Here is a 57671-nt window from a genome sequence, read left to right on the forward strand (position 1 = left end):
ACCAAGGTCGCGCGCCAGGAGTAGTCCGCGCGCGCACTCCCGGCCGGTCCCGCGCCCCTCTGCGGGGCCGGCCTCTGCGTGTTCCCCCTCAGACCGGGTTTCCCACCGTGAGATTGCACATGCCGACCATTCCCGTGATGCGGAACAACGGCTCGGGGGAATGGGTTAGAGTCACTGTTGGTCGGTGTGGTAGCAAGTGTCCCCCGGGCCTCAACTATTGCCTTCGCGGAATACCGCGCACGGCGCCCGCCCTCCGGGAGGTGACGATCGTGCGGCCAGGAGCCCCGTTGTGCCCCGCGCCGAGAGGCGACCGCCATGCCGGCCACTGACCTCATGCCCCGCTCCCACCAGGTGGGAGCGGGGCATCGTGGTGTTCCCAGGAGAAAACGACGAAGGACGGTCAGGCGTGGACGAACGGTCCCCCCGGCAACCGGATTCCTCCGGGCCGCCCGCAGAGCCGGGAGCGGCTCCCGGCTCGCGCCCCGAGAATCCCTACCGCATCCCCAGGCCCCCGAAAACCCCGGATCCCGCGCCCCCGGAAGTCCCGCGTGAGCCCGTCTCGCGCGGTCTCCCCGACAGCGGCGCCCCGACCGACGCCTGGAGCATCAGCACCTCGTCCTCCGCGGGCAGCGACTGGCCCGAGGGCACCGAAGCCCTCCCCGTCGTTCCTTCCGGTACCCCCGACAGGGCGGACCCCTTCCCCGCGTCCGACGGCTGGAACCGCGTAGCCGGATCCGCGACCGACCCGCGCGACCCGTGGGCGGCTCCTGCCGACACCGGATCGGCCGATCCGGGCACCGAGGAGATCCCCGCGGTCGGCGGCCTCGCCGCGGACGCGGACGACGTCTCGCCCGCCGCGGAGGAGCCTTCCTTCCCGACGCCGGACACCCATGACCTCTGGACCGCGGGCAGCCACCGCAAGGACGACCGCGACCGGTGGGACACCGGTGGTCCGAGGGCCGAGCACCGGGACGCGGACGAGACCTGGGGAGCCCCTGCGGCCTCCCACCGGTGGGACGAGCCGCACACGGACCAGGAGCCCTGGGCCTCCGGCGACACCCGCAGCAGTGGGGACCCGCTCGACCCCGCACAGACACCCTGGCACACCACCGCGAACACAGGCGGCGCCCACCGGCACCAGGAGAACCCTCCCACCCCGGACACCGACGACATCCGCGGCCACCGGGACGCGGACGCTCCGCAGGCGCCCTGGGGGGACGAGTCTCCCGACACCGGCCACGCGGCCTGGAGCGGCCCTGCCGGCGAAGGCCCCCGCGAGGAGCGGGATCCCTGGCAGAGCCGACGCCCCCACCCCGGCGTTCCCGGTGACGGACCGGCCCACGGCGGTCCGCAGGAGCACGGCGCGGCACCCGACCCGTGGGAGGCCGCCCATGACGGAGGCGAGGCCCCTGCGGGCTGGCACGACGTGCCTCCCCCGTCGGAGGCGGGAGGCTTCCCCGACGGGGGCGGTTCCCGCGGCGACGAGGAGTGGGACGACCGCCCGGGCGGGGAGGCGGGGCCGCACACCGACGGCTTCGCCTACCTCTACGACGGCGGACCCGGCGGTCCGGAGGGACCGGAGAGGCCGCAGAACCCGTCCGGGCGCAAGTCGCGGCGCGGCCTGCTCATCGGTCTCACCGCCGCCGCGGTGGCGCTCCTGCTGATCGGCGGCGGCGTCTCCTGGTACGTGCTCACCATGCCCGAACCCGAAGAGGTCACCGCCGAGTACGAGGCGGCATGGGAGGCGCAGGACTACGAGCGCCTCGCCGCCGTCACCATCGGCGGTGACGCCGCCGGCGTGCTCGGGCAGATCGCTTCCGGGCTCGGTGTGGAGGCGGTCGACGTGGAGATCGGCGCGCCCGTCACCGAGGGCAGCACCGGTACCGCCTCCTACGAGGTCACCGTGTCCCTGACCAACGCCGGCGACTGGGGTTGGGAGGGCGAGCTGCCACTGGTGCGCGAGGACGGCGAGTGGTGGGTGCGGTTCTCCCCCGAGGTCGCCTACCCCGAGCTGGCCGAGGGACAGGTGCTCGCCCGCACCGCGGTGTGGGGCGAGCGCGGCCAGATCCTGGCCGCGGACGGCACCCGGCTGGACACCTCCGGCATCTCGGGCTCCCTGCAGATGATCGTGGGCGAGACGGGCGAGGCCTCCGAGGAGGACGTCGAGCGGCTCGGCCCCGCCTACCAGGTGGGCGACACCGTCGGTGTGAGCGGCCTGCAGCGCACCTACGAGGCGCAGCTGGCCGGCGAGGCGGCCACCACCATCGTCAAGGTGGACGCCGCCCAGGCCGAGGACCCCGCGTCGCTGGAGGCCACCGAGGAGAACACGGTGGCCAGCCTGGACGGATCCGACGGCCAGGACGTGGTCACCAGCATCGACATGGCGGTCCAGAACGCCGCCTCCGCCGCCATCCTGAGGTCGGACGACCCGGCGGGCATGGTCGCGATCCGGCCCTCCACCGGTGAGGTCCTGGCAGCGGTCAACGTCCCCGGCGGATTCAACCGCGCCTTCGAGGGGCAGTACCCCCCCGGTTCGGTGTTCAAGGTCATCAGCTACAGCGCACTGCTGGACAACGGAATGACCATGGACACCCCCATGGAGTGCCCCGAGGAGTACGACCTGGGCGGCTGGCCCTTCACCAACGCCGGAGGCGCCGAGTACGGTGCCCAGTCGGTCACCGAGGCATTCGCGACCTCGTGCAACACCGCCCTGGTCCAGGAGGTCGGCAACCGTCTGAACTCCGATGCCCTGGTGGCCAGTGCCGAGCAGTTCGGGATGAACGCCCCGCTGAGCATCGGCGTGCCGACCTTCGAGCCGTCCTTCCCCGCGATGGACAGCAGCACCATGCTGGGCGCCCAGAGCATCGGCCAGGGCCAGGTGCTCACCTCACCGCTGCACATGGCGACGGTTCCGGCGGCGGTCGCCGACGGTTCCTGGCGCCACCCGGTGCTGGTGACCGAACCGGCGGCGGAGGGACTTCCCGAGCCGCGCCCGATCGCTCACGCCGACGCACTGCGCACGATGATGCGCGCGGTGATCACCGAGGGCACCGCCAAGGACGTGCCCTTCGAGGGCGAGGTCCACGGCAAGACGGGCACCGCCGAGTACGGCACGCCCGAGGGTGAGGACGAGGAGCTGCCCACCCACGCCTGGATGGTCGGTTTCAAGGGCGACGTGGCGTTCGCCGTGGTGGTGGACGGCGGTGGCGGGGGCTCCGCCGTGGCCGGTCCGATCGCCGCCGCGTTCACCAACGCGCTGTGACGTGACACCCTGCGGCGGGCGGTCCCTCTGGGCCCGCCCGCCGCTGTCGTCCCTACCCGGCGGGTTGGGCCTCGGGCAGAACCGCGTCCCCGGGCGTCCCTGTGGCCTCCGACGTCTCCGCGGGTGTGCGCGGCGCAGTCTGCGGCGCGCTCGGGGTGAGGACGAAGAGAAGAACGAGCAGCCCGGCTGTGACCGCGGCGATGAGCCCGCACGCCACCCACGGTTTCCAGCTTCCCAGTCCCAGGTCGGACGGGGCGTCGGAGAGGGACGCCAGCCGTCCGGCGAGCTCTGGCTCCTCCTCACTGAGCTGCCTCTCGATCTCTGCGAGGATCCTGCGTTCGTGCTCTCTCAGGGACATGGCACCCCTCCTTCAGCCGCGGGGGGAAGGACTGTCGTCACCGGGTGCTAACAGTCTCCCCCCTGCACGGCCCGGTTACCCGGCCGTCCCCAGGTTTTCCCTGCCCGTTTTCTCCCCTTCGGTATCATCCGCTCCTCAGGCCGGGTAGCAGTCCGCCTCGGCGGCCTTGACGCTCGCCCACACCGCCTCCCCCGGGGACAGGCCGAGTTCGGCCAGGGCGGCGGGGCTGATGTCGGCGGCCAGCGGGGGCTGCCCGGACAGATGGACCCGCACCTGGTCCCCGAACCGCTCCACGCTGTCCACGCGGAGCCGCCACACGTTGCGGGGGCTGCCCTGCGGCCGCTCCCGGTGCAGGGCGACCGCACGCGGGGGAAAGGCGACCAGGACCGTGCCGCGGTGGGCCTCGTGGACCCGCACCCGTCCTCCGTCCGCCAGGCGGACCTCCGTACCTTCGGCGGTGCCCCGGAAGAGGTTGAGCCCCACCAGCCGGGCCGCGTACGGGGTGCGGGGCCGCCGCGCCACCTTGGCGGGGGTGCCCTGCTGGACGATACGGCCGCCCTCGACCACGGCGATGCGGTCGGCCAGGACCATGGCGTCCAGCGGATCGTGGGTGACCAGCACGGTCGCCCCGTCGAACTCCTCCAGCCGGCGGCGCAGCCCCGCGCGCACGTCGACGCGGGTGCCCGCGTCCAGCGCCGCCATGGGCTCGTCGAGCAGCAGCAGGCGGGGGCGCGCCGCCAGGGCCCTGGCCAGCGCCACGCGCTGGGCCTGGCCCCCGGAGAGCTGCCGCGGGCGGGCGCGGGCGTGTTCGGCCAGGCCCATGCCGTCGAGCAGCTCGGCCGCGCGGGCGCGGGCCTCGGCCTTGGACAGGCCCCGGCAGCGGGGGCCGAAGGCGACGTTGTCCAGGGCACTCATGTGCGGGAACAGCAGGTAGTCCTGGAAGACGACTCCGATGGGGCGCCGCTCCACGGGAGTGGTGGTCTCGTCGCGCCCGTCCACACGCACGTGCCCCCCGCTGAGGGGTTCCAGGCCGGCCAGGGCGCGCAGTGCGGTCGACTTCCCGGCGCCGTTGGGGCCCAGCAGGGCCAGCACCTGGCCGGAACCGACTCTCAGGTCCGCGTCGAGCTCGAAGTCGCCCCGCCGCACACACAGCCGCGCGTCGAGCACCGCTTCCCCCGTCATCGGACGAACGCCCACTTCTCGCGGAGGGCGGCCAGGACCGCCAGGGACACGCCGAGCAGGAGCAGGCTGAGCACGAGCGCGGCCTCCGGGTCGCTCTGCATGGCCGTGTAGACGGCCAGCGGCATGGTCCGGGTGGTGCCCGGAAAGTTTCCGGCGAAGGTGACGGTGGCACCGAACTCGCCCAGGGCCCGCGCCCAGCACAGGACGGCGCCCGCACCGACGCCGGGGAGCACCGCGGGAAGGGTGACGCGGGCGAAGACCGTGGCCCTGCCCGCGCCGAGGGTGGCGGCAGCCTCCTCGTAGCGGCGGTCCGCGGCGCGCAGGGCGCCCTCGACGCCGACCACCAGGAACGGCATGGCCACGAACGTCTGCGCCAGGACCACCGCCGCGGGTGTGAAGGGGATGCCGATGCCGAACCAGGCGTGCAGGTACTGTCCCAGGAGGCCGTTGCGGCCCAGCACGAACAGCAGCGCCACCCCGCCGACCACCGGAGGGACGACCAGGGGCACGGTGACCAGCGCGCGCACGATCCGTCTGCCGGGGAACTCGGTGCGGGCCAGCAGCCACGCCAGCGGCACCCCCAGCAGCAGGGACAGGACCGTGGCGGCGGTGGCGGTCCACAGGGACAGCCACAGGGCCGACAGGACCTCGGGCTCGGTGACGCGCCGGGCCATGTCGGGCCAGGGCGCCCGTACCAGGAGCCCCGCCAGGGGCAGGACCAGGAAGGCCGCTCCGGCGAAGGCGGGCAGGAGCAGGATCCAGGGGGCGCGGCCCGGGCGCACCCGCAGGCCCCTGTCCCGGTGCCGCGCCCCGGCGGCGCGGCCCCTCACGGGACCTCGAATCCGGCGGCGGCGAGGACCTCGGCCCCGCTGCCGGAACGCACCAGGTCCACCCAGGCAGCGGCGAGCGCGGGCTCATCCGCGGTGGACACGACCGCGACGGGGTAGTCGTTGACCGCCTCGGCCGCCTGGGCGAACTCGATGCCGATGGCCCGCTCCCCCGCCGCGACGACGTCGGTGGCGTAGACCAGGCCGGCGTCGACCTCGCCCAGCTCCACCTTGGTCAGGACCGCGCGTACGTCCTCCTCGTAGGTGTCGGGGACGATGTCGAGCCCGGCGGCCCGGGTCGCCGCCGCGGTGGCGGCACCGCAGGGCACCTCCTCGGCGCACAGGGCTACCAGGGTGTCCTCGTCGGCCAGGTCGGCCAGTTCCCCGACCTCGGCCGGGTTGTCGGGGGGCACGGCGATCCGCAGCGTGTTGGCGGCGAAGACGACTCCGTTCTCGCCGTGTTCGGCGGCCCAGTCGGTGTCCAGGCCCTCCCCCGCGACGACCTGCGCCATGGTCGCGGTGTCGGCGGCGGCGAACACGTCGGCGGGTGCGCCCGTGTTGATCTGGGCGGCCAGCTCGCTGCTGCCCGCGAAGTTGAGGACGACCTCGGTGCCCGGGTTCTGTTCCTCGAACTTCCCGGCAAGCTCCGTGAAGACGTCGGTGAGGGAGGCCGCGGCGAACACGGTGAGACGCCGTCCGTCCTCGGCACCGCAAGAGGTGGCCGACAGGAGGAGGGCGGCCGCGGCGACCAGGGCGTGGGCCCGCACGGCGCTCCGCTCACGCATGGCGCCCTCCCCCGGTCTCCACGACCACGTTGGTGGACTTGACGACGGCCGTGGCGACGCTGCCCACCTCCAGGCCGAGTTCGTCGGCGGCCTCGCGGCTCATGAGGGAGAGCACCCGGTGCGGTCCGGCCTGGATCTCGACACGGGCCATGACCCGGTCGCGGACGACCTCGGTGACCAGGCCGCGGAAGCGGTTGCGCGCCGAGGAGGTCCTCCGTGCGGGATCCTCCCCGGCCCCGGCCCGCATGAAGGCGGCCAGATCCGCCCCGTCGATGCTCCTGCGCCCGGCGGCGTCGCGGTCGGCCGCCAGGCGCCCGGAGTCGACCCAGCGCCGGACGGTGTCGGCGCTGACGCCCAGCAGGTCCGCGGCCTCGCTGATGTGGAAGATCGCCATACCGGAACCTTAGCTCGCAGACGCGCGCCTTCCAGGGTCGATCGACCCGCATCCGCGAGGTTTCTTTGAATTCTTCTCCGCATAAGCGAGAGCAGGAAGCAGTGGTGACAGGTGCAGGGGCCGGCACCCCGCGGGGGCGACCTTTGAGGGTGGTGGTGGGTGACGGGCACAGAGGCCGGCACCCCGCGGGGGCGACCTTTGAGGGTGGTGGTGGGTGACGGGCACAGAGGTCGGCGCCCCCGCGGGGGCGACCTTTGAGGGTGGTGGTGGGTGACGGGCGGGCTAGGCGTGAATATCGGCCACCTCGCCCACCGGCCCCTCGACGCGGTAGTCGTCCAGAGCGGTGACCGCGTACCCTGCGGTGTCCTCCCCCACCGCGGTGTCGGTCAGGGACGTCTGTCCCGTGACGCCCACCAGGTTCTCCTGGGTGAGCGCGGCGCACCGGGCCGAGGCATCGCCGCCGGCCGCCTCCAGGGTCTGGGCGGGCAGCCGGTAGACGGCGTAGAAGCGGGCGCCCTCGGTCTCCTCCCAGGAGACCTCCACCCGGTCGTCGCGTGCCTGGGCGGTCACGCCCGCAACGGCGGCGGTGCCGGGCTCCCGGTCCTCCCCGCCGGTGCTCCGCGGCAGGGCCGGGGTGTCGTAGTGGGTCCGGCGCAGGTGGTCGACCACGTCCTGCTCCTGGCGCAGGTTCTTGACGGAGAAGTAGATGTCGCCGTCGACCTCCTCCAGCTCACCGGAGTAGTCGAGCTGGGTGCTCAGCGCGTCCTCGCCGGTCCATCCGTCCTCGCCCAGCCGATAGGCGCCCTGGCCGATGTACAGTTCCACGTCCGTGCCCTCGACCTCGCCGGCCCACCAGTCGGCCAGCTTCTCGTAGTCGGCGGTGGCGAAGCCGCGCTCCCAGTACAGCTGGGGGGCGACGTAGTCGATGCTCCCCTCCTGGATCCAGGTGCGGGTGTCGGCGTACTGGGCGTCGTAGGACTGGAGGCCCGAGGTGGGCGAGCCGGTGGGGTCGGTGGCGTCGTTGCGCCAAATGCCGAACGGGGAGACGCCGAAGCTCACCCAGGGCTTGGTCTCCTGTATCTGCCCGTGCACGTCGCGCATCAGCTGGTTGACGTTCTCGCGCCGCCAGTCGTCGCGGTCGTCGAAGCCGTCGCCGTGGGCCTTCCAGGAGGCGTCGTCGTCGAACTCCTCCCCGTCCTTGGGGTAGGGGTAGAAGAAGTCGTCGAAGTGCACGCCGTCGATGTCGTAGCGCTCGACCACGTCCGTGATCACCCGGGTGACCCATGCCCGGACCTCGGGGTTTCCCGGGTCGACGTAGGCCTCGTCGCCGTAGTCGACCAGCCAGTCGGGGTTCTCGCGCACGGGGTGGTCCTCCGCGAGGTTCTCCACATCGGGGTCCTGGAAGCCGACCCGGTAGGGGTTGAACCAGGCGTGCAGCTCCAGGCCGCGCTCGTGGGCCCGGGCCACCGCGTACTCCAGCGGGTCGTAGCCGGGGTCGCCGCCCTGCTCGCCGGTGAGGTAGCGGGCCCACGGCTCCAGGTCGGAGTCGTACACCGCGTCGGCGGTGGGACGCACGTGCAGGAACACCGCGTTGAGCCTCGCCGCGACCGCGTCGTCGAGGTAGGCGTCGAGCTCGTCCTTCTGCTCCTGGGCGCTCAGCCCGGGTGTGGAGGGCCAGTCGATGTTGCGGACGGTGGTGAGCCACGCTCCGCGCATCTGCTGCCCGCCGTCGTCGGCGCAGCGGACCGCACTCGCCTCTCCGCCCTCCGGGGTCCCCGCCGCGGAGCAGCCCGCGAGCAGGGCGGCGGAAGCCGCCGCCGCGACCGCCCGGCGCACCGTCCCCGTCGCGGTACGTGCCACTGGACCCATGGGCGTCTCCTCCTGCGGTGATCGCGCGTGCCCTCCCCCAGGACACACCGCGAACCACATTAGACGACGATGTCAATTTTCGGACACGATTGCGCCAACCTGTGGACAAGGTCGCGTTCGCCCCGTCCGCCACGTCTCCGCGACTCGGCAAGGTGCTGCTCCCCACCGTCCCGATCCGCCAGGAAACGGACATGGCAGCGTCAAGCCAGGCCTACACTCGTGTGACGTGAACGCCGTCCTGCCTCCTCCCCAGCTCTTCGTCCGGACCGTCGCGCTGCGCACGCACTCCGGAAGCCTGGTACGCCGCCTGCCCGCAGGCGCCCCGCTGGCCTGGCTGACCGGGGACGACGGGATCGTGGGCTGGGGGCAGGCCGCGCGCCTGGACCTGTCCGGAGAACCTCCGGGTACCGAGCCCACCGACACCACTCGCTTCACCGCGGCGGCCCGCTGGGTCGACGGTCTCGTGGAGAAGGCCGACGTGGCCGACGAGGTGGGCCTGCCCGGCACCGGGCTGGTCGCCTTCGGGACCTTCACCTTCGCACCCGACTCCAGCGGCTCGTCCGTGGTGGTACCGCGTGTGCTGCTCGGCCGCCGCGGAGACCGCACCTGGCTGACCACCGTCTCCGACGCATCCGGTGTCCACCCCGAGGAACTGCTCCACCCCGTGCCGCCTCTGCGCCCGGTCGGCCCGCTGTCGTGGCTGCCGGGCTCCCTGAGCGGCCCGGAATGGAAGGACGTCGTCGCCGGCACCGTGGCGCACATCCGCGCGGGGCATCTGGAGAAGGCGGTGCTGGCCCGCGACACCGTCGCCGACGCCGGTTCCCCCATCGACGTGCGCACGCTGCTGGAGAGGCTGCGCATGCGCTTCCCCAGCTGCTTCACCTTCTCGGTCGCCGGCATGGTCGGCGCCACCCCGGAGCTGCTGCTGCGCCGCGAGGGTGACGAGTTCACCTCGCTGGTGCTGGCGGGGACCCGTCCCCGGGGCGCCACTCCTGAGGAGGACCGCCGCCTGGGCGAGGAGCTCATGTCCTCGGCCAAGGACGTGGAGGAGCACGGCCTGGCGGTCGACTCGCTGCGTGCCTCGATGGAGCCCTTCGCCGACGAGCTCTCCGTCCCTGCCTGGCCGCACCTGCTCCGCCTGGCCAACGTCCAGCACCTGGCCACCCGCGCGCATGCCCGCCTCGCCCCCGGGGTGTCCACCCTGGAGGTGCTCGCGGCCCTGCACCCCACGGCCGCGGTGGGGGGCACGCCCACTCCCGAGGCCATGCGCCTGATCGCCGAGGTGGAGGGGATGGACCGCGGGGGCTACGCGGGTCCCGTCGGCTGGATGGACGGTGCGGGCAACGCCGAGTGGGGCATCGCCCTGCGCAGCGCCTTCGTCGACGGCGCCCGCGCCCGGCTGTTCGCGGGGTGCGGCATCGTCGCCGGTTCGGACCCCGAGTCCGAGCTCGCCGAGACCGAGTCCAAGTTCCGCGCGATGCGCGGGGCCCTCACCGACGACGGCGCCTGACCCGGGTCAGGGTTTGCGGGCCACACCGCAGTACTGGTCGACCTCCTCGATCTTCTCGTCCGCGCCCTCCTCGGGTCGCCACCGCGTGGCCGAGACCACACCGGGCTCCAGCAGTTCCAGGCCGTCGAAGAACCCGGCGATCTCCTCGGGCGTGCGCAGGTGGTAGGGCAGCGCCGCGGTCTCGTTCCAGCGGCGCGCCGCCTCGATCATCGGCTCGCTGGTGCTCGTGCCGTCGCACATGGCCAGGTGGCTGCCCGGGGGAAGTGCCTCGACGTAGGCGCGGACGATGGCGTAGGCCTCCTGGGTGTCGGCGGTGTGGCCCATGGTGCCCAGGACGGTCAGACCGATCGGCTGGTCGAAGTCCAGGTACTCGCGTGCCTGTGCCAGAACCTTCTCGGGCTCGCGCAGATCGGCGTCGACGTAGTGGACATCTCCCGCGCCGCCTCCGGTCAGCAGGGCGCGCGCGTGCGCCAGCACCATGGGGTCGTTGTCGACGTAGACCACGCGGGCGTCGGGGGCCACCGCCTGGGCGACCTCGTGGGTGTTGTTGTGGCTGGGAAGTCCGGTGCCGATGTCGAGGAACTGGCGGATGCCGGCCTCGCGGGCCAGGTGGGTGACCGCCCGTATCAGGAACTCCCGGTCGGCACGCGCGGCGGCGACCATCTCGGGGTAGGCGGCCAGGACGTAGTCGCCGACCTCGCGGTCCGCGGGATAGTTGTCCTTGCCTCCCTGCCAGTAGTTCCACACCCGCGCCGAGTGCGCGACGGTGGTGTCGATCAGGGGGTGGTCCGACATTCATACCTCTTGATGGCTGGGGTGAGAAACATCCGCATTCTCCCCCCTCTGCACAGAAGGCCGCAAACATCGCAGGTCCCCCGGCGGATACCCCGCGGCACTCCTGCTCCGCCCCTCCGCCGGGGAGAGGCCGGCGCGTGGCACGGTGCGGCCACCGTCCTGGCCCACACGTCGGCCCCGTCCGCGCTCCCGGCCCCGTCGGCCTGCGCGACCCGCGGGCGCGCCGGGGCAGCCGAGCACCGCGGCCGCCCCGGCCCCGGGGTGTGCCTGCTCCGCCGGCGGCGCCGGCGGAGCAGGCACACGGGCGCGGTCGGAGGTGGCTCCTCCCGGAGACCGGTGACCTCCGATCCGACGCCGTGCGCTTCCGCACCGGGTGCGGATACGGGGCCGGGGTCGGCCGTTCGCCGCGCTACCGGCCGATGTCAGCGCCGCCCTTGTGCCAGATGCACACCACGGACGGGCGCGGGAGGTCTCCGTCGGGCCAGCGGCTGGTGGGCGATTCGAAGGTGCCGTCCTCACCGGGGTGCTGCGGCGCGAGGAACACCGTCTTGTTGTCCTGGCTGATGAGCGGACCGCACGCCTCGGCTTCCACCGGGACCGTGGCGAAGGTCCTGAGTTCACCGCGGAAGCGGCCCTCGACCGGCATCACGTGCAGGCCGTCGTTGCTCCCGAGCGTTCCGGGCTGGCCGTCGGTGGAGATCCACAGGTTGCCGTCCCTGTCGAAGGTCAGGTTGTCGGGTGAGGAGATCGGCATGACCTTGGACTTGTCGAAGCCCGCGTAGTAGGTGCTGTCGTCCTCGGGGTCGCCGCACACCAGAGGGACGCTCCACGTGAAGGCGGTGGCTGCGGCGTCCCCGCCGTTCTCGGAGATCTCGAGGACGTGGCCGTACTTGTTGGGTCCGCGGGGGTTGGGCTCGTCGGCCTGGCCGGGCTCGCGGGCGCTGTTGTTGGTCAGGGCCACGTAGACCTTGCCCGTGACGGGGCTGGGCTCCACGTCCTCAGGTCGGTCCATCTTGGTGGCCCCGGCCCTGTCGGCGGCCAGGCGGGTGTGGACGAGCACCTCGGCGACGCCGAAGCCCTCCACGAAGCTCTCGGTGTCACTGGTGAGCGGGATCCACTCACCCGTCCCGTCGAACTCGCCGTCGGCGGGCAGGGCCCCGCCCCCGTCGATCTCCCCGGCGGGGCTGTTGCCGATCAGGCGGGCCACGTAGAGGGTCCCGGTGTCGAGCAGGGTGAGGTTGTGGCGGCGCGAGCCCTCCCGGTACCTGTCCCGGCTGACGAACTTGTAGAGGTAGTCGAAGCGCTCGTCGTCGCCCATGTAGGCGACGACGCGGCCGTCCTCGGCGAGGCGGACGTTGGCGCCCTCGTGCTTGAAGCGGCCCAGCATCGTGCGCTTGGCCGGCACCGACCCGGGGTCCAGGGGGTCGATCTCGACGATGTAGCCGAAGCGGTGGGCCTCGTTGGGGTGCTTGGAGAGGTCGAAGCGCTCGTCGACGCGCTCCCACTGTCGGCCCGACGCTCCTCCGGCCAGGCCGTACCGGGCGTTCTCGGCGGTGCCGGGCGCGTGGCCGAAGTACTGGTTGAAGTTCTCCTCCCCCGTGAGGAAGGTGCCCCACGGGGTGGTGCCGCCCGAGCAGTTGTTGAGCATGCCGCGGACCTCGGTGCCCGCGGGGTCCTCCGCCGTCCTGAGCAGCGCGTCCCCGGCGGCCGGACCGGTCAGGCGCATGCGGGTGTCGGTCGTGATGCGGCGGTTGTGGCTGCGCGGCCCCTCGGTGACCAGGCGCCATCGGCCGCTGCGGCCCACCCGCTCGATCTCCACCAGCGAGCCGCCGTGGGCGGCCATCGCGATCCTGATCTGTTCCTCGGTCGCCGCGGCCCCGCCGCCGTATCCCGCGAACATGAGGTTCTCATTGGTGTACTCGTGGTTGACCCACAGCAGTCCGCGGTTGTCGTCGAGCTGGTACAGGCCCACGTAGTCGCAGTTGTAGCCGAACTGGCGGGACTGGGCCCAGGCGGTCTGGTGGTGGACGTCGAATTCGGGGGCGTCGGGCAGGACCGGATCCCCCCAGCGCACGATGACGTGTTGCTCGTAGTTCTCCGGGACGGTGACCCGGTCGTCGCTGTTGGGCAGGACACTGCGGAAGGTGGGCCGGGGGGAGGGCTTGGGCCGTCCCGGGCCGCGGTCCGCCCGCCCCGCGGCGGCAGGGGCGGCCAGGCCCAGGATCCCGGCGCCGACCGCGCCGGCCAGGAGGGCGCTCCGGCGGGAGAGGGAGCGGCTGAGGACGTCTCCGAAGTAGGGGTTGTCGCTGGTGTTGGGCGCCGGGTGGAAACACGCGTCTCCACAGCGCAGCTCGCACGTCCTTCGGGACCGGCCGCCTCCGACCTGGCCGAGCAGCGGCAGCGGACGGCGGCGGGGCGCGGGTTCGGGCACACCTTCTCCTCACGGATCGGAAAAGCGCTCCCGCACGCCCCGCCCGGGGTTCAGACGTGGCAGGGGCCGTGCGGGGCGTCCGGCGGGCGGAGTCGCCACCGGCCGGACTCGACCTTGGCCGAGGTTCCACACGCCCGGGTGAAACCCCGGTGAACGCCCCCGCAAGATGCCGGTACATCCTCGATCGACACCCACGGCGACATCATGGACGCACAGCGTAGTCTATCGGCATCATGGCGCCCCGGACAGCCCGAATCCGGGTTCCGGCCCCGGGGAACCGCCCGGGGTCCGCACGTCACAGGGCGCGGAGGGCGGTGTCGACCGACTCCTGGAGACGGCGGCGCAGCACGGCGCTGTCGGCGCGCCGGGTGCGCACCTCGATCAGGCGCAGACCCTCTCCGAGCAGGGCCTTGGGCAGGTCGTCGGCCCACTCCAGCTGGACGCAGGGCACATCGGCCATGGCCGCCACCCGGTCCATGGTGACGCCGTGCGGGGTGCCGAAGACGCGCTCGAAGTCGGGGTGTCCGGCCTGTTCCAGTCCGGAGAAGATACCGCCGCCGTCGTTGTTGACCACCACGACCGCCAGATCGGGGCGCGGCTCTCCCGGCCCGATGACCAGGCCGTTCTGGTCGTGGAGCACGGCCAGGTCGCCCAGCAGCGCGTAGGCGGGGGCGGTCCCGTCCTCCCGCTGGTGCGCCAGGGCGGCCCCGATCGCGGTGGAGACGGTGCCGTCGATCCCGCTCACGCCGCGGTTGCCGACCAACCGCAGACCGCATCTGGAACGCATGGTGGCGTCCAGGTCGCGGATGGGCATGCTCGATCCGGCGAAGAGCAGCGACCCCGAGGGCAGGTGGGCGGCCAGGTCGCGGGCCAGGCGCGGCTCGCTGAGCACACCGTCCTCGTCCAGCACGGAGTCCAGGGCGATCCGGGCGGCCTCCTCCGCGATCGTCCAGCGCGCGCTCCAGGCGGTGCGCTCGGGAGCGTCGAAGGACAGCCCCTCGGGGGGTGCCACGGCGGCCACCACGTCGGTGGCGGTACGGGCGGGGTCGGGGAAACCGTTGCCCAGCGCGGCGGACGGGTCGCCGACGGAGGAGGCGCCCACCACCACGTGTCTCCGGGCCCTCCGGAGGAACGCCGTGACCTGCCGCGACAGGTTGGGGCGGCCGACACTGACCACCAGTTCGGGGTCCGGGCCCTGCGTGAAGGCGGGCGAGGCGAGCAGCTGCCGGTAGGTGGACAGCGCGCCGCCGCGGCGGGCGTTGGAGGTGGGCTCGGCCAGCAGCGGCCAGCCGGTGAGCTCGGACAGGGTCAGGAAGGGCACCGGGTCGTAGTCCCCGTCGCCGCACACGATCACGCCGCGCTCGACCTGCGGAAGCGTGTAGGGGGCCGGTTCTCCCTGCGCCCCGGGGCGGGAGATCCAGGGGCTGCCCTCCGCGCGTCCCTCCAGTCCCTCGGGCCACACAGTGCCGGGGCCGTCGGGCGTGAGCGGGTCTCGGAAGGCCACGTTGAGGTGGACCGGTCCGGGTCGGCCCCCCACCGCGCTGCCGAAGGCCCGGCAGGCCAGCGAGCGCCAGTAGGCGTTCATGCCCGGCACCGGGTCGGGTGTGCCGACCTCGGCGAACATGCGTACGGCGCCGCCGTAGATCCCCATCTGGTCCACGCTCTGGTTGGCGCCGGTGCCGCGCAGCTCCGGGGGGCGGTCGGCGGTGAGCAGCAGCAGCGGCACCCCGCTCTCGTCGGCCTCCAGCACGGCCGGGTGGAAGTTGGCGGCAGCGGTCCCGGAGGTGCACACCACGGCCACGGGGCGGCGCGACCCCCGGGCCAGCCCGAGCGCCAGGAAGGAGGCGGAGCGCTCGTCGACGCGTACGTGCACCCGGATCGCGGGATGTGCGACCAGGGCGAGTGCCAGCGGCGTCGATCGCGACCCCGGCGCGACGACGGCCTCGGTCAGGCCGCAGCGGGCCAGTTCATCGACGAGGACCCGCGCCAGGGCGGTAGACGGATTCATCCACAACGCTTTCGTTCGTCAAGGTATGTACCAAGTATCACCGCAGGACTCGACTGGCGCACACGCCCCCCGGTGATACCGAAGGGGCAGATGTGGCCGTGCGAACCGCATCCTTCCAGTGAACCCCGTTCGGGTGGAAACGGCGAACAGAGGGCGCTGTGATCCGTGTCCCGGCCCGCTCCGGCGGCGGGCCGCTCTCAGCCCGCCCCGGGGGTCGGCAGAGCCGTCACGGCCGCGCGGGCGGCCTCGGCGCGTGCGCGCCAGGCGGACGGATCGGTCTCCACCGCGCGCAGGCTCTCCTCGTCCACCTCCGCCGCGCGCACCGGCAGGTACCCGTCCTGGGGCAGCAGCGGGTCGGCGGTGACGTCGGCGGTGAGCATCTGCATGGTGGCCAGGCCGCAGGCGTGGGGCAGTTCCGGCAGGGCCGCGGCCAGGGCCACCCCGGCGGCCAGGCCCACGGAGGTCTCCACCGCGCTGGAGACCACGACGGGCAGGCCGCAGGCCTCGGCCACGCGCAGTGCGGCGCGTACGCCGCCCAGCGGCTGCACCTTGAGCACGACGATGTCGGCGGCCCCGGCGGCCCGCACCCTCAGCGGGTCCTCGGCCCGGCGCACGGACTCGTCGGCCGCCACGGGGACGTCGGTCCGCCGCCGTACCTCGGCGAGCTCGTCGAGGGTGGCGCAGGGCTGCTCGACGTACTCCAGGCCGAAGCGGTCCAGGGCGCGGACCATGCGCACGGCGGTGTCCACGTCCCAGGCTCCGTTGGCGTCCACGCGTATCTTGCCCGAGGGGCCCAGGGCGTCGCGCACCGCCTCGACGCGCGCCAGGTCCTCGGCGGGGTCCTGGCCGCGTTCGGCGACCTTGACCTTGGCGGTGGCGCAGCCGCCCGCCGCAGTGATGGCGTGGGCCCGCTCGGGGCCGACGGCCGGGACGGTGACGTTGACCGGCACCCGGTCGCGCAGCGGCGCCGGCCAGCCCTCGAAGGCGGCCTCCACACAGCAGGCCCACCAGCGCGAGGACTCGCGCGGCCCGTACTCGGCGAAGGGGGAGAACTCGCCCCAGCCTGCGGGGCCGCGCACGAGCATGCCCTCGCGCACGGTGATGCCGCGGAAGCGGTTGCGCAGGCCGATGGCGAAGGACCGGCCCCCGGCGGGCGCGCCCGCCGGGGAGGGGGTGGCGGCTGTCGTCACGGGCGGCGGGGGAACTTGTCGAACTCGGGGCGGCGCTTCTCCTTGAAGGCGTCGCGGCCCTCCTGGGCCTCCTCGCTCATGTAGAAGAGCATGGTGGCGTCACCGGCGAACTGCTGCATCCCGGCGGCGCCGTCGCTGACGGCGTTGAGGGCGCCCTTGAGCATGCGCAGCGCCAGCGGGGACTTGTCCAGCATCTCGCGCGCCCAGGCGACGGTCTCCTTCTCCAGATCGGCCAGCGGCACGACCGTGTTGACCATGCCCATCTCCAGCGCCTCCTGCGCGCTGTACTGGCGGCACAGGTACCAGATCTCCCGGGCCTTCTTCAGGCCGACGGTCTGGGCGAGCAGCCAGGAGCCGTAGCCGCCGTCGAAGGAGCCGACCTTGGGACCGCTCTGGCCGAACTTGGCGTTGTCGGCGGCGATGGTCAGGTCGCAGCAGACCTGGAGGACGTTGCCGCCGCCCACGGACCAGCCGGCGACCATGGCGATGACGGGCTTGGGCAGGCGGCGGATCTGCACCTGCAGGTCGAGCACGTTGAGGCGGCCGATGCCCTGCTGGGCCACGGCGTCGTCGCCCATGTAGCCGTCCTCGCCGCGGATCTTCTGGTCGCCGCCCGAGCAGAAGGCCTGGTCCCCGGCTCCGGTCAGGATGATCACGCCGACCTGCGAGTCGTCGCGTGCGACGTTGAAGGCGTCCTGGAGCTCGAACAGGGTCTGGGGCCGGAAGGCGTTGTGGCGCTCGGGCCGGTTGATCGTGATCTTGGCGATGCCCTCCGCGGTCTCGTAGATGATGTCGGAATACTCGCCCGACCGCTGCCAGTCGATCACGCTGCTCACGGCTACTGTTTCTCCTCACGGGGACATCTGGGAACCGCGAGGCCGCGCCCCGCAACCAGGCCGCGTCCTCGCGTCGACCCTACGCATTGTGCCAGGCGGGCGACGGCGGCAGAGCGCACCCCCGCCGCTGCGGCCCCGTCGGGTGCACCCCGCTCGGGGCAGGCGTACCCTTGTCGGCCGTGGTACCCGCTCACCTTTCCTGTGTCCCCGTCCCGACCGGCGGCCCCTCCGAGGGCCGTCCCCTGCGCGCCGCCGTGGGACTGCCGCCGGAGCACCTCTCCGACCTCCTGGCCCGTGCCCTGGAGGGCGAGGGGCCCGCCCTGCTGCCCGTCCCGGCGGGCACGCCGGGGGCCCGCGTGCGCGAGCTGCTGGCGGCCATGCGCCCGGCGAGCGTGCTCACCCCCGAGGGCGAACAGCCCCTGGAGGACGCCGTCCCGGCCGACGGGGAGACCGCTCTGGTGGTCGCCACCTCCGGCTCCACCGGGACTCCCAAGGGCGTGGAGCTGTCGGCGCGGGCCCTGCTGGCCTCGGCCCGGGCGTCGGTGGCGCGCATCGGCGCGCGCCGGGGCGACACCTGGCTGTGCGTACTGCCCGCAGGGCACATCTCCGGCATCCAGGTGCTGATGCGCGCCCTGGTCACGGGTAGCGAGGCCGTGCACGCCCCCTTCTCGGTGGAGGGTGTCGCCGAGGCGGCCCGCGGCCTGCGTCCGCACGTGTCCCTGGTCCCCACCCAGCTGCGCCGGCTGCTGGCGGCCGGAACGGACCTGTCCGTGCTGGGGACCGTGCTGCTGGGCGGCGCCGCCGCCGAACCCGAGCTGCTGGAGCGGGCCCGCGCGGCGGGCGGCCGGGTCGTGACCACCTACGGCATGAGCGAGACCTGCGGGGGTTGCGTCTACGACGGCGTCCCTCTGGACGGTGTCGGGGTGCACATCGACGCCGAGGTCCCGGGGGGACCAGGTCGGATCGCGCTCTCGGGCCCGGTGCTGCTGACACGCTACCGGTTCGCCCCCGGCAGCCGGGTGCGGGAGGATCCGCTGGAGACCGGCCCCGACGGTGTTCTCCGGCTGCGCACCAACGACCTGGGGCGGCTGGACGACGAGGGCCGCCTGAGCGTGCTGGGCCGGATGGACGAGGTCGTCAACACCGGTGGCCACAAGGTGGTGCCGGGCCAGGTGAACGCCCTGCTCCTGGAGCATCCGTCGGTGGCCGAGTCGGTGGTGGTCGGGCGCCCCGACCCCGAGTGGGGCGAGCGGGTCTGCGCGGTCGTGGTGCCCGCCGATCCGGCCGCGCCGCCCTCCCTGGAGCAGCTGCGCGACTGGGTGCGCGAGCGGCTGCCCGCCTACGCCGCTCCGCGCGAGCTGGACCTGCGCGCGTCCCTGCCCCTCCTGGCCTCGGGAAAGCCCGACCTGGTGGCGCTGCGTTCCGGCCGATGAGCATGTCCGGATTGCGGGGAACTTACCGAACCCTCCCGGCGTCTATCTGAATATCCGGGTCACCTGGGCATCCGGGCCCCACGGCTCCTCTTCGAAGGAGGTCCGCAGTTGGCGGCATCCCTCGGTCCGCGCTCCCCTGCGCCCTCCCCCGCATCCGACCGGAAGGAGCCCCGTCGGCGCACGGGCTCCTTTACCCGCTTCCACGGTGTGTTCGCCACTGACAGGGCGGTGATCCATCCCACTTCTGACGATATCCAATCGAGACAGGGAACATTTGACTCCCCGACACGTTGGACATATTGGCGCGTCCAGACGGCAGGAATCCTCCGCCGCGTGCCACACGTCATGGAAGGGAGGGAGGTGCCCAGATGAAGAGCACTGCCCCGGCCGCCTCGGCACCCGCCAAGGTCCCCACCGGAGCCGCTCTCCCCAGCGAGGCCGCCCGGGCGGCCCTGACCGACCTGATCAGCCGCGGACGCTCGCGGGGACAGCTGTCCCTCTCCGAACTGCGTACCGCCTTCATCGCGGCCGGAGTCTCCGCCGGCGACGGCCGTTCCATCCTGCGTGAACTCACCGACCACGGGGTCCGGCTCGCCAACAGGGACGAGGACTCCGCACCGGTGGCCGAAACCGACGCCGAGGACGACGTGCTGGAAGACACTCTCATCGCTACCGCGCCCGACACCGACGAGGCCCCCAAGACCGCCAAGGTCTCGGCCCGCAAGGGTCCCGCCCCGCGGCGGAAGGCCCGCACGACGCGACGCGCGAAGAAGACCGAGCCGACCGTGGAGTCGCTCGACCAGGAGACCGGTGAGGCCGATCTCGACGACCACTCCCCGGCGATGGGCGACTCGGTCCACACCTACCTCAAGGCCATCGGCCGCCGCCAGCTGCTCACCGCCGAGCAAGAGGTCGACCTGGCCAAGCGGGTGGAGGCGGGCCTCTACGCCGAGTACCGCCTGGGCCTGCACGGCGAGGTCGACGGAACGGTCGAGATGGCCCCCGCCGAGCGCGAGGAGCTGGAGGAGATCGCCGAGGACGGCCGCAAGGCCAAGTCCCACATGCTGGAGGCCAACCTGCGCCTGGTGGTGTCGGTGGCCAAGAAGTACAGCGACCGCGGCATGTCCCTGCTGGACGTGGTGCAGGAGGGCAACCTCGGCCTCATCCGCGCCGTGGAGAAGTTCGACTACTCCAAGGGCTTCAAGTTCTCCACCTACGCCATGTGGTGGATCCGCCAGGCCATCCAGCGCGGGTTCGCCGACTCGGCGCGCACCATCCGCCTGCCCGTGCACGTGTTGGAGCTGCTGAGCAAGGTCAGCCGCCTCGAGCGCGACATGCACCAGGCGCTGGGCCGCGAGCCCACGCCCGAGGAGCTGGCGCTGGAACTGGACAAGACCCCGGCCCAGATCGAGGAGCTGCTGCGGGTCACCCGCCAGCCCATCAGCCTCGACTCCACCATCGGCGAGGACGGCGAGACCCGCATCGGCGACCTCATCGAGGACGTCGACGCCTCGGAGGCCTCCGAGGTGGTGGACCGCCAGCTCATGGCCGACCAACTGCGCAACGCCCTGTCCGACCTGGAGCCCCGCGAGGCCACCATCATGTCCCTGCGCTTCGGGCTGATGGACGGCCGTCCGCGCACCCTGGACGAGATCGGCAAGCACCTGGGACTGACCCGCGAGCGCATCCGCCAGCTGGAGAAGCAGTCCCTGTCCAAGCTGCGCCACCCCAGCCGGGCACAGCAGCTGCTCGACTTCGCCAGCTGAGCGGAGGGTCCGGCGCACAGCGGGGCCGCCCCGACGGGGCGGCCCCTCACTCGTGCCCGGGGGCCCTCAGGCCTTCAGGGCGGCGAGCAGGATCCTCACCGCCTCGTCGTGCTCCAGCCCCACCCGGTTGATCACCTCGGCGTAGGCCCGGGCCGCCGCCAGCGCCTCGGCGCGCTGGTCGTCGCCCGCGGCGGCGATGAAGGTGCCCGAGCGGCCGCGTGTCTCGACCACCCCGGCCTGTTCCAGCTCTCGGTAGGCGCGGGCCACCGTGTTCACCGCCACGGACAGCTGCCCGGCCAGCGCGCGCACCGTCGGAAGCCGGTAGCCGACCGGCAGCTCCCCGTTGGCGGCGGCGATCGCCACGACCGTCCGGATCTGCTCGTAGGGCGGTACCTTCGACGTCGGGTCGATGCGGATGAAATCCGCCACTGCCACTGCGCTCCCCACAGTCGTCTGCCTCGTCCTCCACCCGATACCCGGGCGGGTACCCAAACTATCGCGCCCGCGGGCGCGGGGTGCGGAGGACCGGGGCCGGAGTCAGCCCACCCGGCGCGGCACGCGCTGGATGCCGTGCAGTCGGTGGGTCTCCCGTGCGGTGAGCAGGCGCTCGGCCACCTCCGTGGCGCGGCGGACCTGGGGTCGGGCCAGGCGCTTGCGCCGGTGGATGCGGTCCTGGTAGCCCTTGGGGCCGATCAGGACGCGCTCTTCGGCGTAGGCGGCCCGCATGGCCTCGGTCAGCGCCGTGTCCAGGGCGATGCCCTTCTCGTGCAGCTCCTCGGCCGAGGCGCCCCGCTCCCGGGCGGCCTCCAACGCCTCCTCGGCCGCGGCGACCTCCTTGAGCAGTCGGGGCAGCTCCCGGGCCTGCTCCCGGTCGGCGGCCAGGCTCTCGTGCGCCTGCGTCCTGCTGTGGTCTGCACGTCCCATGTCGAACTCCACTCACCCGCGAACGTCGGTCGAGGGCACTCTAATAGTGGCGGAGGCCATGTGCGACCGTTCTCCGGTGCCGATCCGGAGGACCTTGGTCGGACGTGCCGCCCCGGACCCCGCACCGCCGGCGCGTCAGTGGTGGCGTCCGCGTGCGACATCCGGCACCTTGGCGCTGGACAACCCCCGAAAGGACCACCGTGAGCAGGAACTACGCAGGACTCAGCCGGGAGCGCATCATCGTCGAGGCGCTCCACATCATCGCCGGCCGCGGGCTGGGCGGTCTGTCCATGCGCCGCCTGGGTGACGCCCTGGAGGTGGAGGCCATGGCCATCTACCACCACTTCCCCCTCGGCAAGGAGCAGCTGTTCAACGCCATCGCCGCCTACGTCACCTCCCCCGCGGCGGCAGGCTCCTCGGACACGGAGCCGTCGGAGGAGGAGCAGGAGGAGCGGAGCGGAGCGGAGGAGACCGACACACGCCCCTGGGACGAGCGCCTCACCGACTGGGCCGAGACCTACCGCAACCGGCTGCTCGAGTTCTCCGGGGCCCTCTCGCTCCTGGTCCACCGCGCCCCGCACACCCCGGCCGACGACGCCGCCCGCGCCCTGCTCCACCGCGCCTTCACCGAGGCGGGGCTCTCGGAGGAGGGTGTCGGGATCGCCGCCGACGCCCTGTACTCCTACTGCCTGGGCTCGGCGATCCACCAGGTACGCCACGAGGGCGACGAGGACGCGCCCGGCCCGCAGGAGGCGCGCGAGCGCTTCCACGCCGGCCTCCGGGCCCTGCTGCGGGGCCTCGCGGCAAACTGACCCCCGCCCGAACCGGGCGGAACCGAACCGGCCCCCACCACGTCCTTTCAGACAAGGGTGCCCTCTCCACATCCCTCTCCGAACCCGTCCGCACGGCCCGGCACCCGCCATCGCGGTGGGAAGGAACGTCCATGGTTCTCAAGCGACTGCTCGCAGGTATCGGTTTCGGCGGCGCCTCGGTGGAAACCCACCTGGAGTCTCCGCTGACCCGGCCCGGCGGTACCGTGCGCGGCACCGTCCTGATCGAGGGCGGCGACGTCGAGCAGGAGATCGAGCAGCTCACCGTGGGCCTGCAGGCCCGGGTCGAGGTCGAGAGCGGCGACAACGAGTACAACAGGAACATGGAGTTCCACCGGGTGCGGCTGGGCGACCGAGCCCACCTGGCGCCGGGGCAGCGCTTCCAGGTGCCCTTCGAGATCCAGGTCCCGTGGGAGAGCCCCGTCACCTCCTACAAGGGCAGCCACCTGCACCGCATGAACGTGGGGGTCAACACCCAGCTGCACGTGGCCAGGGCGGTGGACCCGGGCGACCTGGACCCGGTGGCCATCGAGCCCCTGCCGGGCCAGGCGGCGTTCCTGGACGCGCTGGTGTCGCTGGGGTTCCGGTTCAAGCAGGCCGACCTGGAGCAGGGACGCATCCGCAACACGCGCCAGCGGCTGCCCTTCTACCAGGAGATCGAGTACTACGCCCCCAGCCACTACCGGGGCCTCAACGAGCTGGAACTGTCGTTCGTCACCGACGAGCGGGGCATGGACGTCGTGCTGGAGCTCGACAAGAAGCCCGGCCTGCTCTTCTCCGAGGGCCGCGACACCTTCCACCGCTTCACCGTCGACCACCACAGCGCCGCCTCCCGCGACTGGCGGGGCGAGCTGCACCACTGGATCGACTCCCTGGCGGGCCGCCGCGAGTTCTTCTGACCGGACGCGGCCGGGACCCGGGTCCCGGCCGCGCCTCAGGCGCTCCCCGCCCGCATCCGCAGCCGCTCGGCCCGATGCTCCCGCGCCCGGTCCGGGTCGAGGACAGGGGCAGCCGCCAGCAACTGACGCGTGTACTCACTCTGCGGATTCTCGTACACGCTGTCGCTGTCCCCCGACTCCACCACCTCACCCTTGCGCATCACCAACACCCGATCACTGACCTGACGCACCACCGCCAGATCATGCGCCACAAAGATGTAGGTCAACCCGAAATCATCCTGCAACTCCGACAACAACCGCAGCACCTGATCCTGCGTCGACACATCCAACGCCGACACCGGCTCATCACAGATGATCAACTTCGGCTTCAAGATCAACGCCCGCGCGATCGCGATCCGCTGACGCTGACCCCCCGAGAACGCATGCGGAAACCGGTTGTAATGCCCCGGCTCCAACCCCACCCGCTCCAACAACTCCTGCACCCGCACACGAATCTTCCGGGTGTCCCTCTCCCCCTGCACCCGCAACGCCGTACCGATCGCATCACCCACCGTCAACCGCGGATTCAACGACGAATACGGACTCTGGAACACCATCTGCACATCCCGCCGCAGCGGACGCAGCTCCCGCTCCTTCATGTGCGTGATATCGCGCCCATCGAACACCACCCGGCCCCGGGTCGGCTCCAACAGACGCATCACCGTCCGCGACAACGTACTCTTGCCCGACCCCGACTCACCCACCACACCCAGCGTCTCACCGCGGTACAGGTCGAAGGACACCCCCTTGACCGCCCAGAAATCCGTCGACCGACCCCACGCACCACCACGCACCTTGAACCGCTGCGCCACATCCCGCACACTCAACAGCGGCTCACTCTGCCCCTCACCCCGAGAGCCCACCGCAGAAGCCGCGACGTCGGAAGCCCGGCCCTCGGTTCCGGAACCCGTACTCCCGGCCTTGGCCGCCCGGTCGGCGCGGTCCTGGGCGCGGCGCTGGGCGCGCGAGACCTCCACCCGCGGCACCGCGGCCAGCAGCGCCTGGGTGTAGGGGTGCTCGGGCGCGGACAGCACGGTGCGCACGTCACCGCGCTCGACGGCCTCGCCGTGGCGCATGACCACGACCTCGTCCACCGACCCGGCCACCACCGCCAGGTCGTGGGAGACCAGGATCAGGGCCATACCCAGATCCCGGCGCAGCTCGTCCAGCAGGTCCAGCACCTGGGCCTGCACGGTGACGTCCAGCGCGGTGGTGGGCTCATCGGCCAGCAGCACCTTCGGGCCGCACATCAGCCCCATCGCAATGACCACACGCTGGCGCATGCCACCGGAGAACTCGTGCGGATAGGAGTTGACCCGCTTCTCCGGTTGGGGGATGCCCACCCGGTCCAGGGCGCCGACCGCCCGTCGGCGGGCCTCGGACCGCGAGGTCCCGGGCCTGTGCACGCGCAGGGCCTCGACGAGCTGGTTGCCGATGGTGTACTGAGGGTGCAGCGACTGCATGGGGTCCTGGAACACCATGGCGATGTCGTTGCCGCGCATGCGCCGCAGCTCCTTGCCGGAGGCATGCCTGATGTCGGTCCCGGCGACCTCTACCAGTCCGGTGATTCTCGCCCGGCTGCCCCGGTGCAGGCCCATCAGCGCCAGCGAGGTCACGCTCTTGCCCGACCCCGACTCGCCGACGATGCCCAGGGCACCGCCGGCGGGCACCTCGAAGGACAGCCCCTTCACCGCCTGGACGTCCCCGTCCGCGGTCGGGAAGGTCACCCGCAGGTCGTTCACCCGGACGACGGGCTCGGAGGACGCGGTCGCACCCAAGAAACGCCTCAACTCTCTGTGTCGAAGGGCCGCGAGACCGAAGAGGTCAGCGGATACGCACTCGCGGGTCGACGAGCGGGTAGAGCAGGTCGACGAGCAGGTTGCACACGACGATGAAGACTGCACCGAACAGGGTTACGCCCAGGATGACCGGAAGGTCACTCTGTGTGATGGCACTCACCGCGTAGCGGCCGATCCCGTTGAGGGAGAAGACCTGCTCGGTGAGGACGGCGCCCCCCAGGACCAGCCCCAGGTCGAGGCCGAAGATGGTGACGATGGGGGTGAGGGTGGGGCGCAGCGCGTGCTTGAGCACCACGCTCCGTTCGTTCAGTCCCTTGGCGCGGGCGGTGCGGATGTAGTCCTCGCCCAGGACCTCGAGCATGCCGGCGCGGGTCTGGCGCGCGTACATGGCGGCGTGCAGGAACGCCAGGGTGATCCAGGGCAGGAACATCCCTTCCGCCCATCCCCACGGGTCCTCGGTGAAGGGTACGTAGCGCGGGGTGTCGAACCAGCCCCAGGAGTGCACGGGGAAGGCCAGGATCAGCAGGCCGGTGAAGAAGACGGGCAGCGACACCCCCGTCAGGGCGATCGCCATCGCCGCCCGGTCGAACAGGCTGCCCTTCCACACCGCGGAGACCACGCCCACCGCGATGCCGCCCACCAGCCAGAGGATCCCCGCGCCGACGGCCAGCGACACCGTCACCGGCAGCCGTGCCACGATCTCGGGAAAGACCTCCTGGTAGGTCTGGAAGGAGTAGCCCAGACACGGTGCCGAGCACTCGATGGTCTCCCTGCCGAAGCGGTACTCGGCGCCGAGGAAGATGCCGCGGACGAACTCGCCGAACTGGACGACGACCGGCCGGTCCAGCCCCAGGCGTTCGACGGTGGCCGCGATCGCCTCCGCGGTGGGGGCCCGGCCCACGTACATGGTGGCCAGCTGCTCGACGCTGCGTCCCGCCCAGCGGGGCACCACGTAGAAGATGGCGAAGGTGACCATGGTGACCACCGCCAGGAGCAGCAGGCCGGCGCCCAGTCGGCGCAGGATGTAGCTCAGCAAGCGACGCGCTCCCCGTTCTCGCACGCACGGGCTGTGCGGCGTCCGAGCCCACAAGGTAACGCAGAGTGAAATCGATATCACGCCTGAGGCAGGTGTGTTCGGCGGGCGCCCCTCAGGGCGCCCGCCGAACACACCTCAGGCCTGGAGCGCGTCCCGGCCGACCGCGAGCGTCGACAGGGCGTCGGGGTGTTCGCCCAGTTCCTCTTCCAGGACGTCCAGCACCCTCAGCACGCCGTCGGCGGTCTCGTCCCGCGCGCGCAGCGCCTCCCGCGTACGGGCGAGATAGCGGCCGAAGACCTGGCGGTCCCCGACGTAGAGGGCCGCCAGGAGGAAGTCGACGGTGTTGCCCAGGTACTCCACCGCGTGGTCCAGTTCCGCGTCCTGGAGGTCCGGGCTTCCGGGCGAGCCCTGGCCCCAGGCGCGCTCCAGCGCGGTGTGCACCAGGCCCTCCCTCTGCTGCAGCACCTCGGCGTAGGCGGTGCTGGCCGGCAGCGCCTCCTCCTCGCGGCCGATGACGTAGGGAGGCCCCGCGTCGAGCAGGTCGGCGGCCTGGAGCGCGTCGGGGGCCCACAGGTCGGCGCCCAGCCTCCGGGCCAGGAAGTCGTCGGGGCCGAACCCGGCGCCCCCGGCGATCACCGGGACCTGGATCCGGTGGGCCGCCCCGATCATCGCGTGGGCGGCGACCAGGCGCGCGGACATGGAGCAGCTGAGGGCCAGGATGTCGGGGCCGGTCTCCTGCAGGTGCAGTGCCAGGCTCCCGACGGGAACACTGACGCCGAGGAAGGCCACCCGCCATCCGCGCAGGCTCAGCACACCGCTCAGGACCCGGGCCGAGAGGCTGCGCCAGTCGCCGTCGGTGCAGGCGACCGTCACCTTGCCCCGCTCGGCCGGACTCGGGCCGTGGGCCGCCACGTGCTCCACGACCGCGCCGACGGCGCGCTCACCGATGTAGGCCGCCGCGTGCTCGTGCGAGACCGTCCACTCGCCGCTCCGGCGCAGGACGTCGGCCCGCTCCTGGACGGGGGCCACCACCTCCATGAGGAGGCTCTCGGGGAACGCTCCTGCGATCAGCGCGTCCCGCACCGTGCCCAGGGCGGCCTCCTCGTCGAGTCGGGCCACCTGTGCGAAGAACTCCTCGGCCACGCGTGCGAACGCCCCGGGCCGGATCGGGGAGGGAACGGTCACCCGAGCATGCCCTGGGCAGAGGGGGCCTGCACGGCCAGGACGGTGATGTCGTCGTGCTCACCGCCGCCGAGCCAGTCGCCGACGTACTGGGCGATGCGGCCGGCGACCGCCGGGGCCGGCAGTCCCGCGCAGCCCTCCAGCAGTCGGCGCAGGCGCTCCTCGCCGAGCATCTCACCGCTCCGCAGCGGGTTGCGGGCCTCGGTGACGCCGTCGCTGAAGACCACCATCGTCTCACCGGGGGCCAGGATCGTCTCGGCGCTGTGGAAGACCGCTTCCTCGATCGCGCCGACGAACATTCCGCCCACCAGGCCGGACATCTCCTCGACCTTGCCGCCGGAGCGCACCAGCAGCGGCGCGGGGTGGCCGCCGCCGGCAGCCAGGATGCGCAGTCCGCCGTCGGGCAGGGGCGTGGCCGTGCCCAGCACCACGGTGCTGAACTTCTCTGGGTCGGTGCGGGTCAACAGGATGTTGAGGTGCTCCAGCAGGGACACGGGGTCGCGCTCGACCAGCCGCAGCGCCTGCAGGGACTGGCGGATCATCCCGCTCAGCAGGGCGGCGTCATTGCCCTTGCCGCACACGTCGCCGAAGGAGAAGTCGAACCCCTCTCCTCCCGCCTCGGCCTCACGGACCTCGTAGAAGTCGCCTCCGATGCGCTCGGCCGCGATGGCCGAGCGGAACGAGGCGCCCAGCAGCGCGTGCTCGATCTCCGGCAGCGGCTCCGGCTGCAGGGCGGTCTTGAGCGTGGAGGCGGTGTCGGCCTGGTACTGGTAGAGCTGGGCGGAACCCAGCGCCCCGCCGACCTGTTCGGCGTACTCGGTGAGCAGGTCGGTGTCGGACTCCTCGAAGTATCCGTCGTGGCGGTAGACCAGGAGCGCCCCGGCGGCTCCGGTCAGCCCCGGCACGGGCACGGCCCGTACCGATCCGACCGGTCCCTCGCGACGCGCCAGGGTGCGCACCAGACCCTCGACGGGGTCCCCGGGCGCCGGTTCGGCGATGGCACTGCCCACGTCCAGGATCTCGGTCAGCCAGACGGCCTTGGCCGCCGTGCGCTGGGACCAGCGTCCCCGGGAGATCTCGGGCTTACCCGTTCCGTCGGCGACGGCGGCGGTCCACTTGGGCCTGCCGGAGGGGTCGGAGGTGAACAGTATGCACAGGTCGGCAACCTCGCCGAGGGGAAGCCGAACCGCCTGCTCGATGAGGCGCTCGGGGTGGAGCAGGCTGCTGAGCCCCCGCCCGGCCTCGCGCAGCAGCGCGGTCCACTCCTCGTGGGAGTGCGGAGCAGAGCTGTGCGCTCCGGCGACCTCCCCGCCATGGTGCGGGTCGTCCGGCCCGTTCGCCTGCTGACCGGGCGGCACCTTCCATCCATGGGCGTCTCTTGACATGACGTCGTCGGCACCGGAAGCGGACAAGCTTCCCTCCCCCGCTCAAGTTCTCTCCTCGGCGGGAGACCCGCCCGCGGGCCACACGGCCGCGTTCGAACGAGCATACCCACAATTGGCGACCGGAGAACCACGCAGGACGAACCCCACAAAGCCGAGAACGGACCGGTGAACGGCCGGAAATCGGCGGAAACGGGCGGGCCACCTGGCGGTTTTCCCACCCACCCCCGGGGACTCACTCCCGTGTGGTACCCAACGCCATGTAATCGTACATGGAGTACCCCGGGTGGTAGTAGACGTTGGTCAGGTTCGGCGGCCGGTACAGCACGGTCCGCTCGAACACGATCGGCAGGATCGCGGCCTGCTCCATCGCCCTGCGGTCGATCTGCGCGTAGACCTCGGCCCGTTCGTCGGGGTCGTCGAGGGTGACGACCTCGTCGAACCAGCCGTTGACCTGGTCGTCGTCGAGCTCGGAGACGTTGGTGTTGCCGGCGTCGCGGATGGCGTCGCCGTCGAGGATCTCGCGCATGAAGCCGTAGCCGCTGGCCCAGTCGGGGGCCCATCCGTAGACGGTCAGCCCGAGATCGTTGCTGTGGACGAAGTCCGGGGAGCCGGCCTGCGTGTTGGTGTAGCTGTCGGACGGGTACTGCTTGATGTCCGCCTGGATGCCCACCCTGTTCAGGGCCTGCTGGAGCGCCTCGGCGGTGCTCACCTCCGAGGGCCTGTCGGCGCGCACCCCGATGCTGGTGGAGAATCCGTCGGGCCGACCGCACTCCTCCAGCTGCGCACGTGCCTCGTCCAGGTCGCCCTTGCCCTCGGGCGAGGGGTAGAGGTCCTGGTCCGGGTCGGCCCCGGGCAGGGACGAGGGCAGGATCTGGGTGGCGACGTCGCCGCCGGCGTCGCCGCCCCAGGCGCGGTGCAGGGCGTCCTTGTCGGCCGCGTACATGACCGCACGGCGGCAGGCCAGGTCGTCCAGCGGCTCGACGACGGTGTTGATGTTGACATAGCGCAGGGTGTTGCCCTGCGGGTTGTCGACGTTGACCCGCCGGTCGTCGTCGGTGACGAGGGAACCGCGCATCGCGGGACCCACCCCGGTTCCGGCGAGGTCGACGTCGAGCTCGCCGTTGACCAGGCGCTGGTCGATCTCGTTCTGGTCCACCCCCATCTGCACCTCGATCCGGTCGGGCAGGGCATCTCGGGTGGGGTCGCTCTCGGGGTCCCACTGGTCGTTGCGGACCAGGTCGAGCGAGACCCCCGGACGGTAGTCGCCGTCGAACTTGTAGGGGCCCGACGAGACGACGCGGGTTTGGTACTGCTCGCCGCGGTCGGCGTCGGGCGGGACCGGTGCGGTCTGCGGCTGGACGAGCAGGTAGGGGAACTCGGCGAAGCTCTGCCGGAGGCGGAACACGAGGGTGTGGTCGTCGGGGATCTCGATGCCGCCCAGGCCCTCCAGCGGGTCCTCGCTGTCGCCGTAGGGGCCCTCGTAGTCCTCGCTGTCGGCCAGGAACTGCTGGAAGTACTTGGGGCCGTTGGGCAGCGCCTGTTCCCCGAAGTTGCTGCGCGCGATGGCATAGGCGATGTCGCGCGCGGTGATCTCGGAGCCGTCCTCGTACCTGAGCCCCTCCTTGATCCGCACGGTCCACTCGGTGGAGTCCTCGTTGGCCTCGGGCATCCCGGCGGCCAGGTCGGGCTGGAGCTCGGTGGCCTCCTCCCCTGGCGCGCCGGTGTAGGTGAGCAGGGTCCGGGCGTAGTAGCGGGAGAAGTTCCAGCTGAACGCGTAGTAGGTGTTGCCGGGATCGGGGGAGTCGAAGTCCGAGGAGATGGCGTAGCGCAGAGTCCCGCCCCTCCGGTCGGAGGGGTTGACGACCTCGGTCTCCCCCTGGTTGAACTCGGCGCCGGAGGCGTCGCCCCCTCCCCCGCCGCCGTCTGCGCATCCGGCCAGCAGCAGGGCCAGGACCGCCCCTGCCGCCGCGGGGGCCACTGCGCGGTTCCTCGTCCTCCTGGACGGGGGTGTGCGGTGGTGGCTGCTCACCTTGCCTCCTGGTCGTCTCATGGGCTCGTCGGGACACGGGGCGGGGCCCGTCAGTCGGAGGAGCGGGGGTCGAAGGCGTCGCGCAGTCCGTCGCCGAAGAGGTTGAAGGCCAGGACGGTGACGAAGACCGCCAGGCCGGGGACGATCACGAAGTGGGGGGCGATGGTGTAGAAGCGCAGGGCGTTCTCGAGCATGCCGCCCCATGTGGGGGTGGGCGGGTTGATGCCCACGCCCAGGAAGCTCAGGGCCGCCTCGAAGAGGATGTTGGTGGGGATGAGCAGTGTGGAGTAGACCAGGATCGGGGTGACGAGGTTGGGCAGGATCTCCCGGAAGACGATGTGGGCGCTGCCGGCGCCCAGGCTGCGGGCCGCCTCGACGAACTCCCGCTCCTTGAGGGTCAGGGTCTGGCCCCGCACGATGCGCCCGATGTAGGGCCAGTTGAAGAACCCGATGATGAAGACCAGGACACCGATGCGCAGCCCGTTGCCGGTCAGTCCGAAGGCGCCGTCGGGGATGACCCCGACCAGGGCGATGGCGAACAGCAGCAGCGGGAAGGCCAGGAAGATGTCCATGGCCCGGCTGATAACGGTGTCGACCCAGCCCCCGAAGTAGCCGGCGGTCATGCCCAGGACCGTGCCGATGGCGACGCACACCACGGTGGCGACGGTGGCGACCAGGAGCGAGGTGCGGGCGCCGTGGACGACGCGGCTGAACAGGTCGCGCCCGTTGACGGGTTCGACGCCCAGCGGGTGCTGTGCGCCGATGCCGCCCCAGGGGTCTAGGTCCACCCCGGGGCCGGGGTTGTCGGGATCGCGCAGGACCCCGCCGGTGAGCGGGTCGATCAGGTGCTGGTTGAACTGGGTGGGCGGATGGCCGAACCAGGCGGTGAGCAGCGGGGCGAGGAGGGCGGCCAGGACGAGCAGGACGACGACGATCCCGCCGGCCATGCCGACCTTGTCCCTGCGGAAGCGCTGCCAGGCGATCTGGCGCAGCGACCGGTTCTCGGCGCCGCGCGCCCCGGCCGCCACCGCCTCGGGGTCCGCGTACTGGGAGGACTCCGGCGCGTCCATGGGAGTGGTCACGCACCCCCCAATCACCCTGCGCATCAGTTCGGATACGTAGAGCTTGCACCAGGGGGGCGGGTGTTGCCAGCATCCGCGCCCCGGCCGGGCGCGTCGCCGGCGGCGGGCCCCGGGACTCAGCCCTCCGCGACGACGGCGACCGCCTCCACCTCCACGAGCTGGTGGTCGTAGCCGAGCACGGACACACCGAGCAGGGTGCTGGGGGCGTCGTGGTCCCCCATGTGCTCGCGCACCACGTCCCAGACGGCCACGAGGTCCTCCTGCCGGGAGGAGGCCACGTACACCGTGGTCTTCACGACGTCGGACAGCTCGGCCCCGGCGTCCCGCAGGGCGGTGCGCAGGTTGCGCATCACCTGGTGGGCCTGGCCCGCGTGGTCGCCGACCGCGACGGTGGCACCGCTCTCGTCGAGCGGGCAGGCCCCCGCCGTCCACACGACCCGGGCCGGGTTCGGGACGGAGGCGGCGTAGGCGTATTCCACGTGCTCGGCCAGGGTCCGGCTGCGTACCAACCTCACCGTGTTCATCGTTCTCCTGTCGTCGTGTGTACGGAGGCCCGCACCGCCCGGCCGCCGTCCATGCGCAGCTCGGCGCCGGTCCAGCGCCGGCGCAGCCAGCGGTCGTGGGTGGCCACCACCACCGCGCCCGGGCTCGACCCCAGAGCCTCCTCCAGTTCCTCGGCCAGGGCCAGGGACAGGTGGTTGGTGGGCTCGTCGAGCAGCAGCACGTCCGGGGACCGGCCCACCAGCATCGCCAGGGCCAGCCGGCGGCGCTGCCCCACGCTGAGCTCGCCCACCGGCCGGTCCAGGTCGCGCGGGGCGACCAGGCCGAGTTCGGCCAGGGCCGGCGCTCCGGACGGACCGGTCTCCAGGGTGCCGTAGAGCGAGCGCGGTGTGCGCCCGGGGTCGGGGAAGACGACGTCCTGTTCCAGCAGCGCCACCGAGGCTCCCCGGCGCCACAGCACCTGCCCGCGCGCGGGCCGCAGGCGGCGGGCCAGGACGTGCAGCAGCGTGGACTTGCCCGCGCCGTTGGGCCCGGTGACGAGCAGGCGTCCGTCGGAGGGCAGGTCCAGGTGCTCCAGGCTCAGGCGCCCGGGGACCACCAGGCCCCGCGCGCTCAGCGCGCTGCCCTCCCCCGCCGGCGCCCCGGTGAGGGGGCGGGTGAACGACAGCGGCCGGGGAGGGCGGCGGACCTGGTCGTTCTCCAGCTCCTCCAGGCGGGCGCGGGCGTCGCGCACCCGCCGCGACACCTGCTTCTCCACGCGTCCGCCGGTGCGGTGGAAGTTCATCTTGTCGTTGTCGCGGGCCGGACGGCCGTACCCGACCTTCCGGGCGGTGGTGCGCACCGCCTCGCGCAGGTGCTTGATCTGCTCCTGCTCCTGCTGGTGGCGCTGCTCCCAGCGCTCGCGCTCCAGGCGCTTCTCCCGGAGGTAGAAGCTGTAGGCGCCTCCGTAGCGGACTGGTCCGTCCACGGCCGGGTCCAGGTCGACCAGGCAGGTGCACACCGCGTCGAGGAACACCCGGTCGTGGCTCGCCACCACCACCGCGCCGGGCAGGCCGCGCAGGTGTCCCTCCAGGAATTCCAGCGCGCTGTCGTCGAGGTGGTTGGTGGGTTCGTCCAGCAGCAGGGCGCGCGGGCGGCGCACGAGCAGCGCCGCCAGTGCCAGGCGGGCGCGCTGACCGCCCGACATCCGCCCCACCGGCCGTCCCGGATCGACGCCGCCCAGCCCCAGGCCGGCGACGACGAGCTCCGCGCGGCGGTCGGCGTCCCAGACCTCCAGTCGCTCGGCGTCGGCCAGGGCCGCGGCGTAGCCCTCCAGCGCCGCCGCGCCCTCGGGGTCGGCGTCCAGGGCGGCGGCCGCGGCGGCCAGGCGCCGCTCCACCTCTCGGGCCGGGGCCAGAGCCCCGTCGATCACCTCGGCCGTTGTGGTCTCCGGCGGGTGGGGCAGCTCCTGGTGGAGGAACCCCGTGTCGGCGGGCCGCAGGACCCGCCCGGCGTCGGGCTCCTCGATCCCGGCGAGCAGGCGCAGGAGCGTGGACTTGCCCGCGCCGTTCTCCCCGACCAGGCCCAGGCGCTGCCCGGGGGCGACGTCGAGGTCGAGGCCGTCGAGGACGACGCGCTCGCCGTAGGCGCGGGACAGGTCGCGGGCCCGCAGCAGCGGACCGCCGGCAGAGGCAGTGGAATACGTCAAGGTGGGACCGCCCTTCGTGGAAGGGGTGGGTCCCGACGTGCGCGGCCGTCCGCGCGAAGGGTTCCGCAGGCGGGCCGGACGGCGACATCGAGACCGCACCGCGGAGAGAAGCACTCGCGTGCACCGGACGGGCCCGGCTCCAGCCCCGTGGGCGAGCCTCCGCGTCCGGTGGTTCCGGTCTCGATGTCAGATGCGCATTGCCCCGCCAGGGTAGGCACGGGGGCAACCGTCGCGCAAGCGCTTTTCCCGCGCGCCGGTCGGCGGGCCGTCCGGGTCCGGACGGCCCGCCGACCGGTCCGTCACCTTCCGCGCAGCGCGCGGTAGCTGCTCACCAGGGACGCCGTGGAGGCGTCCAGGCCGGGCACGTCGGCGCCCTCGGTGAGGGCGGGCTCGACCCGTTCGGCCAGGACCTTGCCGAGCTGGACGCCCCACTGGTCGAAGGAGTTGATGTTCCACACGGCGCCCTGGACGAACACCTTGTGCTCGTACAGGGCCACGAGCTGTCCCAGCACCGACGGGCTGAGCCGGTCGGCCAGGATCGTGGTGGTGGGCCGGTTGCCGGGGAAGGTGCGGTGCGGGACAAGCTCGGCCGCCACCCCCTCGGCGGCGACCTCCTCCGCCGTCCTCCCGAACGCCAGCGCCTGGCCCTGGGCGAACATGTTGGCCATGAGCAGGTCGTGCTGGGGCACGAGCGCCTCGGGCAGGTCCGGGGCGGGGTTGGCGAAGCCGATGAGGTCGGCCGGGACGAACCTCGTCCCCTGGTGCAGCAGCTGGAAGTAGGCGTGCTGGCCGTTGGTGCCCGGGGTGCCCCACACCACCGGCCCCGTCTGCCAGGAGACCGGGCGCCCGTCACGCTGCACCGACTTGCCGTTGGACTCCATGTCGAGCTGCTGGAGGTAGTCGGGGAAGCGGGCCAGGTGCTGGCTGTAGGGCAGCACGGCGTGGCTCTCGGCACCCATGAAGTTGCCGTACCACACGCCGAGGAGCCCGAGCAGGAACGGCAGGTTGCGCTCGATCGGCGCGGTGGCGAAGTGGGTGTCCATCAGGTGGAAGCCGGCGAGCATCTCCCGGAACCGCTCGGGGCCGATGGCGACCATGAGTGTCAGGCCGATGGCCGAGTCGTAGGAGTAGCGGCCGCCGACCCAGTCCCAGAAGCCGAACATGTTGTCGGTGTCGATGCCGAAGCGCGCCACCTCCTCGGCGTTGGTGGAGACCGCCGCGAAGTGCCGGGCGATGGCCTTCTCCGAACCCAGGGCGTCCACCAGCCAGGAGCGGGCGACGGTGGCGTTGGTGATGGTCTCGATCGTGGTGAAGGTCTTGGAGGAGATGACGAAGAGCGTGGTGGCGGGGTCGGCGTCCGCCAGCGCCTCGTGCAGGTCGCTGCCGTCGACGTTGGAGACGAAGCGCACCTCCAGGCCGCGGTCGCTGTAGGGCCGCAGTGCCTCGTAGGCCATGGCCGGACCGAGGTCGGAACCGCCGATGCCGATGTTGACGATCCTCGTCACCGGCTGCCCCGTGTGGCCGAGCCACTGCCGGGCGCGCACCTTCTCGGCGAAGGCGCTCATGCGGTCCAGGACCTCCTGCACCTCGGGGACGACGTTCTTCCCGTCGGTCTCCACGACCGCGCCGCGGGGCGCGCGCAGGGCCGTGTGCAGCACCGCGCGGTCCTCGGTGAGGTTGATGCGCCCGCCGCCGAGCATGGCGTCGCGCAGTTCGGCGACGCCGGTGGCGCGGGCCAGGTCGGTCAGCAGCCGCAGGGTCTCCTCGGTGACGAGGTTCTTGGAGAGGTCGACGTGCAGGTCGCCGACGTGGAGGGTGTGGCGCCGCACCCGCTCGGGGTCGGCGTCGAAGAGCTCGCGCAGGCTGGTGCCGGCGAACCGCTCCCGGTGCCCGGCCAGGGCCGTCCACTCGTCCCTGCGGTCCAGCGCGACTGCGCCGTGCTGTGCTCCGGCGTCCCCCGGACGGGGGAGGGGTGTGGTGGGCATCCGGTCGCTCCTCGTCATCCGTGTGCTCCGGGGCGGGCGGTGTCGGGCGCTCCCCGCCCCGCTGTGCGGCTTCGACACCTACCCTGCCACGGTCGCCGCCAACCGGGGGCACGGCTCGGCGGACGGACTCAGCCGACTCCCTGGCGCTCGGCCCGCAGTTCCCGTACCTCGGCGCGCAGGGCACGCAGTTCGGCCAGGAGCTGCCCCTGGCCTCCGGGGCCGTCGCCGCCGGGTCCGGGTCCGGCCTCCGCCGTCCGGCCGCCGCTGTCCTCGGGCAGGTCGCTGTCCTGCTCCAGGGCCTCCACCGCCACGGCGATGAACAGGTTGAGGGCCACCAGTGTGGAGACCAGCACGAAGGCGACGAAGAAGGTCCAGGCCATGGGCTGGTGCTCCATGACGTCCTTGGCGATGCTGCCCCAGCCGTCGGCGGTGGCGATCTGGAAGAGCGTGAACAGGGACGTGGGCAGGTCGCCGAAGTAGTGCGGCGAGCTTCCCGAGAAGAGCGTGGTGGCCATCACCGAGGACACGTAGAGCAGCAGCGCGACCAGGAAGAGGATGGACATCATGCCGGGAAGTGCCCGGAACAGGCCCGCCACCACGTGGCGCAGGCTGGGCACCACCGACAGCAGGCGCAGCACCCTCAGCACCCGCAGAACCCGCAGGACCGCGAAGGGTCCCGAGGCCGGCAGCAGGGCGATACCGACGATGACCGTGTCGAACCAGTTCCACGGGTCGCGGAAGAACTCCGAGCGGTGGGCGTAGACGCGCAGCAGGAGCTCGAGCACGAACAGCCCGAGGATGCCCAGGTCGAGGGTGCGCAGCAGCCTGCCGCGGGTCTCCATGATCCCGGGTGAGGTCTCCAGCCCCGGACGACGGCGTTGACCAGGATGAGGCCGACGACCGCGGTCTGGAACCAGCGGGCCTCCACCATCGTGCGGACCCTCTGTCGCGCTGACACTGCCGGTGGAACTCCGTTCGTGCAAGGGGGTGCGGTGGCGCAAAAGCCTAGCGCCTACGGCCTTCCGGAGCGCTTGTTTCGCCGTGGCGACCCGCCGTGACCGGGCCGCAATGACGGAGATCACAGTTCGGCGGCGGGGCCGGGGAACGGCCCCGGTCCGTCAGGGCGTACCCGGTGCCCGTCCTCCGTGCGGAGCACGGCGAGGCGCTCCCCCCGCTCCGACGCGGTGCGGCGCCGTCCGCGACGGGCGGCACCGGACACGCTCCAGGGCCTGTTGTGTGGATGCTCTCGCCGTATCGGCGGAGCCGATCCCCCGGCGAACGGTCGGCCAGGTGTTCCCTGGCAAGGCGGGGAGCGCAGCTCGGCCCGGTGGGCCCGGCAAGCTCTCCGACGCGGCAAGGGGGCGCCTGGCGGCCGTGCAGCCCGAGATGATCCAAAAAAAACAGGGCCTAGGATGGGCGGCCGGATCCTACGACATCTGACCAGGGGAGGCCCGGCGTGGGCAGCAGGAACCGCCGCGGACCGCGGCGTGCCGCCGGAGCCGCCGAGTGGGCCGGCCCGCTGCCGGGCCAGGCGGCCGGCGAGGTGGTCGCCGGTGCCGTCGACGCACTGGTGCTCGGCCAGGAGGGCGGCGGCGTGGACCTGGCCGCGGCCCGGCTCGCCGACACCGAGGACGACGCGTGGGCGCGGTCGGCGGAGCGGGCTCTGGCCGACGCCCTGCGCGAGGGCGCGGCCGCCGTGTGGACGCGCGGCTGGCAGCCGGCCGAGGCCGTCCGCCGTATGGAGCGCCTGCTGGGCCCCACCGCCGCCGCGGCGACGGCCGGCGCGGCCGCCGCCGATCTGGAGCGGCACCCCTCCCCGTCGGTGGACCCCCGCTGGAGCGCGCAGGTGCGCGGCCTGGGCGTCGCGCCCGTCGACCGGGGCTCCTTCCTGGGCCGCCTGTGCCGGGACCGCGGCCTGATGCGCTTCGAGGCGGTCGAGGCGGTGCTGCGCACGCTGGCGGCGCTGCGCGCGCTGCCCCCGCTCCAGCATCTGATGCCCCTGCCGGGCCGCCACCGGCCCGGTCACGGTCGGCCCCTCCGGCGCGGTCCGGTGGACGAGGGCAAGCTGGCGAGGGTCCGCGCCCTGCTGGCCAAGGCCGAGTCCACGGAGTTTCCCGGTGAGGCCGAGGCGCTGAGCGCCCGCGCCCAGGAGATGATGGCCCGCCACAGCATCGACCGGGCCCTGCTGGAGGAGGAGCCGAGCCGGTCGGAGGCGGGCCACGCCCGGCGGTTGCCGGTGGAGGCTCCCTACGAGGAGCACAAGGCGGTGCTGCTCCACGAGGTCGCCGAGGCCAACCACTGCCGGGCCGTGTGGCACAGCGACCTGGGCATGTGCACGGTGATGGGCTTCCCCGACGACGTCGACGCGGTCGATCTCATGTTCACCTCGCTGCTGGTGCAGGCCGAGGCCGCGATGCGCGCGAGCAACTCCGCGCGCGACCGCGCCGGCCGGCGGGCGGGCCGCGACTTCCGGGCCTCGTTCATGTCGGCGTTCGCCGTGCGGGTGGGCGAGCGCCTGGTGGAGGCCGCCCGTACCGCCGAGCGGGCTGCGGAGGCCGAGACCGGACGGGACCTGGTGCCGCTGTTCGCGGCACGCGAGCGCGAGGTGGAGGCCGCCGTCACCGCGGCCTTCGGCGAGCTCACCTCCTCCCGTGTCCGGGGTCCCTACAGCGAGGACGGCTGGCAGGCCGGACGCGCCGCCGCCGACGCCGCCTCCCTGGCCTCCCGGCGCCCGGTGGACGGGCGCTGACGGAAAATTCGGTGGCCCCGCCGGAGCGAGGACCGGTAGAACCGGGCACATGCACAAATACCCGCGTACGCGGCACATCCGCGGGTCCCGTCTGCAGCGGGGCGACCACGACCTGTCCGCGGTGCCCTTCGGAGAACTGGCCGGACGCCACCTCGTGGTGGAGGAGAAACTGGACGGCGCCAACGCGGGGATCAGCTTCGGGCCCGGCGGGCGGCTGCTCCTGCAGAGCCGGGGCCACTACCTCCAGGGCGGCCCCCGGGAGCGCCACTTCTCGCCCTTCAAGGCGTGGGCGGCGTCGATGGCGCCGCTGCTGCGGCCGCGCCTGGGCGAGCGCTACGTGCTCTACGGCGAGTGGCTCTACGCCAAGCACACCGTGTTCTACGACGCGCTCCCCCACCACTTCCTGGAGTTCGACGTGCTCGACACCCGTGACGGCACGTTCCTGTCCACCCCGCGCCGCCGGGAGCTGCTGGAGGGGATCCCGGTCGTCCCCGTGCCCGTGCTGCACTCGGGCCCTCTGGAGCGGTTGGAGGACCTCACCTCCCTGGTGGGCCCTTCCGCCTACCGCACACCTGCCTGGCGGGAGGCGCTGGCGGAATCCGCGGAGGCCGTCGGCGCCGATCCGCGGCGGGCCCTGGCCGAGACCGACGACAGCGACCTCATGGAGGGCCTGTACGTCAAGGTCGAGGAGGGCGGCCGCACCGTCGACCGCCTCAAGTGGGTGCGCCCCGGTTTCACCAACGCCCTCCTCGACTCGGGGACGCACTGGCTCGACCGGCCGCTGATCGCCAACAGGACGGCCGCCCCGGAGGTGTCCCGTGCGGGTGTTCGCTGAACTGTGCCCGGCTCCCCCGGTGTGGGATCTGGACTGGTCTCGCGTGCGGGAGGCCTTCGCCTGGGTGCGTGCCCTGGCGGGGGTGGAGCAGGATCCCGTGCACCATGCCGAGGGAGACGTGGAGATCCACACCCGGATGGCCTGCGAGGCGCTGGCCTCCCTGCCGGAGTGGCGGGCCCGGCCCGAGCACGAGCGGGTGCGGCTCTTCGCCGCCGTGCTGATGCACGACATCGCCAAGCCGGAGTGCACCCGCCGCGAGGAGGACGGGCGCGTCACCGCACACGGGCACTCCCGGCGCGGCGAGCTGACGGTGCGCCGCCTCCTGTGGGAGGCGGGCGCACCGGTGGCCTGGCGCGAGCACGTGGCGGCGCTGGTGCGCCACCACCAGGTCCCGTTCTGGGCCCTGGAGCGGCCCGACCTCCAGCGGATCGCCTTCCGGGTGAGCCTGGTGGCCCGCAACGACGACCTGGCGGTCCTGGCCACCGCCGACATCCTGGGACGCGAGTGCGGCGACACCGCCGAGGTCCTGGAGAACATCGGGCTGTACCGCGAGTACTGCGCCGAGCAGCGCTGCCTGGCGGCCCCGCGCGCCTTCCCCTCCGACCACGCCCGCTTCTGGTACTTCCGCAAGGAGGGGCGCGACCCCGACCACGACGCCTACGACGACACCCGCACGACTGTCACCGTCATGTCGGGCCTGCCCGGCGCGGGCAAGGACACCTGGATCGCCCGGGAGCGGCCGGGGCTCGCCGTGGTGAGCCTGGACGCGTTGCGCGCCGAGATGGGTGTGGGCCCGACCGGGGACCAGCGTCCCGTCGCGGCCGCCGCCCACGAGCTGGCCCGCGAGCACCTGCGCGCGGGCCGCCCGTTCGTGTGGAACGCCACCAACGTCTCCCGCTCGCTGCGCGGCCGGTGCGTCGACCTGGCCGCCGACTACGGGGCACGGGTGGAGATCGTCGCCCTGGAGGCCCCGCCGCAGGAGCTGCGCGCCCGCCTGGACCGGCGTGACCGTCCGGTTCCGGCCGCCGCGGTGGAGCGCCTGGTGCGCCGCTGGGAGTACCCCGACCCGACGGAGGCCCACCGCATCGTGCATCCGGACATGTGAGACGCCACCGGCCGGGCAAGGCGTTCTTTCCGTGATTTCGTGTCGCACGTGCGCCCGCCGTCGGTACTCTGACGGCATTCCGCCCCGCTCCTCCGGCGGCCGCCACCGCCCGGGCACCTCCCGTGCGCGCCGATCCGGCGCCGGGCCGGGACCCGCGCCGCGGGAGGCTTCCGGCACGTGCGCGGAAGGCACGACGACGACCACACCTTTTCCGAGGCGATGTCCGAGACCAGCACATGGCCAGGGTGACCGCCGGCGACGGCGGGACGGACACCCGACCCGAGCACCCCCGCGCCGCAGGCGGCCGGTGGCGCCGTTTCACGCTGCTGTGGAGCTCGGGCGCGTTCAGCAGCCTGGGCACCATGACGTTCACGCTGGCCGTCCCGCTGCTGGCCCTGGCGGAGACCGGTTCCGCCGCCGTCACGGCGTGGATCACCGCGGCGGGCATGCTGCCCCGCGTCCTGCTGCACGTGCCTGCCGGGGTTCTGCTGGACCGGGTCGACCCGCGCCGCGTCCTGCTCCTGGCACAGGCGGGCCGTCTGACCGTGACCGCCGTGTTCGTGGCGCCGGTCCTGCTGTGGGACGCCCCGGTGATGCTGCTCGCGGCGGCCACCGCCCTGCACGGTGCCTGTTCGGCCCTGTTCCTGTCCGCCGTGTCCACGGCCGTGCCCTGCCTCGTACCTCAGGAGGAGCTGGCGACCGCGGCCGGCCGCAACGAGGCCCGCTCCCACGGAACACAGCTGGCCGGGCGTCCGCTGGGCGGTTTCCTGTACGGGGTCGCCGGCTGGCTTCCCGCGCTCTTCGACGCCGCGATGTCGCTGTGCGCACTGGTGAGCACCCTCCTGCTGCCCCGGCCGATACGCCCCCGCACCGGGAAGCGGGACCGCTCACCGCTCCCGTCGGTCCGGGAGGTCTCCGAGGGGTTCCGACGCGTGTGCCGCGACCGGCTGCTCGCCACGGTCCTGGTGGTGTGCACCGTCACCAACGCCCTGTTCCAGACCGTCTGGCTGATCATCATGCTGGTGGCCACGGAGAGTGGGCTCTCCCCCCTCCTGCTCGGGTGCGTCCTGGCTGCCACCGGTGTGGGCGGGCTGCTCGGTTCACTCCTGGCTCCGCCGCTGGTGTCGCGCACCCCTTCCGCGGTCATGGTCGCCCTGTGCCTGTGGCTGTGGATGATCCCCCTGGGGGCCCTGGCCCTGGCCCACCACTCCGGCTCCCACTGGATGCTGCTCGTCCTCCCCCTCACCTGGGGCGGCATCGGATTCGTGGGCGCCCACATGAACGTCACCGCGGCGACCCACCAGGCCGCTCGTGTTCCCCGTGAGGTCCTGGGGCGGGTGCTGAGCGCCAACCGGTTCTTCGCCCACGGTGCGCTCCCGGTGGGTCTGGTGTGCGGCGGCCACGTCCTGGAGGCAGCGGGTCCCGCAGCGACCAGCGCCTTCGTCCTGACCGCGGTCGGCCTGCTCGCCGTGGTCGTCACCGTCCTTCTTCCGAGACTGCGGGAGAGACCTGCTTCCCGGTCGACAGCGCGTCCGTCAGACGGCGCAGCCTTGCGTCCAACCCCTTCTTGAGCTCTGCGGGACCGCCCTCGCCCCTGCCGGAGGTCACGAGGTCGAAGACGCGGTCGATCTCGTCGCGCAGCTCCTCCGCCGCCGCGCGTTCCTGCTCCGGCAGTGTGCTGCGCAGCCGTTCGACGGCCGCGACCGCCCGCAGGGCGTCCTCGGGCAACTGCAGGTCCGCGAGCCCCTCGCGCCCCGGTCGGGAGGGTCCCGCGAGCTGGATGTGCCTGGCCCACCGGGCCGTCATCCCGAAGCGCAGCACCGACTCGGTGACGGCGGTGACCAGGTCGTCGGCCTCCTCCCTCTCCTTCCGGGTGTCCTCCCTCTCCCAGCGGGCCCGCTCCGTGTCGAGGGCGTGTCCGGCACGCGCGTCCTCGGCCTTCAGGGAACGGCGCGAGGTCAGCGCGGAAGCGGTGATGGTGCTGATCGCCGTGGTGGCCCCCGTGACGAGGGCGACCAGGACCGTGGGGTCGGACAGGTTCGCCAGCACCGGCGTCACTCCCCCTCCCGCAGCCGTGCGGCCGTGGACAGCTGGTGGTGCGGCAGCGGCGGGTGGTGTGCGCGTGCGGCGCGCTCGGCCAGCCGTGCGGCCAGATCGCGGTCGCCGCCCATCCGCCGCACCCGGGCGGCGCGGAGCAGGACGGGGCCGTTGTCGGAGGCCTCCTCCAACGCCTCGTCCAGGTCCTCCGGCCACGCCTCCGCACCCCACAGGGTGGCTCGGGCCAGGGCCCTGGCCGCACGCGAAGAAGGGGTCTGCGGCGCTCCCGGCCGCTCCAGGTCGTGGAGGGCCGGGGCGGCCTCACCCTGGTCGGCGAGGATCTCGCCACGCGTGCGCCGGGCCTCGGTGTCGGTGCTGTCGCGGGCCAGAACCCGGTTGAGGACGTCCAGGGCCGACTCCGCCTGGCCCGCATGCCACAGTGCCTGTCCGAGTCCGGTCTGCACGCCCGGATCGCTGCCCGCCCGGCTGGTGACCGACGCCAGTACCTCCAGGGCCGACGACCGGTCCCCCTCCAGGAACAGGCAGCGGGCCTGCGCCAGGAGGGTGCGGTTCACCGCGGTCCCCTCTCCCAGCGAGGCGTACCGTCCGGCGGCGTCGGCGTAGAGGCGTGCGGCCGAGACGTGGTCACCCTCCTCGAAGGCCAGGTCGCCCAGCAGCGAGACGAGCCGTACCCGCAGTCGGGGACCGGGCGCCGGCTGGGCGGACAGGGCCCTTTGGGCGTGCTCCCCGGCGACGGTGTTCTCGCCTCGTGTGCGCGCCCTGCAGGCGGCGTCGAAGTGCCGGGCGGCCGTGTAGGCGGCCTCGCGGAGCGGCCCGAGGAAGGCCAGGGGCCGGTGCAGGCGGGGATGCCGGAGCAGGTAGGAGGCGGCGTCCCGGTCGACCACGTACCGGTCCTGGAGGACGGTGGCGACGTCCGCACCGCCGCAGAAGGGCGGGGCTCCGGCCCCGCCCGCGGCCGCGAGCGTGTCGAGCCAGGAGCGGACGAGCCGCACCGGGACCAGGCACTCGGTCGCCGCCTCGGAGACGGCCTGCCGCACGTACCCCGCCAGGGCGGGGTCGACGCCCCCGGCCTCGGGCTCCCGGTCGGACCGGGATCTCCACAGTGCCCGGCCGGCCACCTGGAGCAGGACGGGGTCGACCGTGCCGGAGGCCGTTCCCAGTTCCTCGGCGAGGTGTCTGCCGCTTCCCGGCCCCGGGCGGTGGCCGAACCGGGCCAGGGCGCGCTCCACCGTGTCGGCGGCGGCCTCGGGTGTGAAGGGCCGCAGCAGAACCTCGGCGTGGGACACGGCGCGCTTGTCGACGAGGCGGCGCAGCTCGTCCATGTGGTCGCTGCGCACGACGAGGAGGAGACGCAGGCCTTCCACGGTGTCCGGCAGGCCCAGGAGTTCGTCCAGCAGGTCGCGGCGGTCCTGTTCACCCGAGGTTCCCGGGCGCAGGAGGAGCTCGGTCCCGTCCAGGGACGCGTACAGCGGGGCGGGGCGCCCGTAGCGGTCCAGGCGTGTCCGGGAGCGCAGGAGGTCTCCGACCGAGCGGCCGGGGAAGCCCCCGGGCGGGACGTCGGGGTCCCAGGAGTCGACCAGGGCGCGCGTGTACGGGTTCTGGTCGGGCATCGCGGCGACGGGGAAGGAGGCGTCCAGGAGGAGTTCACCGGGAGGCAGGACGCTCTCCCCGCGGTCCGTCAGTGCGGGTACGGCTCCGGCGCGCAGGAGAGAGGTCTTGCCCGCGCCGGTGCCGCCGTACAGCACGGTGAGCCGATGGCGGCTCCAGGCCTCCACCAGTGACCTCGTCTCCTGTTCCCGACCGAGGAAAAGAGACCGTTCCCGTGTATGAAAAGGCCTCGGCCCGATGAACGGGCCGGTGTTCTCGTCCCACGCGATATCGGCTCGTCTCATGAATGGCTCCCGACCGGCGGCAGCGGAAGAACACCGAGGTCGCTCTCCGTTCACGGTCGAGCGGGGTGACAACGGCACCCGTGCGCTCCCGAACATCTCGGCAGCCTACACGGGCTCCGGTCCGTCGGCCAGGGCGCCCGGAGATTCGGCGAACACCTCTGTCAGTCGTCACCCTCGTTGATAAAGGCGGCCACGGCCTCGTCGTCCGCGATTTCGGGGTCGAGGACGGAGCGCAGGGCCGACGCGACGACGGACTCCCCGAGTCCGCCCAGTTCCCGCAGGGACAAACCGTCGAGGGACACGAAAGCGAGGCCCTCGGAAAACTCCTGGGTTCTCATCGTTCACTCCTTTTTCACCAGGAAAAGAAGGGACAGGGCGCCACCTGCCCCTTTCCCGTCTTCCCCCACGAAGTTCCTACCACAGTGCTGTCATTCTCTAACCTGATCGCCTACGCTGAAAGCCACCCGGGCCCCGTGAACCAGAAACCGGAGAGCCATAAAACCAGCCGGGTCACGTCAAGAAACGGGGAAAATGATTCCGGCGGGACACGTGTGAAACCGGAGGAAAACGAGTGTCCGACACTCAAGTAACCGGTCCCAACAAAGGACTCGGCCGCCTTCCCGAGGTCTGGGGCGGGGTGCCGTCGCGGAACAAGAACTTCACCGGCCGAAGGCACCAGCTCCGCTCCCTCCGCGCGGGGTTGACGAACCACGTCACCGCCCTGGTGCCGCACGCCCTCCACGGCTACGGGGGTGTGGGGAAGACCCTCATGGCGGTGGAGTACGCCCACCTGTACCGCCACGAGTACGACGTCGTGTGGTGGGTCAACGCCGATCAGCCGGGCCTGGTGCGCTCGTCCCTCGCGCACCTGGCTCCGCACCTGGGCCTTCCGGGCGCCAACACCACCGGTATCGAGGAGGCGTCCGAGAGCGTGCTGAACGCCCTGCGCCGAGGCACCCCCTTCCACCGCTGGCTCCTGGTCTACGACAACGCCGACGAACCCGAGGACCTGCGCGAGGTCGTCCCCGAGGGGCACGAGACCGGGCACGTGCTGATCACGTCCCGCAACCCCCGGTGGGAATCCGTCGCCGAGACCGTGTCCGTGGACGTCTTCCCCCCGGCCGAGAGCGTCGAGTTCCTCAGGAAGCGCATACCCCGCGGCATCTCGGACCCGGAGGCGGCCCGGCTCGCCGAGGCCCTGGGGCACCTCCCCCTGGCACTGGAGCAGGCGGGGGCGCTGCGGTCCGAGACCGGCATGTCCAACGAGGAGTACCTGCGGCTGCTCTCCGACCAGCCGGCCTCCCTGCTGCGCGAGGGCAAGCCCAGCGAGTACCCCGCGCCGATGACCGCGGCCTGGCAGCTGTCGGTGAGCAAGCTCCAGGAGAACCTGCCCGAGGCGATGGAGCTGCTGCGGTGCTGCGCCTTCTTCGGACCCGACCCCATCCCCCGGGACGTCTTCTTCCCGGTGGAGCGGGGTGATGTGCGGCCGGCGATGAGCCGGTTGCTGGACAACCCCATCCGGCTGAGCCGGGCGATCGGCCAGCTCGCCCGCTACGCCCTCATCCGGCTGGACAACAGCAGCCGCACCCTCCAGGTCCACCGGCTCATCCAGGCCCTGGTGCGCAGCGAGCTCTCCCCCGATGAGCAGCAGGAGGTGCGCCGGGAGGTGTGGGCCCTGCTGGGCAGTGCCGCGCCCAAGTCGGTCGGCGACCCCGCCTCCAACGCCCGTTACCTGGCCCTGCTGCCGCACCTGGGCCCCTCGGGTATCGCCGAGAGCGACCGCCCCGAGGCCCGCCGCTTCGCCCTGCGCGTCCTGTCCTTCCTGTACGTGTCGGGCAACCACGAGATGGGGGAGAAGTACGCGAGCAGGTTCGTCGAGCAGTGGAGCACCGACTCCGGGCCGGACGACCGCCACGTCCTGGAGGCCCAGGTCAGCTACGCCAACAGGCTGCGCGAGATGGGCCGCTACCAGGAGGTGCGCGAGCTGGACGAGAGCCTGCTGCCCCGCATGCGCAGAGTTCTGGGCCCGCACCACGAGCAGACCCTGGCCGTGCTGTCGGGCCTGGGCGCGGACCTGCGCAACAGCGGGGACTTCTGGCAGGCGCGCAGCCATGACGAGGAGGCGCTGCGCCTGCACGAGGAGGCTCTGGGCCCGAACGACCCCGCCACCCTGCGCGCGATCTACAACCTGGCCATCGACTACACGCTGACCAGTGATTTCGTCAGCGCCCGCAGTCTGCACGAGCGGGTATACATGCTGCACAAGCGGCACGGGCAGACGCAGGGGTCACCGGTTCTGCTGACCTACGTGCAGGGCCTGGCACTGGCGGTGCGCCTGAACGGCGACTACACCGAGGCGTGCGACCTCGGCGAGGACGCGCTGTCCTACGGCCGCGAACAGCTGGGCGCGGACCACCCCCGCACCCTGCGCACACAGATGGACCTGGCCACCTCTCTGCGCATGGCGGGCGAGCTGGACGACGCCCTGGAGATGGCCAAGGACACGCACTCCCGCCACCTGCGCCTGTACGGTCTCGATCACGCCGAGACCCTCGCCGCGGCCATGTGCCTGTCCAACACCTGGCGGATGACGGGCGCACTGGCCGAGGCACTGGAACTGGCCGAGGACACCGACCGTCGCTACGACCAGGTCTACGGCGTCGACCACCCCTACAACCACGGGTGCACCACCAACGTCGCCCTGCTGTACCGGCTGCTGGGGGATCCGGCCCGCGCCCGCGAGCTCAACGAGGACGCACTGGCGGGTATGGAGGAGAAGCTGGGACGCGACCACCACCTCTCCCTGGGGATCACCGTCAATCTGGCCGGTGACCTGGCCGCGGTCGGCGAGACGAAGAACGCCGTCCGCCTGGGCCGTGGCAGCCTGCGCCGGATCCGGGCACTGCTGGGGGACGAGCACCCGATGGCGCTGACGTGCGCCTCCAACCTCGTCCAGGACCTGAGAGCGGAGGGCGAGGACGAGGAGGCCGAGCAGGTGGCCGGCCAGGTCGGCCCCCTGTTCACCCGTGTCCTGGGGCGCGAACACCAGTTCACGAAGGCGTTCCTCACCGGGCGGAGACTGGCGTTCGACTTCGACCCCCGCCAGTTGTGAACACCGTGCCGCCGTCGGCCTCCTCGCCGCTCCCGGTGGCGCCCGCGGAGGACCGGGGAGCACGGGCCCCGGGAGGGTGCTCCCGGCCGGGGCCGCGCCCCGAGCGGGCGGTTCCCTGATCCGGAACTCCTACGGACGCCCCTCCGGTGCCGGGGCGGTGTACGCCTCCCGCGTGGGCACCGCGCTCGCGGTGCCCCCGGGGAGGAGCACCGGCGTCCGGCCCGCGTTGTGCTCCCTCCACTGCGAGAGGTGGCGGTCGGCCGCCCGCCGAGCCGCCTCGGCGGCGGCCTCGGGAACCGGCTCTTCCTGCCAGCGGAGCAGGGTCCGCTCGATCGCGGCGAGGAAGCGCTCCCCCTGCGGCGTGAGCCGGCCCGAGGCGGCCAGTACGTGTGCGGCGTCCAGGGCCGAGCGGCGCCAGTGGGCGAAGCCGGCGCAGGCGCGCAGCGCCTCCGTACCGGTCACGGCCTCGCGGTGGCGGCGCCAGAACCCCGCCACGCCCACATGGGCGTAGACACCCTGGAGCAGGCCTGCCGCTGGCCGGGGATCCCGGCGCCAAGGGGCGTAGTAGCGGCTGCCGTCGTCGGGCAGCACCAGCGGCACCAGGTCCAGCAGCGCGGTGAGCTTGATGTGCTGTACCTCGTGGGCGAAGGTCAGCGCGAGCATGAGCGGGTCCGGCGGCCGGGACAGGCCCAGGTTGCCGTAGGCGTGGCGCGGGGTCGCGCTGGTATGGGCCCTTCCGCTGGGCGGGATGGGGGTGAGGGCGAGGACGGTCTCGGCCACCTCCTCCGCGACGGTCCAGTGGTGCTCGACCAGGGTCTCCCAGGCACCCTGGAGGGTCTCTCCCCACCAGGCGAGTTCTTCTCCCCCCAGGCGCCGGGCCACCGCTTCGGTCCCGGGCATGCGGTCGGGATCCTGGTCGTCCAGGAGCAGTTCCAGCCTCCGTCCGCCGTGCTCGGCCGACAGGCGGCGCAGCGCCTGCCAGCCGGGGGCGTCCTCGTGCGGATCGGCGGGGACCTCCACAGCCCTCTCGCCGGTGACCAGCGCGCGGCCGCCGGCCACCTCCACGACGGCGTCCCCGCCCCCGACGACCGCCCTGCCGAGGGAGGGCAGCGCGACCGTGGGACCGTCCAGGGGCACCTCGGTCCTCAAGGCGGTACCGGCGCGCAGCGCGGCGGCCGCGGCCAGGGACGACAGGACCGCCACCCTGGGCTCTTCCCGTCGCCTGCCCTCCAGGGCCAGCACCGTGCGCCGGGCCCACACTCCCACGGTGGGATGACCCAGGACGGAGGCGACCGCGGCGGGGTGGGCGTCCTGTACCTCCGCCAGCACATCCCAGGAGCGCGCCGCGCGGTCCGCGTCGGGGTGCAGCGCGCCGCGGGACGCGTCCAGGACCCTGCGCACGAGCAGCAGGTGCTTGCCGTAGTGGGCGGCGCGCAGGTGTGCGGTGGCCGCCGCGCCGCCTCCGCCCCTCGCCAGCGCGTCGAACACGTCGTCGGGAACCGCCGACCCGGAGTCGGCGGACATCAGATCCCTTCCCGGAGCCGGGCCACGTCCGCGGCCACGGTGCGGTGGATGTGGGTGATGAGCCGGTACAGGTCCGCGCAGTAGACGGACGGGTTGAGGAATCCGCTGCCCGAGCGGTAGCGGTGCGGGTAGAGCCCGCCACCGCACACCCGGGCCAGGGGGCAGGCGGCGCAGACGGGACCGAGTGCGCGCGCCCCGATCTGGCGGGCCACCACCCCGGGCAGGAGCAGGGCGTCGGCGAAGGAGTGGGTGAGGACGTGCAGGGACGTGGCGGCGGCGCCCTCGTAGGCCGACTTGAGGATGTCGACCTGTTCGATGCTGCCGTCGGTCTCGACCACCAGCATCGCCGCCGGGGACAGTCCCACGGTCTCGGTGCGCGAGGAAGCGCCCAGGACCAGGCGGATGATCTCGTTGAACATCCGGATGTTGGTCTCCCTGACGGGAGCGTGGTACCAGCGGTCGAACACGGCCGCCGTCCAGTCTCCGTAGGGGGTCCCCTCCCCGGTCATCCCGGGTGGCGGGGCGTCCCAGGTGCCGTGAGGCAGGAGGAAGTCGACGGCGGGCGGATCGAATTCGAGCAGGGCCTCGTAGGTGGTGACGGGATCGGACTCCAGATCCACCGTGGCCAGCAGCCCGGACAGCAGGTGGGGACGGGCGGCGAGCTTCTCCAGCCCGGTCCGCACCTCGGCGTGGGTGCCGCGGCCGCCGGCGCGGACCCGGTGCCGGTCGTGGTCGGCCTCGGCCCCGTCGATGCTGACGCCGACCCGGATCCCCAGTTCCTCGAACAGGTCGAGGAAGGCCTCGTCGACGAGGACGCCGTTGGTCTGCATGCGCAGCGCCACGCGGACGTCGGGCTCGCAGGTCTTGCGCAGGACCTGCGCCGTGTACCGGATGTGGTCGGCGCCGGCCAGGAGCGGCTCGCCTCCGTGCAGGATCACGTCCACGCGGTCACGTCCGAAGGCGCGGGCGTGCTCGGCGATGCGTTCGGCGGTGCGGTCGACGACGGACCTGGCCATGCGGCGCGGCCGGCTGCGCCACCCCTGGTCGGCCATTTCGTACATGTAGCAGTAGTCGCAGGCGAGGTTGCAGCGGCTGTGGATCTTGAGGACGAACTGGCGGAAGGGAGTGGGGCGCCACCCCTGCGCCAGGAGACCGTCCACGTCCAGCCCGGCGGGCCATTCCTCCCGGTCGGGCCGCACACCCGTGACAAGGTCGTCGGCCACGTCGGTGTCCTCCTGGGGTGGGCGCACGAAGAGGAGGGCGTCCTGCCTCCCTTTCCGTGCACTTCTCTCTGGCGGGTCCGCACACTTCTCTCGGACAGTTCCGAAGCCGGAGGACATGTTTTCCGGAACACGGAAATGGCAGCCTCCGGACACCGGCCGCCTTTTCTTCCGCCGAAGAGGAACTCCCCTGGCTCTCCCCGGCGAGGCGAGCCCCGGCCCTCACCGAAGGAGCCGGCCCCGGCATGCGCCGCCCTGCCCCCTGCCGGACCTCTGCGGTGTGTTCGGGTCCCCGCACAGCACAAGGGCGACAGGGACCGGGCCGGATGATCGGCGGACCTGTTTCGACAACCGGCACGAGACGCTTTCCTCCTCCCTTGCCGAGGCCCTGCCGGGTCCACTCCCCGGGGCAGAGCACCGTGAACACGACCGGGGGCGGACCGCCACGGGTTCCTTGCCACCGCCCCGGGTTGTCCACAGGCCTCCGCGGGCCGGCCTTCCCGCGTGCCACCATGACGGGGAACCGTCCTTCCGGGGGGCCGCCGTGACCCAGTCCGTGATCCGCCTCTTCGACGACGACGCCGTGCTGCCCCGGGGCGGCTGCCCCGCGCACCGCCGGATACGCGCCCGCGCCGGCGGATTCCCCTCCCGCGCGCCGGCCCTGGACACCCTCGACACCGTGCTCGACCTGGTCGAGCACCGGGGGTGGGAGCTCGACCGGGCGTGTGAGCACCTGCCCGAGCCGCACTGGGTGCACCGCGCCGCGGCGGCCTACCTGAGGTCGGTGGAGCCCGGCAGCAGAGCCGTTCCCTGTTTCTGGGTCCGCCAGTACATACCCGACCGCGGTTCGCGTGCCCGCCCCTACGAGCTGTGCGCCCGGGGGCGCCGCTACGTCCGCCCGGGTGTCCGCGAGTTGCGCGTCCCCGTCCCCGCTCCGGTGCTGCGCACGCCGCCGGACGCGAGGACCGCGGTCGCCGCCTACGTCCTGGCCACGGGGCGCGAGGTGGACCGCGCCGCCTGCGACGCCGATCCGCAGCGCTACCTGGGCGGGGTCCCCTTCCCCATGCTCGGCCGCCGCGAGCCCCTCCCCCGGCGGGTGCGGGTGGTCGAGGTGTCCTGCCTGGACTCGGCCACGGCGGTGCGCTTCGACGGCACCCCGGCACAGGCCGAGGCACTCTTCCAGGAGGTCGGCCGCGAGGGCCTGCGTTCGGCGCTGGCCGGAGGCGCCCGTGTGCCGGGGGCCGACTGCCTGGACTGCGGTGCGCGCCGGCGCTGCGACCGCCTTCCCCCCGCGCCGGGGCTTCTGGGCGCCGACCCCTCGCCGGGACCGCACCGTACCTGGTCGGTCTCCCTGGGCCAGGACTTCCGCGCCTGCCCGGCCAGGGCCCGCTACCGTGCACTGGGGGTGCCCCCGGCCGCTCCGGCGCACCGGGAGGACACGGTGCGAACCTGGCTGGAGCGGCTGCACGGCCGCCTCCCCCGCCGCCCGTGCGAACCGGCCGACCTGCCCGCAGACCCCGACCGACGGGCCACCGGGCACCGGCCGACCGGGGAGGAGGCCCGCCGGACCGCGGCGATGCTCGCCGCCCATGTCCCCGTCTGCCCCCTGCGCGGACTGCCCTCGGGCAGCCACCTGAGGCTGGGGGCCTCCCTGACCGCCGACGACACCGAGACCGGTGTCCTCGTGCTGTCCCGGGCCGACGTGCTCCACCACCACAGCGGTTCGTGGATCCACCGCAGCATCTCCGCGCCGGAGGGCGACCCGCCTCCGCAGGGCCTCCCTCTGCTGTCCCACGACCCGCGCCTGGCCCTGGCCGTCCTGCTCTTCGCCTCGGGGGTGCTGCCCACGGGCCCGGCCTCCGCCGTCGAGCTGGAGGCGCTCACCCCTGCCGGCGCCCACCTGCTCAGCCTCGACCCCTCCTCCCCCGATGTCCGGCAGGAGGCCCGCCGGGTCGTCGGTGCTCTGGCCGCCCCCTGGCTCGGAGCCGACGCCTTCCCCGCGACACCGGGGCCCGCCTGTCTCACCTGCCCCTACGCCCGCTGGTGCCCCGCCCAGCGCCAGAAACCCCGCCTCGAGGAGACACCGAGGCCTGCCGGACACGCCTGACGGTCCATCGGTGCCGCAGCGAGTGGGGCCCTGGTCATGATCTCCGGGAACTGCCCACCGCCTGCCTTTCTTCGCGGAGTCGTGTCACAACACCCGTTGACACCGCTAGTCTCCTTGACCATGACGCAACACGCCGTAGCCGGTGACGCGCAGCCATCGCGAGAGATTCCGCGGCCTCGGTTCCACAAGCCCAACGAGGACCTGGCCGCGGCGATGGAGTGTGTCCGCTGCAAGGAACTGGGGATCACCACCCCTCCGGGGTGGCCGCCCAAACCGCCTGTGCGGAGGGAGGGTCCGCCCCCGCCGACCCCCTCCCCCCACCGTGAGCTGCCCATCAGCACCCGCAAGATGGATTTCCTGAGGGAGGTGTGGACCTATGTGGCCTCCAAGCAGCTGGGAAGTGAACCGGACAGCCGCCTGCTCGCTCTCACCTGCACCCTGCGCGGCGCGATCCGCGGCAAGGTGAACCTGCTGGCCCAGGACATGCGCGTCCTGCGCCTGGAGAACCCGGAGGCTGCACTCGACGAACTCATCGCCTCCGGCTGGCTCGTCACCACCACCGAGAAGGTGATGTCCTCCCTGCCCTCCGCTCCGGAGCTGTGTGACGTCCCGGACCTGGAGGGCAACCCCTGGAACGTGGGCCAGGGCATCCGTTCCCGGGCCTCGGGATGGCTGTCGCGGGCCATGGGCCACAAGAAGATGCGCAAGAAGCCCAACCGGCTCAGACTCGTCGCCGCCTACGTGGCCGCACGTGCGGAACCGGGCGGGCGGATCAGTGTTCCCCGTGTGGAGATCACGGTGGCCTGCGCCCTGTCCGGCCCGGCGGAGCTCACCGAACTCCTGGAATGGCTGGAGCGCCTGGAATGGATCACCGACGTCGGGGGGAACGCCGCGGTCCTCACCGCAGCTTTGGGTGAGACGACCGCATGGCTGGCGCCCGTTCCTCCTCCGCCCCCGACCCCGCCCCGGGTCTCCCCGGCCACCACCGACCTGGACGCCCCGGTGGAGGCCCGGGCCGACGCCCTGCTCTCGGGGCGCGAGGCGGAGGTCGCCCGGTGGGTGGCCGACTACCGCGACGAGCACCGCCACGGGCCGAGCTGGTCGACGATCTCGGACGCGTTCGGGTGGCCTCCGCGCTCCGCGCCCGACCGGGACGTGACACAGGAGATCTTCCGCCGTCTGGAGGCCGGCGGCTGGCTCACCGGGTTCGGTGTGCCCTTCGGCCTGAGAGCGGGCAACGCCCCCGACACAACCGAATAGTCAGTGTGCGGCCGCCGGGCGCGTGCTCCGGCGAACGCACGTACAACCGATCGTGTACCCGGCGGTTCCCGGACCAGGCAAGGCGTTCGTACGTGCAGAGCGCGTTACGGACGCGGTGCCAGGGTCTGGGACACACACCTGGTTCCCGAGAAGAACCGGTGCCGTGCGGGTCACGTCCTACCCCTCGCCCGGCCCCCGCTCCCACGCGGGGCCCGGTCCGGTCCGTCGAGCCTCGAGTTTCCCCTGCTCATCCCTCACAGGACCATCCCTTCCCGGGAACCGGCACCGACCAGTCACCCGCAGGTGCCGGCTCCGGTCCTGGCCGTCGGTGGGAGAACCGTCCCTCCCCCGCTCCGGTCATGGCCGCCCCCTGTGCGACGGGACGGGCATCCCGAGGCGGCGTCTTGGGAGTGAACGCGGCATGGGGTGTGCCGTGGGCTCTTCGGGAAGGGAGGAAGGCCGACCGCAGCGGTCGACCCCCTCCGGTCCACCCGCGGTTCAGCCGGCTGGGGAAGTCGCTGCTGCGGCGAGGATCTGCGCGAGATCACCGGGGCGGCTCCACATGGGCCAATGCCCGGTCGGAAGGTCGACGAGATCGACATGATCGAATTTCGACACCTCGACGAACACGGGATGGCCCGCGTCGGCCAACTCCATCACCTGCGTGCCCGGGATCGAGCAGCACACCAGAGTGGTCGGGACCCGCAGACGCGCATCGTTGGTGAGCTCTACCCGCCCGCGCAGCACGGGGCCGGGTTCCGGAACGGCCCTGGCTCGAAAGCGCGCCAGAGCCTCGGCGCTCAGGCCCTCGAGGCCGGCCTGCTCCCCGAGCGCGTCGAAGGGCGGCAGGGGAAGCTCGTCCAGGTCCTCGGGCGCATCCGGGGCGAAGACACTGCCGGACGCGACGGGCCCGCTGTCGACCCACACCACCCGGCGGACGAGGTCGGGGTGCCGATCGAGCACAAGGGTCACCGGCGCGTTGGCTCCGCTGTGCGCCACGATGACCACCGGCCGGGACTCGGATGCCGAGGCCTGGACCATGGCCTGCTCGATCGCCGCCGCCTGGTCCTCGAGCGTCCTGGACGCCCGCTCGGGGTCCCTCTCGTCGAGGCCGGGAAGCGTCATCGGGATGGTCCGCCGGCCGTCGGCGGCCAGGTGTTCCAACACCTCGTCCCACGCCCAGGCCCCCAGCCAGTGGCCGGCGATCAGGAGGATGGTCGGGTTGCTCGCATTGTTCGTCACACCGCGATGCTCCCAGGCCTCCAGGACAAGGGTATGTCACTATTTCTGTCATGATTTTCTGTCGAGGTGGGGCTTGAAGAGGGCGGAGAGACTCCACGCCCTGTCCGAGATGCTGCGACGCAGCGGATCGCGTGGCTGTACCGCTGAGCGACTGGCGGAAGAGTTCGGTGTGTCCGTGCGGACGGTCAAGAGGGACCTCGCCGCACTCGAGAACAGCGGTGCGCCGATCTGGTCGCGCCCGGGCCCCGGCGGTGGCTACGGGCTGGTCGCCCGAGGCACCCTGCCCCCGGTCAGCCTGACCCCTGTGCAGGCGGTGGCGCTCCTCGCGGCAGTCTCTGCCGCACCTGACGCCCCCTACGCCGATCTCGCCTCGGCGGGCGTTCGCAAGATCATGGACGTACTCGATCCACGGACACGGGCGAAGGCCGAGGAGCTGGCCGGTCGCGTCTGGGTCGACGCACCTCCTCCTCCGCGCGCGATCAGGTCGGCGCTGGAGGAGGCGATGGCCGAGCAGCGGGTGGTGCGTATCCGCTACATCTCGCGTGACGGCGACAGGACCACTCGGGACGTCGAGCCGGTGATGTTCGCCTCCGCGAACGGCCACTGGTACCTGATCGGGTGGTGCAGGCTGCGCAGCGGTATGCGGTGGTTCCTCGTGTCCCGTATCGAACACGCCAGCGTCACCAGGGTTGCCTGCAGCGGCCACGGCATCGACGAGGTCGGCGTCCCCCCGGCGACAGCACGACCCGTGAACGGCCGAAGCGGGTGAGGCGCTCGGTCGGCGGCTCCGCTCAGTTCACCTGGGCAGCCAGCTCCTCCATCAGCTCCTCGGGGGTGCCGAGACCGTGCACGGCGGTGTCGAGGAAGTCGGGTTCCAGGCCCAGCGCCGCGCGCACCCTGGCCCGGCCCGCCAGCGGCACGGCCAGCAGCAGCACGGCCTGCTCCGGCACGCCTGCGGACAGATACCCGCGGACAGCGATGTCGTAGCACTCCAGGGCCGCGTCCAGCTCCCCGTGCTCCTCCAGCAGCGGGGCCAGTGCGGCCGCGGGTCCTTCCTCCAGGACCGAGGACGCGACCAGGTCCGCGACCAGATGGGCGGCTTCCAGGGGGAAGAGCTGTTCCTCCAGCAGGATCGCCAGTTTCCCGATCGCCGCGTACTGGCGGTCCTCGGTCTCGGGTGCGTGCACGATGAGCGCGTCGAGGAGCACCAGCGCCTCCTGGATCGCCCCTGCGGCGCGCAGCGCGTCCGCCTCGTCCAGAAGGGCCTCCCCGGCCAGGTGCGGGTCCTGCTCCACCAGGGCCGCCGTCCGGCCGGAGAGCCCGAGTCCGGTCAGCGCCTCCGCCAGGGCGGAGGCGTCGGGGAGGTACCGGGGTGAGAGCGTGTTGGTCGGCACAGGCCGCACATTACCGGCGCTGCCGGCGACGTGCGGCGTGTTCACGACATCCGCGTGCCGGCTCTCAGGTGCCCTCGACGGCCCCGCATTCGTCCACGTCCCGCGACGCCTCCAGGTCGTAGGCGTCCCGCGGCCGCCCCCGGGGATGCTCCCCCTCGGGGAAGTCGTCGGGAAAGGCAGGGGTGAAGGTGTACTGGTCCTCCAGGCAGTGCGCCGGGCCCACGGTGCGCCACCAGGTCGGCCATGCCTCGAGGCTGCCGTCACTCAGCTCGTAGAACTCCACCCCTCCGAAGTGGGAGGTCACCAGGCGCATCGACACCGGCTTTCCCGGGCGCGCGATCGGATGGACGATCGTGTACTCGGTGGCGACCATCAGGTACTCCCAAGGCTGCTCCCCGGTGACCGCCTCCGCACGCATCCAGCCGTCCACCTTCACCACGTCACCGACCGGTTCGGCCGTTCCGGGGCTGAGGTTGAAGGGTACGTGTCGGCTGCTGAGCTCGGGGTCCTCGTTGCCGAGGTTGTCCAGGTACCACTCCAGCGGCCGTCCGGAGAGCAGGCCGGTCAACTCGCTGTTGTTCTCGTCGAAGACCGCCTCCTCGTTCAGGTAGACGGCTTCCAGCAAGGCCCGGGTGGTGTCGTAGGCCTCTGCCACCTGCTCCGCGTCGAAGGAACCGACGGGCTCGGCCTCGGGTACGGGGAAGCCCTCTCCGTAGTCCTCGGCGGGACTTCCGGCGAAGGGGGCGTCGCGGTCGAGCTCCTCGTAGGAGAAGGTGCCGGTGATCGCACCGTACGCGAGGCGCTCCACCGCCTCCTCGAACGGCGCGCAGGCGGTGAGGGAGAGCACGAGAAGTGATGCCGCTCCGGAGGCGGCGAGGGTGCGTGGGGACATGGGGGATGCCTTTGTTCTGTGTGGGATGGATGTGATCCTAGCCCCCTTCAGAGACATATCTCTTTCCCACAGCCCCTCCCGAACGCATGCGGAGACCGGTGTCAGGGTTGGAAGAACTCCACCACCCGGGTGATGCGGGCGATCCCGTCGACGTTGACGGTGTAGGTGACCTCGGCGACGACCTCACCGCGTGTCGCGTCGAGGAAGCCGGTGAGAACGCCCGGTTCCACCGGCGTGGTGCCGTAGGCACTGCTGTC

At 72.5% G+C, this 57671-nt stretch carries 46 protein-coding genes and 1 pseudogene (2 of these 47 running past the window's edge); 15 read left to right on the plus strand and 32 right to left on the minus strand.

What is annotated here, in order from left to right; genetic code table 11:
- Both FHS13_RS10265 and FHS13_RS10270 read left to right on the plus strand, forming a co-directional pair.
- Window positions 1–24, plus strand: partial view of an FAD-dependent oxidoreductase gene (locus tag FHS13_RS10265; protein WP_184291017.1) — the 3' end only. 1323 nt of this gene lie to the left of the window's left edge; only the last 24 of its 1347 coding nucleotides appear in the window; the start codon falls outside the window, past its left edge; it ends in the stop codon at window positions 22–24.
- Between the two features lie 382 nt (window positions 25–406).
- A complete protein-coding gene (locus tag FHS13_RS10270) occupies window positions 407–3262 on the plus strand; it encodes a penicillin-binding transpeptidase domain-containing protein (RefSeq protein WP_184290832.1) in 2856 nt (951 codons plus the stop codon).
- A gap of 52 nt (window positions 3263–3314) precedes the next feature.
- Here FHS13_RS10270 and FHS13_RS10275 read toward each other — a convergent pair whose 3' ends face one another.
- The 6 genes from FHS13_RS10275 to FHS13_RS10300 form a co-directional block, all read right to left on the minus strand.
- Entirely contained in the window at window positions 3315–3620 is a 306-nt protein-coding gene (locus tag FHS13_RS10275; RefSeq protein WP_184290834.1) for a DUF3040 domain-containing protein, read from the minus strand.
- Window positions 3621–3755: 135 nt separating this feature from the next.
- Window positions 3756–4802 carry an ABC transporter ATP-binding protein gene (locus tag FHS13_RS10280; protein ID WP_184290836.1) on the minus strand — a complete coding sequence of 349 codons (1047 nt, stop codon included), beginning with the start codon at window positions 4800–4802 and terminating at the stop codon, window positions 3756–3758.
- Complete coding sequence (locus FHS13_RS10285; RefSeq protein ID WP_184290838.1) at window positions 4799–5632, minus strand: ABC transporter permease; 834 nt, start codon at window positions 5630–5632, stop codon at window positions 4799–4801. The genes FHS13_RS10280 and FHS13_RS10285 overlap by 4 nt, the downstream gene beginning before the upstream one ends.
- Complete coding sequence (gene modA / locus FHS13_RS10290) at window positions 5629–6414, minus strand: molybdate ABC transporter substrate-binding protein (protein ID WP_184290841.1); 786 nt, start codon at window positions 6412–6414, stop codon at window positions 5629–5631. The genes FHS13_RS10285 and modA overlap by 4 nt, the downstream gene beginning before the upstream one ends.
- On the minus strand, window positions 6407–6808 hold the full coding sequence (locus tag FHS13_RS10295; RefSeq protein WP_184290843.1) for a TOBE domain-containing protein: 402 nt from the start codon (window positions 6806–6808) through the stop codon (window positions 6407–6409). Before FHS13_RS10295 ends, modA begins: the two co-directional genes overlap by 8 nt.
- Before the next feature lie 282 nt (window positions 6809–7090).
- Entirely contained in the window at window positions 7091–8677 is a 1587-nt protein-coding gene (locus FHS13_RS10300) for a glycoside hydrolase family 10-like protein (RefSeq protein ID WP_184290845.1), read from the minus strand.
- Window positions 8678–8903: 226 nt separating this feature from the next.
- Here FHS13_RS10300 and FHS13_RS10305 point away from each other — a divergent pair, with 226 nt between their 5' ends.
- Window positions 8904–10187 (plus strand): isochorismate synthase, encoded by a 1284-nt coding sequence (locus FHS13_RS10305; protein ID WP_184290847.1) that lies wholly within the window; start codon window positions 8904–8906, stop codon window positions 10185–10187.
- A gap of 6 nt (window positions 10188–10193) precedes the next feature.
- Here FHS13_RS10305 and FHS13_RS10310 read toward each other — a convergent pair whose 3' ends face one another.
- The 5 genes from FHS13_RS10310 to menB all read right to left on the minus strand — a co-directional run bounded on the left by FHS13_RS10310 (window position 10194) and on the right by menB (window position 17447).
- Window positions 10194–10982 carry an SAM-dependent methyltransferase gene (locus FHS13_RS10310; RefSeq protein WP_184290849.1) on the minus strand — a complete coding sequence of 263 codons (789 nt, stop codon included), beginning with the start codon at window positions 10980–10982 and terminating at the stop codon, window positions 10194–10196.
- Between the two features lie 409 nt (window positions 10983–11391).
- Complete coding sequence (locus FHS13_RS10315) at window positions 11392–13413, minus strand: alkaline phosphatase PhoX (protein WP_184290851.1); 2022 nt, start codon at window positions 13411–13413, stop codon at window positions 11392–11394.
- A 295-nt stretch (window positions 13414–13708) separates the two neighbouring features.
- Window positions 13709–15421 (minus strand): 2-succinyl-5-enolpyruvyl-6-hydroxy-3-cyclohexene-1-carboxylic-acid synthase, encoded by a 1713-nt coding sequence (gene menD / locus FHS13_RS10320; RefSeq protein WP_184290852.1) that lies wholly within the window; start codon window positions 15419–15421, stop codon window positions 13709–13711.
- A gap of 197 nt (window positions 15422–15618) precedes the next feature.
- Entirely contained in the window at window positions 15619–16611 is a 993-nt protein-coding gene (locus FHS13_RS10325; protein ID WP_184290854.1) for an o-succinylbenzoate synthase, read from the minus strand.
- Window positions 16608–17447, minus strand: coding sequence for a 1,4-dihydroxy-2-naphthoyl-CoA synthase (gene menB / locus FHS13_RS10330; RefSeq protein WP_184290856.1), 840 nt, complete (start codon window positions 17445–17447; stop codon window positions 16608–16610). Before menB ends, FHS13_RS10325 begins: the two co-directional genes overlap by 4 nt.
- 170 nt (window positions 17448–17617) lie before the next feature.
- Between menB and FHS13_RS10335 the strand changes: the two genes are divergently transcribed.
- Window positions 17618–18880 (plus strand): AMP-binding protein, encoded by a 1263-nt coding sequence (locus tag FHS13_RS10335; protein WP_425491169.1) that lies wholly within the window; start codon window positions 17618–17620, stop codon window positions 18878–18880.
- Window positions 18881–19248: 368 nt separating this feature from the next.
- Window positions 19249–20646, plus strand: a complete 1398-nt coding sequence (locus FHS13_RS10340; RefSeq protein WP_184290858.1) for a sigma-70 family RNA polymerase sigma factor — start codon at window positions 19249–19251, stop codon at window positions 20644–20646.
- Between the two features lie 66 nt (window positions 20647–20712).
- On the opposite strand, the gene FHS13_RS10345 is transcribed toward FHS13_RS10340, so the two are convergent.
- Both FHS13_RS10345 and FHS13_RS10350 read right to left on the minus strand, forming a co-directional pair.
- Entirely contained in the window at window positions 20713–21075 is a 363-nt protein-coding gene (locus FHS13_RS10345; protein WP_184290860.1) for a GntR family transcriptional regulator, read from the minus strand.
- A 108-nt stretch (window positions 21076–21183) separates the two neighbouring features.
- Window positions 21184–21570, minus strand: coding sequence for a hypothetical protein (locus FHS13_RS10350; RefSeq protein WP_184290862.1), 387 nt, complete (start codon window positions 21568–21570; stop codon window positions 21184–21186).
- Between the two features lie 200 nt (window positions 21571–21770).
- On the opposite strand from FHS13_RS10350, the gene FHS13_RS10355 reads away from it, so the two are divergent.
- A complete protein-coding gene (locus tag FHS13_RS10355) occupies window positions 21771–22382 on the plus strand; it encodes a TetR family transcriptional regulator (RefSeq protein ID WP_184290864.1) in 612 nt (203 codons plus the stop codon).
- A gap of 131 nt (window positions 22383–22513) precedes the next feature.
- Window positions 22514–23299 (plus strand): sporulation protein, encoded by a 786-nt coding sequence (locus FHS13_RS10360; protein WP_184290866.1) that lies wholly within the window; start codon window positions 22514–22516, stop codon window positions 23297–23299.
- A gap of 35 nt (window positions 23300–23334) precedes the next feature.
- On the opposite strand, the gene FHS13_RS10365 is transcribed toward FHS13_RS10360, so the two are convergent.
- From FHS13_RS10365 to FHS13_RS10410, 10 genes and pseudogenes are all read right to left on the minus strand, one after another.
- On the minus strand, window positions 23335–25116 hold the full coding sequence (locus FHS13_RS10365) for an ABC transporter ATP-binding protein (RefSeq protein WP_184290868.1): 1782 nt from the start codon (window positions 25114–25116) through the stop codon (window positions 23335–23337).
- A 46-nt stretch (window positions 25117–25162) separates the two neighbouring features.
- Window positions 25163–26173, minus strand: coding sequence for an ABC transporter permease (locus FHS13_RS10370; RefSeq protein ID WP_184290870.1), 1011 nt, complete (start codon window positions 26171–26173; stop codon window positions 25163–25165).
- A 135-nt stretch (window positions 26174–26308) separates the two neighbouring features.
- Window positions 26309–27358, minus strand: coding sequence for a cobalamin-dependent protein (locus FHS13_RS10375; protein WP_184290872.1), 1050 nt, complete (start codon window positions 27356–27358; stop codon window positions 26309–26311).
- Complete coding sequence (locus FHS13_RS10380; RefSeq protein ID WP_246405038.1) at window positions 27355–28767, minus strand: PP2C family protein-serine/threonine phosphatase; 1413 nt, start codon at window positions 28765–28767, stop codon at window positions 27355–27357. Before FHS13_RS10380 ends, FHS13_RS10375 begins: the two co-directional genes overlap by 4 nt.
- 205 nt (window positions 28768–28972) lie before the next feature.
- Entirely contained in the window at window positions 28973–30769 is a 1797-nt protein-coding gene (locus FHS13_RS10385; RefSeq protein WP_484549405.1) for an ABC transporter substrate-binding protein, read from the minus strand.
- A 50-nt stretch (window positions 30770–30819) separates the two neighbouring features.
- Window positions 30820–31851, minus strand: coding sequence for an ABC transporter permease subunit (locus tag FHS13_RS10390; protein WP_184290876.1), 1032 nt, complete (start codon window positions 31849–31851; stop codon window positions 30820–30822).
- A gap of 116 nt (window positions 31852–31967) precedes the next feature.
- Complete coding sequence (locus FHS13_RS10395) at window positions 31968–32375, minus strand: RidA family protein (protein WP_184290878.1); 408 nt, start codon at window positions 32373–32375, stop codon at window positions 31968–31970.
- Window positions 32372–34039 carry an ABC-F family ATP-binding cassette domain-containing protein gene (locus tag FHS13_RS10400; RefSeq protein WP_246405042.1) on the minus strand — a complete coding sequence of 556 codons (1668 nt, stop codon included), beginning with the start codon at window positions 34037–34039 and terminating at the stop codon, window positions 32372–32374. The genes FHS13_RS10395 and FHS13_RS10400 overlap by 4 nt, the downstream gene beginning before the upstream one ends.
- 299 nt (window positions 34040–34338) lie before the next feature.
- A complete protein-coding gene (pgi, locus tag FHS13_RS10405; RefSeq protein ID WP_184290880.1) occupies window positions 34339–36024 on the minus strand; it encodes a glucose-6-phosphate isomerase in 1686 nt (561 codons plus the stop codon).
- 128 nt (window positions 36025–36152) lie between these two features.
- A pseudogene (locus tag FHS13_RS10410) lies at window positions 36153–36955 on the minus strand (ion transporter).
- Window positions 36956–37480: 525 nt separating this feature from the next.
- On the opposite strand from FHS13_RS10410, the gene FHS13_RS10415 reads away from it, so the two are divergent.
- The 4 genes from FHS13_RS10415 to FHS13_RS10430 all read left to right on the plus strand — a co-directional run bounded on the left by FHS13_RS10415 (window position 37481) and on the right by FHS13_RS10430 (window position 42284).
- Window positions 37481–38773 (plus strand): DUF2786 domain-containing protein, encoded by a 1293-nt coding sequence (locus FHS13_RS10415; protein WP_184290882.1) that lies wholly within the window; start codon window positions 37481–37483, stop codon window positions 38771–38773.
- A gap of 49 nt (window positions 38774–38822) precedes the next feature.
- Window positions 38823–39608 carry an RNA ligase family protein gene (locus tag FHS13_RS10420; protein ID WP_184290884.1) on the plus strand — a complete coding sequence of 262 codons (786 nt, stop codon included), beginning with the start codon at window positions 38823–38825 and terminating at the stop codon, window positions 39606–39608.
- On the plus strand, window positions 39592–40713 hold the full coding sequence (locus FHS13_RS10425) for an AAA family ATPase (RefSeq protein ID WP_184290886.1): 1122 nt from the start codon (window positions 39592–39594) through the stop codon (window positions 40711–40713). Before FHS13_RS10420 ends, FHS13_RS10425 begins: the two co-directional genes overlap by 17 nt.
- 236 nt (window positions 40714–40949) lie before the next feature.
- Window positions 40950–42284 (plus strand): MFS transporter, encoded by a 1335-nt coding sequence (locus tag FHS13_RS10430; protein ID WP_184290888.1) that lies wholly within the window; start codon window positions 40950–40952, stop codon window positions 42282–42284.
- On the opposite strand, the gene FHS13_RS10435 is transcribed toward FHS13_RS10430, so the two are convergent.
- The 3 genes from FHS13_RS10435 to FHS13_RS10445 all read right to left on the minus strand — a co-directional run bounded on the left by FHS13_RS10435 (window position 42190) and on the right by FHS13_RS10445 (window position 45001).
- Window positions 42190–42762, minus strand: a complete 573-nt coding sequence (locus tag FHS13_RS10435; RefSeq protein WP_184290890.1) for a hypothetical protein — start codon at window positions 42760–42762, stop codon at window positions 42190–42192. The genes FHS13_RS10430 and FHS13_RS10435 overlap by 95 nt on opposite strands.
- A 5-nt stretch (window positions 42763–42767) precedes the next feature.
- A complete protein-coding gene (locus FHS13_RS10440) occupies window positions 42768–44759 on the minus strand; it encodes a tetratricopeptide repeat protein (RefSeq protein WP_343064973.1) in 1992 nt (663 codons plus the stop codon).
- Between the two features lie 65 nt (window positions 44760–44824).
- Window positions 44825–45001: an FXSXX-COOH protein gene (locus FHS13_RS10445; RefSeq protein ID WP_184290893.1), complete on the minus strand. Its 177-nt coding sequence runs from the start codon at window positions 44999–45001 to the stop codon at window positions 44825–44827.
- 233 nt (window positions 45002–45234) lie between these two features.
- Here FHS13_RS10445 and fxsT point away from each other — a divergent pair, with 233 nt between their 5' ends.
- Window positions 45235–47775, plus strand: coding sequence for an FxSxx-COOH system tetratricopeptide repeat protein (fxsT, locus tag FHS13_RS10450; protein WP_184290895.1), 2541 nt, complete (start codon window positions 45235–45237; stop codon window positions 47773–47775).
- Between the two features lie 129 nt (window positions 47776–47904).
- Here fxsT and FHS13_RS10455 read toward each other — a convergent pair whose 3' ends face one another.
- A complete protein-coding gene (locus FHS13_RS10455) occupies window positions 47905–49299 on the minus strand; it encodes an aKG-HExxH-type peptide beta-hydroxylase (protein WP_184290897.1) in 1395 nt (464 codons plus the stop codon).
- Complete coding sequence (locus FHS13_RS10460; protein WP_246405142.1) at window positions 49299–50465, minus strand: FxsB family cyclophane-forming radical SAM/SPASM peptide maturase; 1167 nt, start codon at window positions 50463–50465, stop codon at window positions 49299–49301. The genes FHS13_RS10455 and FHS13_RS10460 overlap by 1 nt, the downstream gene beginning before the upstream one ends.
- A 598-nt stretch (window positions 50466–51063) precedes the next feature.
- Here FHS13_RS10460 and FHS13_RS10465 point away from each other — a divergent pair.
- Window positions 51064–52626, plus strand: coding sequence for a PD-(D/E)XK nuclease family protein (locus tag FHS13_RS10465; protein ID WP_184290901.1), 1563 nt, complete (start codon window positions 51064–51066; stop codon window positions 52624–52626).
- Between the two features lie 348 nt (window positions 52627–52974).
- Complete coding sequence (locus FHS13_RS10470) at window positions 52975–53886, plus strand: hypothetical protein (protein WP_246405046.1); 912 nt, start codon at window positions 52975–52977, stop codon at window positions 53884–53886.
- A 498-nt stretch (window positions 53887–54384) separates the two neighbouring features.
- Here FHS13_RS10470 and FHS13_RS10475 read toward each other — a convergent pair whose 3' ends face one another.
- Window positions 54385–55128 (minus strand): alpha/beta fold hydrolase, encoded by a 744-nt coding sequence (locus tag FHS13_RS10475; protein ID WP_184290905.1) that lies wholly within the window; start codon window positions 55126–55128, stop codon window positions 54385–54387.
- Between the two features lie 73 nt (window positions 55129–55201).
- Here FHS13_RS10475 and FHS13_RS10480 point away from each other — a divergent pair, with 73 nt between their 5' ends.
- Window positions 55202–55897 carry a helix-turn-helix transcriptional regulator gene (locus tag FHS13_RS10480; protein ID WP_184290907.1) on the plus strand — a complete coding sequence of 232 codons (696 nt, stop codon included), beginning with the start codon at window positions 55202–55204 and terminating at the stop codon, window positions 55895–55897.
- A gap of 22 nt (window positions 55898–55919) precedes the next feature.
- Here FHS13_RS10480 and FHS13_RS10485 read toward each other — a convergent pair whose 3' ends face one another.
- The 3 genes from FHS13_RS10485 to FHS13_RS10495 form a co-directional block, all read right to left on the minus strand.
- Window positions 55920–56522, minus strand: coding sequence for a hypothetical protein (locus FHS13_RS10485; RefSeq protein ID WP_184290909.1), 603 nt, complete (start codon window positions 56520–56522; stop codon window positions 55920–55922).
- 64 nt (window positions 56523–56586) lie between these two features.
- Complete coding sequence (locus FHS13_RS10490) at window positions 56587–57414, minus strand: hypothetical protein (RefSeq protein ID WP_184290911.1); 828 nt, start codon at window positions 57412–57414, stop codon at window positions 56587–56589.
- A gap of 101 nt (window positions 57415–57515) precedes the next feature.
- Window positions 57516–57671 carry the end of a serine/threonine-protein kinase gene (locus FHS13_RS10495; RefSeq protein WP_184290912.1) on the minus strand. 1404 nt of this gene lie beyond the right edge of the window, so 156 of the gene's 1560 nt are visible here — the last part of the coding sequence; its start codon lies off the right edge, out of view; the stop codon is at window positions 57516–57518.

Source organism: Nocardiopsis algeriensis, from assembly GCF_014203695.1.
GTDB classification, from domain to species: Bacteria; Actinomycetota; Actinomycetes; order Streptosporangiales; family Streptosporangiaceae; genus Nocardiopsis; species Nocardiopsis algeriensis.

Bases quoted from the DNA above. Each gene is read 5' to 3' on its own strand.
- FHS13_RS10340 (WP_184290858.1), top strand. From the start codon at position 19,249: ATGAAGAGCACTGCCCCGGCCGCCTCGGCACCCGCCAAGGTCCCCACC.
- FHS13_RS10455 (WP_184290897.1), bottom strand. From the start codon at position 49,299: ATGTCCGCCGACTCCGGGTCGGCGGTTCCCGACGACGTGTTCGACGCG.
- FHS13_RS10445 (WP_184290893.1), bottom strand. From the start codon at position 45,001: ATGAGAACCCAGGAGTTTTCCGAGGGCCTCGCTTTCGTGTCCCTCGAC.
- menD (WP_184290852.1), bottom strand. From the start codon at position 15,421: ATGAATCCGTCTACCGCCCTGGCGCGGGTCCTCGTCGATGAACTGGCC.
- FHS13_RS10275 (WP_184290834.1), bottom strand. From the start codon at position 3,620: ATGTCCCTGAGAGAGCACGAACGCAGGATCCTCGCAGAGATCGAGAGG.
- FHS13_RS10310 (WP_184290849.1), bottom strand. From the start codon at position 10,982: ATGTCGGACCACCCCCTGATCGACACCACCGTCGCGCACTCGGCGCGG.
- modA (WP_184290841.1), bottom strand. From the start codon at position 6,414: ATGCGTGAGCGGAGCGCCGTGCGGGCCCACGCCCTGGTCGCCGCGGCC.
- FHS13_RS10300 (WP_184290845.1), bottom strand. From the start codon at position 8,677: ATGGGTCCAGTGGCACGTACCGCGACGGGGACGGTGCGCCGGGCGGTC.
- FHS13_RS10360 (WP_184290866.1), top strand. From the start codon at position 22,514: ATGGTTCTCAAGCGACTGCTCGCAGGTATCGGTTTCGGCGGCGCCTCG.
- FHS13_RS10490 (WP_184290911.1), bottom strand. From the start codon at position 57,414: ATGTCCCCACGCACCCTCGCCGCCTCCGGAGCGGCATCACTTCTCGTG.
- FHS13_RS10470 (WP_246405046.1), top strand. From the start codon at position 52,975: ATGGATTTCCTGAGGGAGGTGTGGACCTATGTGGCCTCCAAGCAGCTG.
- FHS13_RS10395 (WP_184290878.1), bottom strand. From the start codon at position 32,375: ATGAACACGGTGAGGTTGGTACGCAGCCGGACCCTGGCCGAGCACGTG.
- FHS13_RS10420 (WP_184290884.1), top strand. From the start codon at position 38,823: ATGCACAAATACCCGCGTACGCGGCACATCCGCGGGTCCCGTCTGCAG.
- FHS13_RS10430 (WP_184290888.1), top strand. From the start codon at position 40,950: ATGGCCAGGGTGACCGCCGGCGACGGCGGGACGGACACCCGACCCGAG.
- FHS13_RS10280 (WP_184290836.1), bottom strand. From the start codon at position 4,802: ATGACGGGGGAAGCGGTGCTCGACGCGCGGCTGTGTGTGCGGCGGGGC.
- pgi (WP_184290880.1), bottom strand. From the start codon at position 36,024: ATGCCCACCACACCCCTCCCCCGTCCGGGGGACGCCGGAGCACAGCAC.
- FHS13_RS10350 (WP_184290862.1), bottom strand. From the start codon at position 21,570: ATGGGACGTGCAGACCACAGCAGGACGCAGGCGCACGAGAGCCTGGCC.
- FHS13_RS10295 (WP_184290843.1), bottom strand. From the start codon at position 6,808: ATGGCGATCTTCCACATCAGCGAGGCCGCGGACCTGCTGGGCGTCAGC.
- FHS13_RS10440 (WP_343064973.1), bottom strand. From the start codon at position 44,759: ATGTTCGGGAGCGCACGGGTGCCGTTGTCACCCCGCTCGACCGTGAAC.